The following is a 56,981-nucleotide window of genomic DNA, read 5'->3' on the forward strand; positions in this document are numbered from 1 at the left end:
AAGGTCACGGTGGACTTTCTGTATTCGCAGGAGTTGGAGAAAGAACACGTGAAGGAAATGACTTACTTCGTGAGATGTTGGAGTCTGGAATTATAAAATATGGTGATGAATTCATGCACTCTATGGAAAATGGAGGATGGGACTTATCCAAAGTAGATAAATTAGGTATGCGTCAGTCAAAAGCGACTTTCGTATTCGGACAAATGAATGAGCCACCTGGAGCACGTGCACGTGTAGCATTATCAGGATTGACTATTGCGGAATTCTTCCGTGATGGTGCTGGTGAAGCACAAGGGAAAGATGTACTTTTCTTCGTGGATAATATTTTCCGTTTTACTCAGGCAGGTTCTGAAGTATCCGCGTTGTTAGGCCGTATGCCTTCAGCGGTAGGTTACCAACCAACACTGGCTACAGAGATGGGAGCTATGCAAGAGCGTATTACTTCTACAAAAAGAGGTTCTATTACATCAGTACAGGCGGTTTACGTTCCTGCGGATGATTTAACGGATCCAGCACCAGCAACTACATTTGCTCACTTGGATGCTACTACAGTATTATCCCGTAAAATTGCGGAGCTTGGTATTTATCCTGCAGTAGATCCTTTGGATTCTACTTCAAGAATCCTTACGCCACAAATCTTAGGTGCTGATCACTATGATTGTGCACAAAGAGTTAAAGAAATTCTACAAAAATACAAACAATTACAGGATATTATCGCCATCCTTGGTATGGAGGAATTATCTGAAGAAGATAAATTGGCGGTGTCAAGAGCAAGACGTGTACAACGTTTCTTATCTCAGCCTTTCCACGTAGCAGAACAATTTACAGGAATTCCTGGAGTTTTGGTAGATATTAAAGAAACAATAAAAGGATTTAATATGATTATGGATGGTGAATTAGACCACCTTCCTGAAGCAGCTTTTAACCTTAAAGGGACTATTGAAGAGGCTATTGAAACTGGAGAGAAAATGTTGGCGGAAGCTTAATTGGCAGATGATCGTATAATCCAAATGGATTTTACTATCTAAACCATTCACTGTAAACTAAAAAACTATGTATTTACAAATTGTATCGCCAGAAGCTACACTATTTTCAGGAGAAGTTACTTCGGTAACCGTGCCAGGTGTTGACGGTGAGTTTCAAATGTTGAATAACCACGCTGCCATCGTTTCTGTTTTGGTAGAAGGTACTATTAAGATTGCAGCTCCAAGCTTTGCGACAAGCACAAGTTTTGAACAGAAATATTCAAAAAATGCCGATAAATATTTATTGCCGATCAAATCCGGAACATTGGAAATGAATGACAATAAAATAATGATTCTGGTAGACTAAGAATCCTCTGTGTCTAGTCCTAGAATAGCAATACAGGATTAATAATAATAAAAGTACATTTTTTAGACAGAAGTAGCTTCATGGTTACTTCTGTTTTTTGTTTTATAGGTTTTCATTTCTATTTCTTTTTGCTGATGCATTTGCATCGGAGTAAGCATATGATTAGAGCAATGCGGTCTTACTAGATTATAAATCTGTATAGATTCCTTAACTACTAACTTAATAATATTAAGTTGCTGATCATTATACCTATCTACTAAAAACTCCTGTTTTAATATTCCATTTACCCTTTCAGCGACCGCATTTTGATATGGATCATAAGACTCAGTCATGCTACAGCGCAGGTTTTTAGTCTTGCGTATCACTTTTTGATATTCATCAGAACAATATTGTATACCTCTATCTGAGTGATGGATTAACGACAAACAACTATTTTTCCTGCTCTTAAGAGCCATTTGTAAAGCTTTAAGACTATTTTCGGCATTTAAATTAGTAGCTACATTAAATCCCATGATCCGTTTTGAATATGCATCTGTTACTAAGCTTAAATAGCAGGGCTTACTTCTTTTTCCGATGTATGTAATATCGGATACCCAAACCTGTTCAGGACGTATTATTTTTAAGTTTTCAATTAAATTCTTGTGTTTTTTAAAACGATGATATGAGTTAGTCGTAATATGATAGCTCCGTTTTGGAGATATTAGCAGATGGTTTACTTTGAGGATATTAAAAAACATATCTCTTCCAATCTTCAATGCTCTAAGCTCCTGGTTTAATAAATAATACAACTTTCTCGTACCGATACGAGGCATTTTCATCCTAATCTTTCTTACCATAAGAATGACTTGTTCAGACTTTGATTGCTTTAAGATTTTTCTTTTAATGCTACGATAATAGACCTGCCTGTCTATCCCGAACAAACTACAGGTAAAACCTAAGGTTTGTTTTTGTTCTTCTTTAAATAGGACAATTGTTCGGGTGATGAGTTTTTTCGGATATCGATATTATATTCTTTCTCTGCAATATCAATAAGCATATCAAAAATAATAGCTTTCTTATCCGTAAAATTAACTTGTTGCTCCAGATGAGCTTTCTGTTTTTCAAGAAGCGTAACTTTAGCTTCGAGTTCCATGATTTGCTGTTCAGGTGTTTTAGCCATTTGAGATGGGGTTTGGGTTTCCCAATCAAAGTTACCAAATTTTCTAAGCCAACTAACAACTGTTGAACGTGCTTGCACACCATATTTTTTACAAGCTCCATGTGTAGATAACTCTCCTCGTTCAATCTCATGGACGATTTGCAATTTGAGAGACATACTGTAATCTCGCTGGGTTCGCTTTACATAATTTTTCTCTTTAGACATAATTGAGTTTTTTTTTGTATCGCTATTTCAGGACGGGACACTGTATAGATAATAAAACGTCCCGATATTCTCGGGACGTTTTTTGTTTTAAGGGGCTTTTTATACTTAGAAACGTATTTGTTCCAAGCAGTGAGGTTTACTATGGGGATATCGTTTTAAAATCGGCTTCCTGGCTGTATTCTATGATGTCGCCAGGCTGGCAATTCAAGACCTGGCAAATGGCCTGAAGCGTAGAAAGCCGGATTGCTTTTGCCTTGCCCGTTTTTAGGATAGACAAGTTTGCGGTAGTCATACCAATCTTCTCTGCAAGTTCATTAGAACGCATTTTCCTTCGGGCAAGCATTACGTCAAGATTGATAATTATTGGCATATTACATTGATAAAGCTTTTTCTTCTTTTTGTTGTTTTGCAATTTGCAACATTTCACTGAGTACAATAAAAAATAGTCCCAGGCAGATGGTGAACAGGAAAAAATCGAAGCCGCCAACACGCAGCTGGATATCCAGTTCCGCTTTTGACAGTGCTTTATACAACGAAATGGGTAACGTCATCAGGAAAGATGCCCCAATAAAGCATTTGCCAATGCGCCCGATGTATTTTATGACAAGATCATCGAGTATTCTTTTCATTGAAAAAAGAGTAAGCACTTTTCGTAACAGGAATACACCGTAAACGAACGTGCCAAAACCAACAAAAAGCAACAGCAGGATAACTTGCGTTTCCATGGAAATTACAGTTACCTCTTCACCATTTACTTCAAAGGGGATTCCCGTAGAATCAGATCCGAATAGCAGGATTGGAATTAAAATAAGGAGCCCGGCGCCTGCCAATGCCGCAAAGAACAGGAAGATGTCCAGCAAAGCTCTTAAAAAGTAAAGTTTTTTCATTGTAAGGAGAAAAGTAAGGATTATTGAGTAAAGGTATAAAATTATTGTAAAACAATAACTAATTACTGCGCTACGGCTAAAAATTAAATTTAATATTTCTACGGAGATTTATATACATTTGCGATATGGCGGTACAATTTCCTAAATCACTGGCTCTAAAGCTTTCCACACGCGAAGACAATGCTTCCCTGCGGCAATTACAGCCTGTATCTAATTTAATAGATTTTTCTTCGAACGATTACTTGGGGTTTTCAAAATCGGAAGTGATTTTTAGTGCAGTTCATTCCTATCTAATAGAAAAAGGTATTAATAGCAATGGATCAACCGGGTCAAGGTTGCTATCTGGAAATCATAATTTGTATGAAATCACTGAAGCTTACATTGCGGAATTTCATCAGGCAGAGTCGGCTTTAATTTTTAATTCAGGCTATGATGCTAATATTGGTTTTTTTAGTGCTGTACCTCAAAAAAATGATTTAGTCCTTTTTGATGAATATTGCCATGCATCAATACGCGCTGGTATCCAGCTTTCTCATTCCAAAGCATATAAATTCAGGCATAATGACCTGGACCAACTGGAGCAACTGATTCTGCGTTGTAAAGCTTCGGAAAAGGGACAGGGAGAAATTTATATCGCAACAGAATCGGTTTTTTCTATGGATGGTGATAGTCCGGATTTTAAGCGGTTAATTGAAATAGCAGCAAAATACAATTGCCTCCTGGTAGTAGATGAAGCTCATGCCTTAGGGGTTTTTGGCACTTCGGGGGAAGGCCTTCTACAATATTTAGGACTGCAGGATCAGGTTTTTGCAAGAATAATGACCTTTGGGAAAGGTCTCGGTTGTCATGGTGCAGCGATACTCGGAGCGGATGGGTTAAAAAAATACCTCATCAATTTTGCCCGCAGTTTTATTTATACAACGGCTTTGCCTCCTCATGCTCTTGCTACTATTTTTAAGGCTTACGAACAATTGGCCGTTTGTACTGCTGAGGATGGATTTCCAGTAAACAGTATTCGTATATTGCGGGAAAATATAAGCCACTTTAATGCCAAAATAATGGAATTGGGATTGACAAATTATTTTATACCCAGCAATTCAGCAATTCACTGTGCGCTTATAGGTGGAAATGCCAATTGTCGCGCTGCGGGCCAATTTCTAAAGGAAAAGGGCTTTGAGGTGAAAGCAATATTGGCCCCCACTGTTACGGAAGGGGAAGAGCGCTTGCGTTTTTGTCTTCACAGCTACACTACAACAACCCAAATTACTGAGGTTTTGGAAGCTTTTGCCGAATATAGGGGATAAGTTATTTTTCATCAGCTTCCTGTAGCAATTGCTTTTTTTTGCCGAGCCAATAGGATTGTTCTTCCCCAAAAAGATAGGCGTAAGGCCGTGTTTCCGGGCTCAGTTCAAAAAGGTTTTTCAATATTGCAATGGTTGGAATAATGAGGATCATTCCCATCAATCCCCAGATCGTACCCCCAATTAGAAGGCCAATAAATGTGACTAAAGCATTCAGATTAACATTGCTTCCCGTAATTCTTGGGGTAAGATAACTACTCTCAACGAGCTGAATAATCGTAAAGGAAACCACCACTGCTGCCGGATAGAAAAAGCTATCTTTAGTGATCAATGCAAACAGGAAAGGCAGTAACGCTCCAACCATAGGTCCCAAATAGGGAATAATATTGAGCATTCCGGCAATCATTCCGAAGAATATGGCATGTTTGATTCCGAGAGAGAACAATACAATAGAGTTGACAATACCTAAAATTACCATTACCTTACTCGCTCCCACAAGATAATTTTGAACTATTTTTCGAATGGATACGATTTTTGCCATTACATCATCGTGTTTCTGTTCTTTAAATAAACGGGTTAAAAATATCGCTAAATGATCGCGGTACAGCAGAAGGAAGAAAATGAATACTGGAAGTAACAAAAGATCGGACAAGGTACCTACAGTAGATAGTATCATCTTACCCATGCCTAATTACGATTTGTCTGCCATTTCGATGATCCGGTCCATTTTGAAGCCATTTTCCATTCCGGTTTCAATGGAAAAAGTTTCGTGTAACCATTTACTGATTTGAACAATATAAGTGTTGCACTTGGAAAATGCATCGCCATCAATATCTTTTACGAATGATTTAATTTGGAGAAAAATTAGAAAAATTAATCCGTTTACAGCAGTTATTGTGGACAACAGCACAATAATGACACTCAGGGCACGTGGAATCTTAATGCGTTCCAGGCGATCACATAAAGGTGTCATCAGCATCGCGACATAACCTGAAACCATCAATGGGACGATGAGCTTTTTGGCCATGATCATAAAAAAAACAATAATGATGATCAGTAATGAGATATAGACGGCTTTAATATAAGGCGGTATTTTACTTTTAAGCATATAAGGGCTATAAAACGAATAGTACAAAAAGACAATAAATAAAAAAGGTCGAAAAGCCCAATAAAATAAGGCCTTAACGATAAAAAAGGTCGAAATTATAAAAAAAACGAATTGTACATATACTACCATATACTACCATTATACTACCATTTAGCACTATAAAACGGGTCAGTACTGTTTAAATACTACCATTGAACCAATGTAACCCATGTTAAAACCCCTTAAAACACTGATAAAATAGCGTTTTAAGGGGTTTTAAAGTATATAAGGTCTGTATGTATGGTTTGTTTGTTGATGCCTCTTTACAGAGGCTTTTTTATGCTTTGAAAAGTGGTTTTAAAATGTGAAATATAGAGTTGCGCATTCAGTTGGGCATTCAGTTGGGCATTCAAAAAACACCAATTTAACAGTTTAAAAGATATAGAAAAAGCCTAAAACAGATCATAAATGATGTGTTTTAGGCTTTAAGTACCTACTTATGTACCTACTAAGCATCGACAATGTTTTGTTAAACACCTGTTATTTAGTTTATTAGCATTATATTATTTACTTCTACTCTCTAAAAAATTAACTTTGGCTTCTAAATCGTTAATTCTCTCGTATATATCAGCAGGATTGGAAAGTTCCCAGGTTAATGCCATTTTAAACTCCCATACTTCTAATATTTCACTTGGTGCCATAGCGAAACTGGGGTATTCGCGCCTATTGTCACTTTTACAATATATTGTACCATACTTTGAAATACGGTTCAGACAACGCTTAATAACTATACCTTCATTTTTGGACACAAGTATAAAAACTCGATCGTCCTTTATGTCCTTTATCCAATTTTCTACAAATTGGCCTACCACATAAGCCCCACTGTGTAGGGTTGGGTACATTGAATGTCCATTAACCTGAAACATTCTAAAAACCCCATTCTGAATATTAGGTATTGAATATGTAGGTAAGCTTTGTATAAATTCCGGATCACCAAAACCATTCAAATAACCAGCAGCAGCTTTTACAGGAACCAGTACTATATTTTCCTTTCCACTGTTATCGACGGTCACAATGTTTGGTGTGTGATTATATATTGGCTCAGGTTCTTTTACATGCGATAACGAATTGTCTTTTTTGGAGTATGAAATTATCATACTCCCTTTGCCTGTAATCAACCAATCAATATTAATAACCGGGAACTTTTCATTTAGATTAATTAAATTTTCGACACTTATTTTCTTTCTGTCAGCTTTAATATCACTAATTCCAGCCTTGTTGGTGCCTATATTATCACCAAAATCCTGCAAATTCTTTACTGCTTCAATTTCTTTCAAGTAGTCGTAAGCCTTGAAAAACCTATGTTTTACGTTATCCATATAAAAAAAAGCATGAAAAATTCATATTATTTATATTTAGTATGAATATTTCATACTAAATTTGTCCCGTACAAAAGGACATAAATTATGAGCAAAGAAACACAAAAAAATAACAATTACAATACGGAAATCCTCAACGCCTTAGCATTTAAGTACAGCGTTACTGTAAACTACATTAGAAAATGTTTACGAGGTTCACGAAAAGGTAAAAAGCCGGAAATAATAATATTAGAATATGAAGAGGGTGTCAAACAGTATCAAAAAGGTATGCAACCGATAATATCTAAGTTCATAAATGAAAATTAAAACAACCAAAAAATGTTCGAATACTATAACAACAACATTTTATGCGTACAGGCAGCCTGGCTGATAGAAGAAGGTATATTAACAAAGCCAAATTTTGATAGCCTAATACTAAGGGGGCAAATTAAAAGGCTGCAGCGCGGGGGAAATGGAAGGGTCGCACTGATAGAGTACGAAACGATCCGCTCCGATATAAAAGAAAAGATCATCGCCCTGGCTGGCGATCCAACGGAAAGAGCAAAGCACATACATTTTAGTGACTACCTTAAAACTGATCAAAACGCGGTCGACTTCTTTAACAACTATACGCTTGACAGTAACGACCCACTGCCTGACAAGAGTATAAAAGAGTATATCGCCAACGCCGAAGTACTAAATGCCATTAAAACGATTTTGGAATCGACAATGAGCAAACGAAAGGCATTAGGTTCGAAAGTGAAACCCTGGGAAAAGATCACAACAATTGTACAGGAATTACCTCGCCACACGTGGCCGCATTCTTTGCCAGCAAATGAAAGACGATTGCAGGATCGTTACAAGATTTACAACGCTGAGGGGTATGTGAGCCTGATACATAAAGGATTTTGCAACAAAAACACCGAAAAGCTGGCCGACGTGGCAAAAAGCTGGGTTTTAGCCCGCTGGAGTGATAGAGTAAGGAAATGCGCAAGTTTCGCACAATTACTGAGGGATTACAACGAACATGCTACCGGTTTAGACTGGCCGACGCTAAAAACGGAACTATCCCTGCGGAATTTTCTCCAAGACCCGAAAATAGAAGCCCTTTGGTATGGGTACCGATACGGGGAATTGAAAGCAAAAGAAAAGTACACCTATCAGCATTCAACCAAATTACCAAGTATGCGCGATTCTCTATGGTACTCAGATGGTACAAAGTTGAATTACTACTATTTGGAAAACGGAAAAATGAAAACGTGCCAGGTTTACGAGGTTTTCGACACTTACAGTGAGGTTTTTGTTGGTTACCACATTAGCCAAACAGAAGATTACGAAGCCCAGTATTTTGCCTTTAAAATGGCTTTACAAACGGCAGGCCACAAGCCATACGAAATCAAGTTTGACAACCAGGGCGGCCACGGTAAGTTAGAGGCATCAAGCTTTTTAAGTAAGATTTCAAGAATTACCAATAAAACGCAGCCTTACAACGGTAAGTCTAAAACAATTGAAAACGCGTTCGGAAGATTCCAGGCGGAATACTTGAAAAGAGACTGGTTTTTTACTGGGATGAATATTACCACCAAAAAGCTGGAATCGCGGGCAAATATGGAATTTATCCTGGACAATGTTAAAAACCTTCCATCCCTCGACGAGGTGAAACAAGTGTACAAACAACGCCGGGAACAATGGAACGCTGCGCCGCATCCAAAAACAGGGGTTTCACGATTAGAAATGTATTTAAACAGTCAGAACCCAGCCACGCCGGAAGTTTCCATTTGGGATATGGTAGATATGTTTTGGATCACCAGGGAAAAACCAGTTACAGCCAATGCCTACGGTATTTCGTTCACTGAGAAAAAGATTAAGTACGATTTCATGGTAATGAAAAATAACATGCCTGACCAAGAGTGGTTACACAAAAATATAGATAAAAAGTTCATTGTAAAGTTTGATCCGTCCGATATGACACTAATACACTTATACGAGCAAACGCCTTTAGGCCTTAGACGTGTAGCGGAGGCAGAACCGAAAACGGTCATACATCGAAATGCACAGGAGCAGGAAGACTGGGAAGCAGAATTTACAAGAAAAGTAAATGCCGAAAATAAAGCGATCAGAATTAACACCAGGAACGAAATGGACGAATTACTGGCAGATCATGACCGCCTGGCGGAAGATTACGGACTGCGTAGTCCAGGGCTTAAAGGGATAGAAAGTAGTAGAAAGCAGAAAGCAAAAATAAAACAGGCTTCAAAACCGCAAGAAGAAAATTACGGCATTGGAGATTATCAAAAGAAAATCAGCAATGCCGTTTTTGAAAGTGATGAATCCGATAAAATGGATTACGTATCAATTTATTAATAAAAAACCGGTGTCACCCTGAGAAAGTCCGCCGGAAGATTACCCAACAATTAACACTTAACACTTAAACAATTCAAAAGTATGGAATTTACACAGAAACAACAAATTGTAGAAAGCTTATCAAATTACATCGCCCGTCACGAAAGCCAAAACAAAGCCGCACAATCGCTTAAAAATGTAAGTGCTGCCACTATTTCCCAAATGATGAATAATAATTGGGATTTGATTACCGACGATATGTTTCGCAACGTCGCAGCACAAATCGGATCATCCACCGAATGGGTTTATGTTGAAACCACCGACTACGTTAAAATGACCCTCTGTTTAGAAGATGCGAAAAAACATAGCATGGCAATGGGTATCATCGGGGCAGCTGGTTCCGGAAAATCACAAACGGCAAAACTATTTGCTGCAAAGAATAAAAACGCTTACGTACTATCATGTAACGAGTTTTGGAACCGAAAAACATTTTTAACTGAATTGCTTACAGCGATGGGTTATGATTCCGCCGGGCTTACGGTTGGCGATATGATGGCGGAGGTTGTACGCCGGCTTAAAGCAAAGGACGAGCCAATCGTCGTTTTAGACGAGGCAGACAAACTACCCGATCAGGTGTTATACTTCTTTATTACCCTTTTTAATGCATTAGAAGACCTTTGCGCCCTTGTAATGTGCGCAACGGATCATTTAGAGAAAAGAATTAGAAGAGGGCGCAAATTGAATAAAAAGGGGCATACCGAGATATACAGCCGATTAGGCCGCAAGTTCATTGAGTTAGGCGGGGTTACTTCTACCGACGTATTTAAAATATGTAGTGCTAATGGGATAAGTGATAAGAGCATGGTTAAAGCTGTTGTTGAGGACTGCGAAAATGATTTAAGACGAGTTAAACGAAAAATACACGCTTTTAAAAGACAAATGGCATGAGTACAAGATTAAAGCGCGCGGTTTCAGTAGATGAAATAAAAAAGATGGTTTTTAAGGTGTTGCAACTGAATGCTTTTTGGCAAAAAATATTAGGGTTGCCGGAAGCGTCGGGCGTTTGGATAATATGGGGCAAATCAGGTTCGGGGAAGTCCCGGTTTAATATGATCCTGGCCAAAATGTTAACTGAGTTCGAAAAAGTAGCTTATAACTCCCTGGAAGAGGGCGCACGGTTATCGCTTCAAAAAAACATTAATGACTGTAAAATGATAGAAGTTAAAGAAAAGTTTGTCATACTGGCCAGGGAGCCGATACCGGAACTAAAAGAACGGTTACGAAAAAAGAGGCGGCCGGGTATTGTTTTTATTGATTCGTTACAATACACCGGATTAACCAAAAAGGAATATTTATCCCTAAAAGAAGAGTTTACCGACGTGCTTTTTATTTTCATAAGCCACGCCAACGGTACAGAACCAAAAGGCAGTGTCGCAGAATTTATACGGTATGATGCTGATATTAAAATCAGGGTAGAAGGTTTTAAAGCGTTTCCAATAAGCCGGTATGGCGGTGGTGAACCTTTTGTAATATGGCCGGAAGCGGCTGCGGAATATTGGAACGACTTAACAAATTAGAGCAATGGAAAACGATATTGAATGGTTCCTAAATCAAAAACCGGAACAAAGCGACAAGCCCCTGGAATTATATCACAAATGGTGTTTAAACAATTCGGTCTCTGAAAAACACTTCCAAAAGGTGTTTGCCAGTCCTAAAATATGCCACTGGTTTATGAACGAACTTAAAAAATGTAATGACGAATTTATAATGCTTTATGAGCGTTACGAAAATTTAAGCTTACTCGAAATTGGTGACCTGTATGGTATATGTATCCTAAGAGTGTTTTCAATTTATCCCAAAACACTGTTAGACGCTGAACGCCCAAAGGAATTGCCTATGCCTTTTAAAATAGATGGGATTAGGCGACCGGAAGTTAAACTATGTTATAACTAAATAACTAAGCTATGCGAAAAAACGAAATCAAATTAAAAATAATGTCTTTGGGTTTATGGTTGATTGAAAACCCCGCCAGCCCCGAATATGGAATTATCCTACGAGACAAACAAAACCTTGAAAAACTCTTAAAAGAAAACGACAATGAATAAAGAAGAAATACAGGAACGCTTAGTACTACTTTTTATAGTGCTTCAATTCGATACCCAGGAGAAAGCAATATTTACGGCTGGCGAACGAATAATGATTAACCAGGAGCGCGGCCATCTGCTTCATGAATTGGATTACTCCGACGCACCCACAAAACCAGTGTCAGCGGAAATCGAAGAAAAAATAAAAGAGGCTACCCGCTTAACCGGTGTTTACGACTGGGAACCCTTAGTACAAATCGACAAGCTTTACAAAAATGAAATCGAATAACATAAATAATATTACTGTCATAGAACTACAATTAATTTCAAATCAATTACCCATGAACACACAAACAGAAAATGAAGCGTTTGAAACTTTTTTAAAGTCAGCTTCACGCCCCGAATCCTTTAAAACAAATCCCAATTATCCAAATGATACGCTACTGGAAGAAAGGTTATCCCAGATTCACAAATCGGACGTCGACAACTTTAACGAAACCCAAAAAGCAAAAGTGTTACAGCTGTCCGATGATGAATTGAAAGCCGAATTAAATCGTCGTGAATCGGCAAAGGTATCGGCCAGGGAATCGTATAAAGATTTAGTTCAGGACACACTACCCAAAGCATTGTTAAACCTGACCGCTTTATCACAGCTTCTTTCCGAAGCTAAAAGGGATATTTTTAAATACTTCGAAAATATCCTGGAATTAAAAAGCCAGGTATTCGGAATAAAGGAAAAACAGCAAACCCACACCTTTAGCACAGAAATAGGCGAAATTACAATCGGGTACCGTGTAACAGATGGTTGGGACGACACCGCCAGCGCCGGGATTGAAAAGGTATCGAAGTTTATAAATTCTTTGTCAAAAAATGCCGAAACTGCCGCCCTGGTCGATATGGTATTTAACTTACTGAAAAAGGATGCAAAAGGGAATTTGAAAGGCTCCAGGGTGTTGGAGTTGCAAAAGCTGGAAACGAAGTTTAATAACGCTGAGTTTTCCGACGGTGTTAAGATCATCGCAGCCGCTTACAAGCCGGTACGGTCTTGCTGGTTCATTGAGGCCTACACTATCCTGGACGATGGCAAAAAGGTAAATATACCCCTGGCAATGTCCTCAGCTGATTTTCCCGCCGGTTATGAGTTTCAATTTAACAAATCATAACATGTCCGTAAAAATCAAACCAATTACTGACCACGAAGTTTACGAGGTAAACGGGAAGGAAGTTTACAAGGATTCGTATAATAACTGGATCGCCAGGGAATCCCTGACCAGTGCAGAACATAAGGCATTTGCCAACTACAAACGGGGGGTTATTAATAACCCAGCTTTCAAGCCACATAAGCCCGCAACGTACTTATAAGTGCGTAAATAGTAATAAACTCAATTATTACATATAATAGTAATCCCCGGCAAACTTAGCTGGGGATATTTTAAAATTCAAAATAACGAGACAATGACAACAGCAACCAAAGACCAAAAACTGGCTATCCGGCGAAATGTCGGCTACGATATCGGGGTAAAGGAGGAATATGTACAATGGGCTACCAACGACAACGCGAAAACAAGCCTTAACGACCTTTCTTTTGACCAGGCTAACCAAATCCTTATCAAGCAGGGAGAAAAGCCCCACACAGGTGAAAATTGGGCTTATTTCGATGCCTTAAACCCAAAGCATAAAAAAATACTATCGCTGATGCGTGAATTGCAGTGGACGAAACCCCACCCAGTCCACCACGAAGTACCAAATATGCTACTGCTTAGTGATTTTTTAAAAAGTGATAAATCACCGGTTAAAAAGCCTTTAAAAGAAATGATAGACAATGAACTATCCAAGATTATTAAAGCCCTCCAGCGTATTATCCTAACCACGAAATACAAAGTGTAATGGCAACGCAAAAAAAGGTAGGAACCTGGAGTATTCAAAAGAAATGCAACCACGATATCGCATACATAGGAGTTGTGTCCATACAGGCCACATGTGAAACCACAGTTATGGTATGTGAGGACTGCAAAAAAGTATTAACTAAACCCACCACCGAAGCATGTTAAAAATAGATTTAAAAATAAACTGGTCGCAATTCGAAGTAATTATTGAAAGTTTACAGGCTATGGAGCAAGTCCAAATAAAAACCAGCGACCAAAGGTTTGTCCGCAGTATTCTATCAAAAACATCGGTTAAGCTTAAAAAGCAACATGTTGGCGGGCAGCTGCTGAGTGAGCAAAAGAAAAAAGCTGTAAAAATTAACCTTGAGTATCACGAAGCTGTAGCCTTAAATGGTATTTTATATGTCTATTCCCATTTAGTAAATGACACATATAAAAAAAATGCTTTGCTAATTATTACTAACGAATTAACGGAAAAAATAGCATGAGTAATTTTAAAACATTTTTTTTTGCAGAAACAATAGCTGAATCAATTAAAGCCGTTTCTGTAGCTTTTAAATCTGCTTCGCTATCAATAGGACTAATTAAAAAAAGAATGGAGCAGGAAGAACAGGCAGCCGAAAAGCGTTACGCAGCAATTGAAAAACATAACAAGATAAATAATATTATTGTTATTGATGATATTGACGACGATACCGTAATTACCCAACAAACAAAAAAAAACTTGCTAAAATGGTACACCCTTCATAATCCCTCACGAAATTCCGGAAGACAGTATGCCGGGGATATGTATAACCGCTTTATGTTACAGCGGAAACGTAGGCCTATCAAATTGGGAGTACATAAGAGGTACCGAAAAGCCCGCCCGGATTATTGGATAACAAAATATTTTAGCTATGGAGCAAGTTACAACATATACAGTTAAAGCGAGGAACGCGCCAGGCCTTTGGGTCTTTAAATATCATTTAAACGGTGCTTTAAGTAGGTTCGAAGTCCTGGACGGAAACCTCACCCAAAAACAAATTAATTGGTTTTTTTACGATGGTAATTTTCCTGCAACCGAATCAGCTATGAAAACGGTTTGGATTCCGAAGGGTAAGGCTAATTTTGAGATTACAACGGCATTACCCGAATTAACTTTCGAAACCCTTTGGAATCTTTACGATAATAAAGTTAAGCGAGTAGAGGCCGAAAAAGCCTTTAAAAAATTAAAGCCTGCCGACGTAATTAAATGCTTCCTGGCAATCCCTGGTTATAATAGATACTTAGCCCGTAAAAATACAGCCAAAGCGCATTTATCAACTTTCATCAATCAGCAATATTACGCAGATGATTGGCAGAAAGCAGCTTAAACCTTTTTAAATTCCAAAGATTCCAAAGATTCCAAAAATTCCAAAAATTCCAAAAATTCCAAACTTACGGTTTTCCGTAAGGTTGGAATAATTGAAGTTTGTAACTTGCCTGGAAAAACAAAAACATGAACATTTTTAAATGGTTATTTTCCAGTTATAAAAAAAACGAAACTGTTGTTATCAATATTTTGGGAAAAGAATATATTATTGATTTGAGTAATGAGGCAACGAAAGAAAGAGCAGCAGAATTTGAGTTGCTTAAAAAAAAATCCTGGAAATCCAAAGGTTCGAAAAGACGTTCTTTAAACTCTTATGAACAAACTATAATTGGAAATACTGGTTTAATTAATTTTTCAGAAAGTGGTGAATATGCCGTAGCCTATTTATCTGCCGGCAATGATTCTATGAAAGGTTATATTTCATTAATACATACACCTAGGGAGAAAGTTTTATTTTCCATCGACGCTATACGTCCACATGATTGTAAAGTATCTAATAACGGTTTTATAGCATGTAACGACTGGGGGAAGGTTGCTAACTCTAAGGGTAAGTTTTTGATATATGACGTAAATGGAGAAATACATTACAAAAGAAGTATTAACGAAAATATAGGGGATTTATGTCTCATAACTCCTGACGGATCACTCGCAGTCTACGATACATTAAGTACGAATTCTTTGAGGGTTATAGATGTTAAAAATAAAAAACAACTCAAATCATTTGATAAGTACTCTACAAATGTAATGCGAGCCGAATTCGAAGGAAAAACAATAATTTTTGAATATAACTCCCCAAAAAGAAATTTAAAAATAATAAACGAATAATTGGAATTCCAACTATTCCAAAACACTATTAAAAATGGCTATACCCTTAGAATTTGTATCACATATAAAAGACAAACCTACCTATTTCGCGGAAAAGATTATTAAAGGAATATGCGATCGTAAGCCGATGTATTTTTTGATTGAAGCCGAACAACGCCGCCCGCTAAATTTTGATAAAAAGGTTTATTTCACTTGTGGTGAAAAAATACATACAATTAGAAAAGACGAGCAGAATGTTTGGGAAATTAGGGAGGTTATAATCCCTGTGTTACGATTAGTTTCCGAAAACCCCGACCAAAACCCAACGATCCAGTTTGCACCAGCTTTTCATTGTATGGGAATTCAAAAAGTAGTAATGGTTATCACGGATAATAATATCCAAATTACAATTGATGGCCGCCCAATACATGAAATATTTGAAAGGCTAAAATTTGCACTAAATGACGGATTCGACTATTGGAGTGATTTTGCAGCCTATTGGAAGCCGATTATAAAAAAATCACCCCAGGGCGTGTATCAAGGCAAAATAATCCATTTTACAGGGTTTCTATATTAATGGAATTCCAAAGATTCCAAAGATTCTAATTATTCTAAAACGTTAAAAGTATGGTATTAAATTTTTTATCACAGATAAATGATAAGCCGACGTATTTTGCCGAAAAACTTACAAAGGGGTTGCTTCAAAACAAGGATATCCAATTAAGGGAACAAATGATAGATCGGGTGCGGGTATTATTTGATGCTGATGTGTATGCCTGCTGTGCCCCGAAAATACATGAGATAATCGACTTTAATTTATACTTTGAGCCGCACGAATACATTGTGCCAACTATAGCCGTTATCCGTAAAAAAATGGGCGAACTCAAGTGTTATGAAATGGTTCACATTTCACGGCCATTTAAAATTAACGGCTACCAAAATGTAATTATTGAAGCTGATAAAACTAATTTGCAAATATCTGTTAACGGCCGTAAATCGTACGATAAGGCCGCCAGCTTAAAGTTTGCCGTTAATGAGGGTTTCGACACCTGGGCGGACTTCTCAGACTATTGGCGACCGAAAGCCGAAAAATGCCGGGATAATATATATTTTGGCCGCATGATCCATTTTACAGATTTTAGGTATTAATTAGGATTCTAAAGATTCCTGTTATTCCAAAGATTCCAAATTGAGTAAAACCGTAATTATTAAAGAATGAATATATTTAATTTTGAAAAAAAAATGTCATGGATGATAATAAGACAGCTTATGAAATATGGGTAGAACATAAAGAGAGTATGCGTAAAATGGAGAAGCGGCACCGTAAAGAAAAGTGGTTTTTAATAATTGCAACAATTGTTATTTTATCGGCACCAGTAGGTGTTTTAGTGCAAATTCCGGTTATATTGATCACCCCATTCCGTTTTAAAGTGAGCACCTGATTCCAGTTCAAAATGACCACCTAATTCCGGTGCAAAGTGAGCACCTCCGTTTTGATTAAAAACTATATTTTTTCATCTGTTAATTAGTATTCAAATATAATAAAATATCACTCTTTGTTTATTCCTCTTTTCTTTCTCATGGATTCTCCATGTAATTCAAGCCTATGAGATTGGTGTATAAGTCTGTCTAATATTGCATCGGCTATCGTTTTTTCTCCAATTATATCATACCAGCCTTGAACTGGTATTTGTGATGTCACGATTATAGAGCCGTTATTATGCCTGTCCTCTATGATCTCTAAAAGAGTAATTCGGTTATGGCTGTCAAGTGCCTGGAGTCCAAAATCATCAAGTATTATAACATCCTGTCTTTGTATTTTGGTAAGTTCCCGTAGATAAGTACCATCTGCTTTAGCCATTTTTAGTCTAGCGAACAATTTTAAGGTATTAAAATAACTTACCTTAAAACCCTGTATACAGGCTTGATAACCTAATGCAGTACCTAAATAACTTTTACCGACACCGGTGCTTCCAGTGATTAAAATGTTTTCGTTTTTCTCTATAAATTCGCATTCTGCCAGACGCAGTACCATGTTTCGGTCCAGGTTACGTGATACATCAAAATTGATACTTTCAATATTTGATTTGTAATGGAATTTGGCATTAGTGATACTTCGTTCAATACGACGATTGTACCTTTCATCCCATTCTGCATCAATAATCATCGATACAAACTGGTCAAGGGTATAATGATCTGTTTTCCCGCTTTCAATGGCTGTTTTAAAAGCATTAAACATGCCATAAAGCTTCATTTGTTTCATTTTGGTTACTGTGGATTCATTCATTTTTTCAAGATTTAATTTAGTTATAATAGTGTTTTCCTCTTATGTTACTGTGATCGGGAAGTTCCTGCTCAGGTTCTTGATCAAAATCAATATGATCCAAGTTGTTTTCTAAAATGTTTTGTATGGTCTTAAAATTGTAAATTTTAAAATCAAGTGCCCGCCTGCAGGCATTTATTAATCGCTGTCTGCCTACCTTTTTTTCAAAATTCAGTATTCCTAAACAGCTTTTATAAGCCTGTTCTGGATGATTTCTGCTTTCGATTATCTGCATTATATATTCTCCTACTGACTCATCAATATTATTAGCCCATTCAATGAAGCGGGCAGCACTCCATTGGGCTACAAATTGATGTGTACTGGCTAAATGCTCAGGAGTTGTTGTATAGACATAAGGTTTGTAGTTTCTTGGATGTACAGCTATTCGATTGTATTTATAATAAATCTCTACTGTTGATTTGGTATATAACAGCTTGGCTTTCTTCTTTACATATTGATACGGAACGCTGTAATAGTTTTTGTCCTGGCTTAATTGAACATGACCGTTTTGCATTACTGTTGCAAAAGACTGGTATTTAATTTCAAAACGATCTTGTGGGAGTGGACGCAGTTTTTCTTTCTCGTCTTCTAAAAATAATTCAAAGCGGGAATAAGGGCGTCCTGTCAGTTTTCTGTTATTGTGAGAGTCAAGTAAATCCCAGATCTGCTGGTTTAATTCTTCCAGAGAAAAGAACTTAGTTTCTTTTATGGTTACATAAATCCTTCGATATAATATCTTAACAGCTCCTTCAACTAGTGACTTGTCTCTGGGCCTGTAAGCTCTGGCAGGTAAAATTGTGGTTTCGTAATGTTCTGCTAAATCAGCCAGGGTTTCATTGATTGTCGGTTCAAAACGACTGCTTTTTATTACGGCAGATTTTAAATTATCTGGAACAATGGCGGCAGGAGTGCCTTCAAAAAAGCGCATGGCATTTTCTACCGAGTCAACAAAGTTTTCCTTTTGCTGGCTCATGGAAGCTTCAGCATACGTGTATTGGCTAGCGCCCAATATTGCTACAAAAAATTGTACTTCTTTGACTTCTCCAGTATCTATATCAATAATTGAGAGTGTCTTTCCGGCATAATCAACATACATTTTATCACCAGCCTTATGGTTCATATGCATGACCGGATTAACTCGTTTGCCCCATATATTGTAATGATAATGAAATTGTGAAGTTCGATAACCATCAGGATTTACAGCAATATATTGTTCCCACATATGCTGTACGGTAACGCCAACTTTTTTTAGTTCACGTTCCATTTTAGGAAAAAAATCATAAAGTGTCTGTAATCTCGGGCTAATGGCCTCTACACTAGTCTGGGAGAATAAAAGTTCCAGCTCTGCATCGGTTTTTTGGTCGATTAATTCAAAGCTTAATTCGAGAACTTCAAATAAAGAAATATATTTCTTTACCGTATTTCTTGAAAGGGATAAGTAGCTACTTATAAATAACTTACTCTTTCCATTACAATAGAATTTAATTACTTTTCTAATTTTACTCATGTCTGTTATTTTGTTTGCCATAATCCGTAAATTTTTAACGAATGTATGGTTCTAACAACATGAAAAAATCAATAGTTTTTAATACTTAATTCACCACAAAACTTGGTGGTCAATTTGCTCCGGAATTAGGTGGTCAGTTTGCTCCGGAACGGGTGGTCAATTTACTCCGGAATTAGGTGGTCAAATTGACCGGTTTTTCCACCCTGACTTTGAAAGATAATACCGTCCAATCCTTTACCCGATCAAAAATGGAAAGTTTGGAAAAGTCGGAAAACACCGGAAAGGAGTACTATATCGTAGACCTGGTTAATATTGACCCTCTTACGGCCAGTTATGAAGATTTAAAGGCACTTTCGAAAGGGCTTTCCCTTGGTACTGCCGGTAAAACAAAACAGGACTATATCGCTGCTATTGAAGTTGCAAAAGCTGAACTTAACGCATAATGGCACAAGGTACAGGAACCCCCGGCGTAACAGTAGCTGTCACGTCAGGGAACCTGCAGCGCCCAGTCCCTGTACTGGACGGCATTGCAGGAATCATGGGAACGGCTTATACCGTTGCAAACATCGGTGTCGTTAAAACGGTTTATGGGTACGACGATGCTGTGGAAAAAGGATATACCCCGGAATTAGAGCCTTTTTTGAATAAGCAACTAAGGGAGTTTTACAACGAATTGGGCGGAACTCAGGAAGTTTGGGTTTTGGGAGTTGAAGATACTATGCTGTTAAAAGATATGGTTAGCACAACGAATGCGAACGGGCTTAAAAAGCTTTTAGCGGTAAGCCGTGGAAGGGTAAATATGCCTTATATCTGCCGCAAGCCGGACGCAACCTACACCCCGCCAGTTGCATTTTTGGACAAAGATGTTTCCGACGCTGTTACGGCTTCAAAAGCACTTTGCCAATACCAGCAAAAAATAAACCAGCCAATCAGATTACTAATTGAGGGGCGTGTCGTGGACGTTGACCAGGCTAACACGTTTATGCCGGCTACTGCGTCGAATACTTACGTCGGTGTAGTGTTGGGTGGTTCTTTGGCTGATGGCTCCGCAAGTGGCTCCGTAGCACTGGCCAGGGCGATTAAATACGGCGCACATGTAAAAATAGGGAACGGCCAAAATGGCGCGCTGACTATTACACCCGTGTTTATCGGCGATCGTCCTTTGGAAGAATTTTTCCCGGAAGAACTGGACAACCTGAGCGATGCAGGGTATATCATTTTTCATCACCGCGACGGTGCCGCAGGGTATTATTTCGGGATTGATAAAATGGCCGGAAACGATGATTTTGAAATCCTGGCTTACGGCCGAATGATGGATAAAGTACAACGTATCGCTACAGCTACCAGTATGCCATTTGTTGAAACATCGGTACGTATGAACCCGGACGGAACCATCAACGATGCAGATGCGCAATACCTGGAGGACTTGATCAAAACGGCAATTTTAGCCGGTACGGAAGCTCAGCTGAGCGCGGTAGATGTAATTATCCCTACTGCCCAAAATATCATTAATACCAGCACCCTGTCGATACAGGTAAAAATACAACCATTAGGGTACCTGACCTGGATTAATATAACAATGGGTTTAACTACTAATCTATAATCAATGAATGTAAATATAACCTCTTCGGAATGTGCTTGGTCACAGTTCGAAATCAAATTATTAGGGCGTACAATAAAAGGCCTCCGGGGGTTCAGTTTGAAAAAAGAAGTCGAAAAGGAACACTTATACGGTAGCGGTTCCGACCCTATTGATATCATGACCGGAAATAAGAAGTACGACGGAAATATCAAGCTTTTAGGCTTCGAAGCGGATGCCATGAACAAAGCTGCAAAAATAGCGGGCTACGATGATATAACCGAAGTGCCTCACGAAACAATTGTAATTACAGTCTCTTATAAAAAAAGGGCTACCGATGCCATTTCGACGTATGTCGCCAGCGGTGTGGCTTTCACTGAGACGGGTGTCGAACTGGAGCAAAACGCCAAAAACCGGGAAATAACATTGCCATTTATCGCAATGAATATATCCCACTCAGTCGCTTAAAACTAACAAAAAAATAAAAAAAGACAATGTCTAAAAACGTAAAAAGTGCTTTCGCGGCACGTCAAGCAAAAGAAATCAGTAAAGCAGAAACGCCAAAAGTAACAGCGGATAATAACCTGGGAGCATTCGAAAAAAGGTTTACCCTGGCACAGCTGGAAAATTGGAAAAAACAGTATGGTGGTCGTGAATTGATTTTGTTACATGTAGGTAGTTCTTTGGCCGTATTACGACCACCAACGGCGGACGATTTAGGGGATTATATGACTACGATCGGAACGGCCTCTTTAGGTAAGGCAGTAGCCCTGATTATGGAAGCGCTTTGGATCGATGGCGATATCGATTTGATTGATGACGAGGACAAATTTATCGCGGTGTTTTTACAAATAAATAACATCTTGGAAGGGAAGAAAGCCGACTTTTTTCGCTTTTAGTAACAAAGGCCAAAAAGACTGTGAAGACCGCACCGCTGGTATTGATTTCCTTATTGTGTTCGGCTCTATGAGGTTCGGCGCAAATGCCCTAAAAGAATGGGGTGATAATTTATTTTTCTACCGTACCGGTATTGCCCTGAAATTATGGGAAATGCAAGGTTCCCAACAATAACCTACACATGAGTAATATAGTTGAATTTGTCGTAAAAATGCGTGATATGATGTCTGGCCAAATTGGCCGGCTCAATTCCACGACCGGTCGCGCCTTTACCAACATGAGCCGACAGGCGCAAAACGTTACCCGTAGAAACCAGGTATTAGGCCAAAGTTTTTCCCAGTTACAGCGCAACATCCAACAGGTAAATAATACGATCAGTACCTCGACCATACCAAGTCAGATAGCATCCGCCAGGCGTGAATTAGCAGCTTTAGAACGTCAGGCCTCACGGCATTCAGGCAATACTTCTCGTGGCGGTGGCGGAAGTTCCGGCGGTGGCGGTGGTATGTCTACCGGTTCAATGGCTATCGGTTCATGGATTGGCGGATTGGCCTTGCAAATCGGTAACGCAATTGCTGGAGTAATATCCAGTAGTTTGGGTACCATCATTTCCAAGACCATGAAAAAGGAGCAGGATATCGTCGGCTTAAGTACCTTTTTGGGAAAGGATGGGGCAGATAAGGCCTATAAGAATATCCGTAAAGATGCCGACGTAACGCCATTTGATACCGATTCCCTGGTAATGGTAAACCGTTCGCTGATATCGGCGGGGCTATCGGCAGAGGCTGCCCGTCAAGATACATTACACCTTGTAAACGCCATTTCGGCCGTGGGGGGTGGTAACGATGTTCTTAGCCGTATGGCGGCCAATATGCAGCAAATTAAAACGGTGGGTAAAGCTACGGCGATGGATATCCGCCAGTTTGGTATCGCCGGTATTAATATCTATGCGATGTTAGCGAAGTCAACCGGGAAGTCAATCGACCAGGTTAAGGAAATGGAAGTTTCTTACGATGATCTTTCTAAAACCCTCGCTATGGCAGCCGATAAAGGCGGTATTTATGCTGGAGCAATGGAGGCGATGAGCCGCACCAAATTTGGCCGCTGGTCTACTATCCAGGATAAAATAAGCAATACGGCTTCCGATATTGGCGATGCCTTTTCCGTGGTTTTTGATCGAATTTTGGATATGGGTGTCCAGTTTTCAGAAAGCATTCCTGCCATGTTAGCCCGCGCCCAGCCTTATATTGATATGATTTCTACGGGTGTCGGTCGTGTGATTGACTATGTTACGGATATTGTTAACGGTACAAGCGGATGGAATGATTATATAATAGTTATAGTCCAGGCCTTTAAAGACGTTTACAGGTATTCTGTAATTATCGGCGAAAAGATATATCGTTTTGTTAGTTCGTTTTTGGATTTCGTACAGAAATCGGAAATATTAAAAGACGTGTTTCGCCTTATTGGATGGATCATTGAAAAAGTAGTCCAGGTAATATCGTCCCTTATGGATACTATTTTATGGCTATGGGACAATATTGTTAAACCAATCCTGGAAGCCATAGACAAGGCCTACAAGTGGATAAAAGGGGTTGACGATGTGGAAGTAAAAGCGACTAAAAAATTAGTTGCCCCAAAGGCTGAAAAGAAAGAAGATACCCCGTTTGTGCCAATGGCAGCCACTGCGGCGGGTAACGATGCGTCGGGTAAAGCTGTCGCGGATTCGGTTGTCGGTGGTGGGCCAAAAGTGGTTAATATCCACGTTGGTAAATTCTTCGATAACCTCCAGTTCACGACGCTTAACTCAACCGAAACCGCCCAGGAGATTGAAAACTTAATTATGGAATGTATGGCGCGTGTGGTTTATAACGGTTCTAAAATGATTTAATATGCTTTTTGACGTAAAAGAATTATACAAACAGACTTTCGGAAGTTCTAATTTTCACGTTCCGGCAAAAGGGTCAGACAAAACAAAGTCTTCCACTATTTTGTTGGGCGGCATTCCCCAAAACCCCAACCCTGCCGGGACTATTCAATATAATAGTAAACAAATATCCCTAAATAAACAGGGGCTATATGGTCAGGAGATTTGGCACCCAATCGCCTTATGGCGGTCATCGGAAAAAGTCCTGGAGATTGACAATTGCACGATGCGGGTTAATGTGGTAAAAACGATTGTACGCACGGCGGTATCAGAGCGTAAAGGGACGGTAAAGGAACAGTTCAGTATTGACGATTATAAGTTTACGATTAAAGGCTTTTTAATCGGTAAAAATCGAAAGTTTCCTGAGGAAGATATTATTAAGCTAAAGGAGATATTCGAATCAAACGACCCGATCAGCTTACATGGTGGATATCCTGAATTGTTCCTGGATGATTCCTGCCGGATCGTTATTGATACCCTTGATTTTCCCGACGTCCAGGGTAAAGCGCATTGGATTCGTCCATTTTCGTTTACCTGTGAAAGTGACTTTATAACCGATTTAATTATTCAGTAATGCTATACATGACCTCAGATATAACAATTGGAACCTACGCCCAGGTAAAACCGGCGAAGGTATCCTGGAAATTGGATATTAACAGTTATACGGATGTATGCACTATTGAACTGCCGCGAATTACTTACATGAAAACGGCCAAAACCGCAACCGATGATTTAACCCAGCAAAATGATAAGCTGGAGTATGATATCCGAGAGGGTGACAAAGTAAGCGTTTTGCTGGGTTACGATCAGAATAACGTAAAGCGATTTGAAGGGTATGTTAAGCGGGTTAATATGTCCATTCCCGTAAAGGTGGAGTGCGAAGGTTATAACTGGTTACTGTACGATAAAATGTTTAATAAAAGCTATAAAAGTGTAACCGTTAAGCAAATACTTACTGAGTTATGCCAGGACACAGATATCGTTCTTTCGCCTGAAATACCTGAAATACCGTTACGTAATGTTTTCTTTAAAAATTCGACCGGTGTCCAGGTGTTGGAGTTTTTGAAAAAGGAATGCCGCCTGGCGGTTTATTTTAATTTCAATGTGTTGTACGTCGGTACTCTGTACGGCCAACAGCAGGAAGTTGTTAAGTTCCGTTTAGGCTGGAACACCGTTAAGGAAGATAATTTTAAACTGCGAAATGTGGATAAAAACGTCCGCATTGTGATCCGTGAAAAAGACCCTAACGGTCACGTTCATAAAACGCAGGCCGACGTACGAAAGTATAGCGATGAAAAGGTAGTTAAGGTAAAAGCGGGCATTCGTGGCGACTTATTAAAAGATATCGTTAACCGTCTGCAAACAACCGCTAATTACAACGGCTATGAGGGTGATATCACGGTGTTTTTAGAACCCGCCGTAACCAAAGGTATGATCGCAGAAATTGACGGGTATAAGTACCCGGAGAAAAGCGGCCGTTTTTTCGTGGAATCCGTGGACGGTGAATTTAGTAAAAGTGGCGGCCGGCAAACCATTGGCCTGGGCTTTTTATCCCCAAAAAAATAAGTATGGCAACAGTAGACCAAATCCGAACACAGCTTGAATTTATGGCAAAAGCCGGCGCGCCGCCGGTAACCAACATCGCCCAGGTTAATAGTGTCGACGAGGCGGCCGGAACTTGCGATTTAAGAGACGAGGACGGTCAGTTAATATTCGATGTTAGATTACGCCCTGTATTGTCCGGAAATAAAAGTTTTATCCAAATCCCCGCCATAGACAGTTATGTCCTGGCCGTGCGGATCGAAGACGATGAGGACTGGATGATAATCGCCTGCGACCAGGTGGAAAAAATAGCATGGTACACCGGTACGACCATTTTTGAGCTAACCGAAAAAGTACATATCGAAAGTGGCGGCGAAAGCCTGGCTACATTGATGGATGATTTATTTCAGGCTATTTCGAATATGGTCTTTACCACCAATACGGGGCCGACTATTAACCTGGTTAATGCTCTGGAGTTTGAAGCCCTTAAAACACGATTTAAAACCCTATTAAAATGAGTTTAAATAAAGCAGGATTAATCGCCGCACTTGTGCAGGTTTTTACCCAGGAGCAAACGGAAGAATCCAACGCAAACCAGTCAGTACAGCGCATCGCTACAGGAATCGCCAACGCGGTTGATTCCTTTGTTAAATCAGGCCAGGTAAACGTTACCGTCACTACAACAGGAACCGCGGAAGCCCATACAGGCACCGGAACCGGAACTATTATATAACATGCCAACAGATTTAAAACTAACCCAAGACCTGGATATCGAAATTATAAACGGCGATTTTATGATCGGTGAATCCTCTTACCAACATCAAAAAACATTGATCCTTAGTGATAAGGGCGAGTTCAAAGAATATCCGATGCGTGGAGTTGCAGCCCGCCGCTATTTAGAGGACGGTAAGCCGGACGATTTAGCCCGGGAGATACGCCAGGAATACGTGATCGATGGTATGCTGGTTAATACGCTTAAAATCGGGAATGGTGGTCAAATCGAGGTCGATGCCTTTTATACCCTATAAAAATGAAAACAGTAACAGTTTTAATGCAGCAGAGTTTTTTGGATTTATCCATCCAATACACCGGAACGGTGTATAATGCCTTTGAAATAGCCAGGGTAAACAACCGATCAATTACCGATCAAATGGCCGCAGGGGATGAGATTATTATCCCGGATGGGCTTACCCAATCGCCAAAAGCCCTTCAATATTTCGAAGCCAGGAAGATAGTACCGGCAACGGGACTAACAGGCCGGGAGGGCATTCCGGAACCTACCGGAATCGGATCGATGATAGTAGATACAAATTTTATAATCACATAGCATGGCACGACCAGTAAACGAAATACAACAGGAAATTGTAACCTCGATTGCGGCAAACGAACACCTACAAAGTTTGAACTCTTCCAGTAATATGGCTGTTTTTAAGATCATTGCTTTTATTGTCGCGTATGCAATTTGGTTACTCGAAATGCTTTTCGATGTTCATGTAAATGAAATAACCGATTTGCTGACTACCCAAAAGGCCGGGACGCTATCCTGGTACCGAACGATGGCTTTACGTTTTCAATTTGGTTTTTCCCTGGTATCGGATCACGATTATTTTGATAATGGCACCGCTACTGATGACGAAATAGAAGCCTCTAAAATAGTGAAGTATTCGGCCGTAAATGAATCGACGACCGCCTCCAGGGTAATTATTAAAATAGCTGGAGAATCGGGCGGAGTTCTTACGCCGATCACTCCAGGCCAAAAAGAATCATTCGAGACTTATATAAATGAAATACGTTTTGCCGGTGTGGCTATTACCGTAATCAACTACCGCCCTGACTTACTTTTTTTAAATATTAAGATACAGCGTAACGCGTTATTGTTGGATGAAAACGGCATGAATATATTACAGCAGTTTCCGGTAAATGAGGCGATCGAAAAATATTTAAAGGAATTGCCTTTTAATGGTGAATTAAAACTGTCTGCCCTGCTGGATCGCATCCAGGTTGCGGAAGGCGTCCTGGACGTAACAATAATGAGCGCGTCCAGTGCTTCTATCGATCCCAGTTCTTCAGCTGGTGACTATGGCGAGCCGCAGCCGATCGTTATACGGGCAATCCCGGAAAGCGGGTATTATGTGATGGATTCTTTTAATAACATTAGCTATTATGTGGTATAATATCAATATCAACGACCTGGTAATACTCCAACTGCCAACGTTCTTTCGAAAGCCGATAATGTTAGCGTATATACAGCAACTGGTAAAGCCAATAGATAGCCTATTGTACCGTTGGCAATTGTTTCGGGAGGACAACCTTTACAAGCTGGAGCATACCGGGCAAATATGCTACTTACGAAAGGCTTTGAATGATCGCTTTGATATTGTACAACGGCGTATTTATATCGGTGATGGCAATCGCTACGAAATAACCTATATATACCCGGAGGCCGAATACGGAGTGACCATATTGCAGCCCGAATCAGAGCCAGGTACTATTTATTTGAGGACTGAGGCCGAAACGGCAGACACCGGCCTGGATTTCATTGTTTATGTACCCCAGGAAATTTATAACACCCAAATTTATGCGCTTCACGCGCTCATTCAATTTTACAAAGCAGGCGGGAAACGCTATAATATATTTATCAATGAATAGATCAGATTTTAATCAGACAGGCGGCTACCCATTAAAAACGGAACGTCTCCAGGAGGTGCAAACGGCCTTTGAGGTATTTAATGCTCTCGGCAATATTGCCGGCAATTTGGTTATTATTTCCGGATGTGAGATAACCGGTAATAGTATCGCTTCCGGTACCGTATTTATTAACAATGAAGTTTTGGAGTTTCGTACTGGTTATTTTGTACCAGATAGTACGGTGGTCATTTTTGAGGAGCCAGTCATTAAAGAGTTTGAGAACGGCGAACTTAAACCGGTACACATGATCCGGTACGCAGCAATAGGTACCGCCGATGTATCGTATCTGTGGACGGGCTTTAAACGGTTATTGCCTACAAAGGAAATTCCCCTGGATTTAAATGCAAGATTGGCGAGTCTTGAGAAGTTAACAGCAGTTTTTAAAACAGGAAATGCCCCGGTATTGTGGCAACGGCCTGCAAATGAAATACCGCCCGGTTGGGTGGAAGATATGACATGGCGGGGGCGTTTCCCTGCGGGTTTTAATCCCGACCAAACGGAATTTAACCAGGTCGGTAAAATGGCCGGTGCGACAACTAAACAGCTTACAGTCGCAGAACTGCCACCGCATAAGCACTATATGTTCACACCTGAAATGATTAACCCATACAATGAAGTTAATGCAACTAACCAGGTCGCGAAAAACGGTTATGACGGCGGAAGTGGAGGAAATGAAAATTACGTACTCCGCGGTAGCAATCAGGCCGCAGCACACGGTAATACAAGCGCAACCGGCTCCAATGTCGCATTTTCAATTTTAAACCCATACAGGGTAGTAATCTTCATAAAATTCGTAGGATAATATGGCAACTCCAATCAGTACAATATTACAATGGTTCACAACAGGAAAGAAACCCTCACAGGCTCAATTTTGGGCTTCCTGGCAGTCGTTTTGGCATAAAGACGAACAAATACCCCAGTCAAGTGTAAACGGGTTACCAGGGGCTTTAATAGGGAAAGCTGACAAAATACAGCTTGATGGTCATATCGCCGACGCTAATGCGCACGGCATAGCTGACAAATTAGCCACTAAAAGCGACGTGGGGCATACTCACATGATCCCCGAAGTTTTAGGCTTGCAGCAGACCTTAAACGAGCATGCCGACGCAATTGCGGTTAATGATGGGTTGACACTTATAGCGAATCAGGCAGCCCAGGAAATTGAATTGCGCAATAGTGCCGGGGACATACTTGCGACTTTGAATGTTTCATTTTTGAATAACGAGGGCACCGAGTTCCGATTTAACCAAACCACGAATAATTTAGAGTTGTGGAACGATCAGGGTGAAATGCTTTCTGCCGTTCCGGTCGGTTCATTTGTTACAAATGTGGCAAAATCTATCAATTTCAAATCAGGTCAGGCCAATGTCCTGGAGTTAAAAGATACTGCTGGTAATGTCCTTTCATTCGTGAATTTTAATATCGTAAATATTTCCGGGCTACAATCTGCTTTGGATTCAAAAATATCTGTAGTTGCTTATAACGGATTCGTTAGCCAAACGAATGATGCTTTAGAATCCATTAATGGCAATGTCACTTCGCTTATTGCGCAGGATATTATCAATGTTAAGACGCAAGGAAATCAAGTTGTGCAGGGTATAAAAGATTTTGTCGGGGGCGTAACTGTGCCAGTAGCCACAACCGCTGGCCAAGCTGTGAGGTTTTCGCAATTGCAAACCGTCGAATCCGCAAAAGCAAATATAAACGGCTCTAACGTTTCCCCCCTATCGTTTTGGAATATTGTTTCGCAGCATTCAAACGGATTGGGTGGTTATGCCTACTCAGATCAATTCGTGCCAAATAGTGATATATCTTCGATAATGATACGCTCTGGCAATCAGTCCACCTGGAAGCAGGCCGGTTCTGATACGATTAGGGACTGGCTAAATATTTCATCGGTTGCCAGTAATAACGTTGTTTATAAATCCCTAAATCAAGATATCGGGGGGCAGAAAACATTTTTAGAAGCACTGACGGTAATCGGAATTGTGAAATGTAGTTCCGAAGTCGTAAGCGAATCCAATCGTACGGGGTCAATCGTATTTAAAAAGAACTCTAATTCCGTTGATGCCCGGGAATGGGTTGTTATCCCGAATTATAGTTCAACCGGAACACTGGATACAATAGTTAGGTTTGATCAAAGTAGTGATAATTTTGTGGCTCTAACAATTGGTCGCGATGGTCATTATAATTTTAAACTGCCTGTATCTTTACCCGATGGTTTATTGCCAGATCAAGCTATAAATTTACGGCAATTAAAGTCATTGGTTCAGACAACAGATTGGGTAAATATACCTTTTACGCCGCCAGCAGATACGGGTATAACAATTAACGTTTGTCGTATGCGTCTAAAAGATGGCCTTGTTTTGATTAATTTAGAAGCTGTTAAAATTGGCGGCACGTCCACTGGTGGAATATCCATCCCAATGAATGCTATAATTGACCCGGAAAAGATTTTTTATCAGATACTTAATAATCATGCGCAGATCGTTGATAAAGGCATATACGAGGTTATTTTACAATCTGATAATCTTACTTTGAATTTTTTAGCTAATCAAAACGGCAGCGTTAAAATGACTTGTGCTTTACCGATAGCGAAGTCAGTATATAATTAAAATGCGCCGGCCAACATATTGTTGGTCGGCGCATTTGCGTTATAATGCTTTTTTCTTTCTCAGGTTGATGTATAAAAAATAACCGATACTGATGCAGTATATAACAGTAAAAAATATCATAAAATAGGTTTCTACACTTGATAATATGGCGTATATAAATACTGTGCTAGATAATAAGAAAGAAATAATTCTTTTCATGTGGTGTAAGTTTAAATTAGTAGTACACAAATTTATGTGCTACTTTTGTTCTAACCTTACGGTTTTGCGTAATTAAAACGCGTTTAAACATTATTTGAAAATAAGACTATTTGGCCAAAACGTGTACAATTCGTTTTTTATTTTTGTACAATTCGTTTTTGCGATTATACATATACTTAATGGATTAGATTGGGGTTCAGTCACAAAGCGATAAATGGGTAGGAACAGGATTGTTTCTATTGAATTTACTAATTTGCTTCCGGTATTAAATTTAAAATTATAATTTGGAAACCCATTGCATTTTTAGGAATAATTATAACTGATGCCCGTCTTTTCAGTAACTTTGCAGCATAAAATTTAGTAGCAATTTCTGATAATATGAAGCGTTTGCAACCCCTAAAAATATTTGTAACCGGAATTGGTACCGACGTTGGAAAAACAATTGCGTCCTCCATTATTACCGAGGCACTGGAAGCTGACTACTGGAAGCCCATCCAGGCGGGAGATCTGGAAAGTTCCGATAGCCATAAGATCAAGTCCTATATTTCAAATCCACTAACCCACATTTTTCCCAATAGCTATGCTTTACAAACACCTGCGAGCCCCCATTTGGCTGCTGAGCTGGATGGTATTCGTATCGATTTGTCTGCAATAGTGGAGCCTGTTACTGAACGTGCGCTTGTAATCGAAGGTGCAGGTGGGATTTTTGTCCCTATTAATGAATCGGAGACTATTGTTGACCTGATTCAGAAGGATTATAAAGTCATTATCGTTTCCAGGCATTATTTAGGAAGCATAAATCATACACTACTGACTGTAGAGGCCTTACAAAATAGGGGGATTACCATCGCAGGATTTGTATTTAACGGAGGAGTAAATGAAGCGACAGAACGTATTATCATGGATAAAACAGGTGTTCCGATGATTGGAAGGATTGAGCAGGAACCTTATTTTGATAAGAACGTAATCCTTGACTATGCGGATCAGTTTCGGGAAGCATTATTGTCTTTGTGATTTTGTAAGCCCTATAATAAAATTTATAATCAATACCTATACAGTAGGAAAGCACTATGCGATTCATCCTGCTTTAAAATAATGAATTAATGACACTTCAGGAAAAAGATAGTTTATACAACTGGCATCCCTACACCCAACACAAAACAGCTCAGAAACCAATTGTGATTACCAAAGGCGAAGGCGTATTGCTTTGGGATGAGAATGGGAAAGAATATATTGATGCAATTGCCTCTTGGTGGGTAAATCCATTCGGGCACAGTAACCGATTTGTAGCGGATGCAATCTACAAGCAACTGACGACGCTGGAACATGTTTTATTCGGTGGTTTTACCCACGAACCGGCTATTTTATTGGCTGAAAAACTCCTGTCGCTTTTACCGGGGAACCAGAAAAAGATTTTCTTTTCGGATAACGGCTCTACTTCAGTAGAAGTAGCAATTAAGTCAGCATTGCAGTTTTTTTACAATAAAGGAGAAAAGCGAACAAAAATTATTGCGTTTGAAAATGCTTTTCACGGTGATACATTCGCTGCTATGGCGGCCAGTGGGATTTCATTTTATACGCAGGCATTTCAGGGAATGTTTATCGATGTATTACGGATTCCAGTACCCACAAACGGTTGTGAGGAAGAAAGTATTGAAACCCTAAAAAGACATATTGAAGAGTATGATGTTGCTGCTTTTATTTTTGAACCTTTAGTACAAGGCGCTGCAGGGATGGTAATGTATGAGCCACAGGCTTTGGATAAGTTGATAACGATTTGTAAAGAACATCAGGTATTAACTATTGCCGATGAAGTAATGACTGGTTTTGGCAAGACCGGAAAAACATTTGCCTGCGATTACTTAACGACAGAGCCGGATATGTTCTGTTTGTCAAAAGCGCTCACTGCAGGAACGATACCTATGGCTGTAACGAGTTTTACGCAGGAACTTTTTGATGGTTTTTACGATGACGATATCAATAAAGCACTGTTTCACGGTCATACTTTTACGGCCAATCCTACGGGATGCGCGGCAGCATTAGCGAGTCTTGAGTTATTATTTCGGGAAGAGATACAGCATAATATCGCACAGATTAATAAGTCACACCGGAATTTTGCCACCCGAATAATCAACCATCCGAGAGTGGCTACGGTACGGGTTTTAGGCGTAATCTTTGCATTAGAAGTAAAAATCGAAACGGAAGAAAGTTATTATGGAACCCTTAGGAATAAGCTCTATGATTTTTTTATTGAAAATGGTGTAATAATGCGGCCCGTTGGAAATATAATTTATATCCTCCCTCCTTATGTGATGGAGGAGGAGCAGCTTGAAAAGATATATGAAGTAATAACTGCTGCATTGGAATCGGTTATCTAATTTAGCATTACTCTTTAGATAGTGTAAAAACAATATAATTTTGAACGAGACTATTTCAATTACCGCTATAGGGTCAGTTTCCCCTTTAGGCTACCAGCCGGATACGATATGGGGATTGTACCAGCAAAATGGGCATCTCTTTACGGAGCGGGATTTTGGAGCACAAAAAGCATTAAATGCAGTGCTGTCCGATGAAGCAATGCAATTAGTGCAGGACCTCCGTAATTCAGATCCGAAATATAAGTCTCTTGATAATACGGTGCTGTATGCGATGGCTGCTTCGAGGCTGGCCGTTGCAAAAGCTGGCTGGGGGAAGGAAGATTCTTTTGGGATTAATATTGGGTCATCCAGAGGTGCGACTCAACTTTTTGAAGAGCACCACCGTGATTTTATTGAAAACGGTAAAGCCCATACCTTAAGTTCGCCAACGACTACTTTAGGAAATATTTCATCCTGGGTTGCCCATGACCTGCAAAGCGAAGGGCCGGAAATTTCACATTCTATAACCTGTTCCACCGCTTTGCATGCCGTATTGAACGGAGTGGCATGGCTTCGTGCTGGCATGGCCAATAAATTCCTGGTTGGGGGTAGTGAGGCACCGCTGACGCCTTTTACAATAGCACAAATGCAGGCGCTGAAAATCTACGGACAGCCGGGAACCGATTATCCTTGCAGGGCACTGGATTTGGATAAAAAAAGAAATTCGATGCTATTGGGTGAAGGTGCTGGTGTGGCTTGTCTTGAAATAGGCAAATCGGCCAACGCACTTGCTTACATAAGCGGTATTGGATATGCCACGGAAATACTACAACATAACATCTCCATTTCTGCAGAAGCGGATTGTTTTCAGAAATCCATGCAAATGGCACTCTTGGGCACCGATCCCGAAACAATAGATTGTATCGTAATGCATGCCCCGGGAACGATTAAAGGAGACTTGTCGGAATACAAAGCGATAACAAAGGTATTTGGTGACAAACAACCATTACTGACCAGCAATAAATGGAAAATCGGGCATACATTTGGAGCTTCGGGGATTTTAAGTATTGAAATGGCGCTTTTTATGATGGCACACCAGGAATTTATAGGGATTCCTTTTATTGATATGGGACAAAAAAGCAAAAAAGAAATACAAAAAGTGTTAGTTAATGCGGTAGGCTTCGGTGGCAATGCAGTGAGTATTGTATTGGAGATGACATAAATTAAACAATCTTATCACTTAAATAAAAAAGCCCCTGAGTCATTAGATTCAGGGGCTTATTATTATGTATTGTCTAGTCCTAGAATAGCAATACAGGATTAATAATAATAAAAGTACATTTTTTAGACAGAAGTAGCTTCATGGTTACTTCTGTTTTTTGTTTTATAGGTTTTCATTTCTATTTCTTTTTGCTGATGCATTTGCATCGGAGTAAGCATATGATTAGAGCAATGCGGTCTTACTAGATTATAAATCTGTATAGATTCCTTAACTACTAACTTAATAATATTAAGTTGCTGATCATTATACCTATCTACTAAAAACTCCTGTTTTAATATTCCATTTACCCTTTCAGCGACCGCATTTTGATATGGATCATAAGACTCAGTCATGCTACAGCGCAGGTTTTTAGTCTTGCGTATCACTTTTTGATATTCATCAGAACAATATTGTATACCTCTATCTGAGTGATGGATTAACGACAAACAACTATTTTTCCTGCTCTTAAGAGCCATTTGTAAAGCTTTAAGACTATTTTCGGCATTTAAATTAGTAGCTACATTAAATCCCATGATCCGTTTTGAATATGCATCTGTTACTAAGCTTAAATAGCAGGGCTTACTTCTTTTTCCGATGTATGTAATATCGGATACCCAAACCTGTTCAGGACGTATTATTTTTAAGTTTTCAATTAAATTCTTGTGTTTTTTAAAACGATGATATGAGTTAGTCGTAATATGATAGCTCCGTTTTGGAGATATTAGCAGATGGTTTACTTTGAGGATATTAAAAAACATATCTCTTCCAATCTTCAATGCTCTAAGCTCCTGGTTTAATAAATAATACAACTTTCTCGTACCGATACGAGGCATTTTCATCCTAATCTTTCTTACCATAAGAATGACTTGTTCAGACTTTGATTGCTTTAAGATTTTTCTTTTAATGCTACGATAATAGACCTGCCTGTCTATCCCGAACAAACTACAGGTAAAACCTAAGGTTTGTTTTTGTTCTTCTTTAAATAGGACAATTGTTCGGGTGATGAGTTTTTTCGGATATCGATATTATATTCTTTCTCTGCAATATCAATAAGCATATCAAAAATAATAGCTTTCTTATCCGTAAAATTAACTTGTTGCTCCAGATGAGCTTTCTGTTTTTCAAGAAGCGTAACTTTAGCTTCGAGTTCCATGATTTGCTGTTCAGGTGTTTTAGCCATTTGAGATGGGGTTTGGGTTTCCCAATCAAAGTTACCAAATTTTCTAAGCCAACTAACAACTGTTGAACGTGCTTGCACACCATATTTTTTACAAGCTCCATGTGTAGATAACTCTCCTCGTTCAATCTCATGGACGATTTGCAATTTGAGAGACATACTGTAATCTCGCTGGGTTCGCTTTACATAATTTTTCTCTTTAGACATAATTGAGTTTTTTTTTGTATCGCTATTTCAGGACGGGACATATTTGAATTTAATTCATCATTATTTTTTTAGTAATACTCTGGTTAGTGTCCAAGGTAACTGTAACTAAAATCACTTGGTGTCCGGCATTGATCTCAGAAGTTACAAACTCACTGTTATTGATGTTATTTTTACTAAAAATCTGTTTTCCGGTCAAATCATATACGGTAACATTTTTCATGTTTAACGCTGGTGTTTTTACTGTAATTTGTTTTCCGGTTCTGTATATTTTTACTGCGTTGTCAGTAAGTACAGGAACCTCTACACCTAAAGTGCCATTCACATACTGTACTTCAAAACGATCATTGAAAGTACCTGCTTCAGATGTGAAGTCATAAGCTCCCGATTTTAAATCATGAGTAACATGATTCAATTTATCTACCAGATAGATATTCTGTTGTTGGAACAGCCCGTCGAATTGATCCATTGCGATACGGTAAGGTCCGGCAGCTGTAACTGTAATTCCCATAGGAACAACGTCGTTTTCTGTGAAAGGCAAAGCACGCCCCTGGATTACCAGCTTTTTATCACTAATCAAAGAATAAAGTTGTGCAGAACCTGAGGCATAAGTTACGGCATCGTATCCGTTTTCAAAACCATCCGTCGCATTTGTAATATATCCTACTAAAGCTTCATTATATGCTCCATCAGCATTGGAAATATTAAGCCAAAATCTGTTTTTTTCAATTGCAGTACTATCAGTAGCCTGATTTACAGAATCATTTGCGCTTCTGTAAAACTGAGCATTGTTTGATACGGCTCCCTGACGCATATCGTTGTTAAATACTATAGTAGCAGTTGGCTGTAATGCATTTACAAAAAATCCTTGTCCAGAAGCGATAATTCCTCTTGGGGTATTTTTGTTTCCATTGGTGTCGGCTGGTGCAGTAGCCGTTCCGCCAGTTTGATTGTAAGTAGCATAATCACTTCCGTTATAACCATAGGTTCCGTTTATTGTATTGGTCGGGGAACTATTGTGTGTCCAGAAATAGAATGAACCATCTATCTTACCTTGATTTGCAGCATATAACTTATCAATGTTAATTGCAGAAGGATAAGGATTCCCAATTAAGTTAGAAGCAGTTTGCCCTTTTGTGATGGTAATGGTTCTTTGTCCTGTGTTTGCTTTTCCTGTGAATTGTGCATTAACAACAGCAGCAATAGTAACATCAGAAGTTTGTGGTGCTCTTACAATATATCCTTTTCCTGTTTCCATATTTACATTTCCTCCGGTAAGAGTTACCCATTGGTTTGTTACCGGATTAAAGCTATAATATTTAGAACTTAAAGTTAGTGGTGATAATTGGTTTAGTTTCCAGTCTTCTGGAGCTACAGGTGAAGACCAGTATGTGAAATCGGTACGTCTTACAGGATTTGTATTTCTTTCCATAGTAAAAGAAGTTGCACTCCCTGTAAAAGTTCCATATTCTTTAATTTGAACCAATGAACCATTATTTTTTACCAAAATCTTACCATTGTCAATAACAGTTACATTTTCCATCACATTTACTACTGCATTTTCATTGATGGTTAATTTTTTCCCTGCACTTATTGTACAAGAACATACATTCAAAGTACCTGTAACAGTAAGGTCACTATCGATTCTTACAGAAGAGTTTTGGGTGTCTGAAGAACTCCAGCTTCCATTGTATACTACTGGGATATCCGTTAATGACATTTTTATTCTTGCATCACCGCCATTTTCTTTCAGGCGTACTTCCATTTTGGTAGTGGCGCCCAGGCTGTAAATTCCTAATGAAAGTGGCACAGCATAACCACCGCTGTAATTATCGGCAGACCATACCATAACACCATCGATATATACCTGAGCGGCATCGTCCCAATTTTCCATTTTTACGTCATAACGTCCACATGGAAAGCCCTGACGTTTGTGTACCAGTGTGAAATTATCTACTGATACAGGAGCACCCTGATATCCCGTTGCACTGGAAGGTGTTCCGGCTTTATTCCAACGATCTTCAGAATTGATTCCCAATGCTCCGTCTACGAAATAACCATTATAATTTGCTGTGGTCAGGTTAAAATTAGCAGTATCGTAAGCATATACATTCCATACATTATTTCCGAAAACTGTTGGGTCACCAGTCACCATACCATAAGAAAAACTTACCCGTGATGATCCTTCTCTTTCAAAATATTCCAAAACCAGATTCTTACTGCCATTTAAGGCAACAGAAACTGTGGTAGAGACATAAGAATGCTCACTCCAGTTGTTCACAATCCAGGTTTGACCACCATCAATACTTAAACGGTATCCGTCATCTCCACCCACGGTAATTTTATAAGTCCCTGCGGTGAAATTCTTATTCATTTTGTATCGAATAAAGAAATAATCAGATTGTGGGGTACAAAGTGTAGTAGCATCCAAAGGATCTGCTCCGGTATTACGATCAAAAAGTGTGGTTTCTGTGATATACCCAGTGTATGTTGAGGCACCAGCTACTGGAGCTGCATTGGCATTCGAGTAGTCAGAATATACATAACCTATCCAGGAGTCATTACCATAAGCAGTTTGGTTTCCGGCAGGTACACAAGGGGTGTATTCGTCTGCTCCCATACTTGGAATGTTTCTGGTGTCACCATCGATATCAGTTGGATATGTTGATTTTAGAGTAGTATCACCAATTAATGATGCATTCGTAGTATTTGGGTTTTTTAAATGGAAATCTGTTGCAGAAACAAATACTGGCGTAACATTTTTGGAGTTGGCATCTACAGAAGTTGCACTTTTCCAATCTGCCAATGTGGTACGATCATTTCCGTAATATCCTATGTATTGTGAAGACACATAGTCATTATAGTTGGCTGTACTGGAAGCAGCAGTGGTACCACAATAGATAGCAAAAATTCTTCTGGAATTAGTATTTACAGCCTGTGTGTTGGCGAAAATATTATTTCGGATATTGAATTGAGATCCGCCCATAATCATTAGGGCTGCTGAAGTAGTGTTTTGTGCTACATTCATTACCACAGTATTCTGGTAGATATTGATTCCTTTTCCGGAATTAATATAAATTCCCTGAGCTCCATTATCAGTATCCCACATGTTGTTTGTGGAAGTACTAATGTTAGAAATGATATTATTAAGAATAACAAGATTAGCAGTAACGTTGTTATCTGTATTGACCAATAATCCACGCACTGGACCACCAGAACCTGCCGTATTTGTAATGTTTTTAATTGTATTACGGGCAATGGTTCCGTTAAGTGATTTACCTTCAATAGAAATTCCAGAGATTGTAACTGCGTTATCGGTACGCGTCATCGTATTGATTAAGTTATTACTAACGTTGAAGCCCTGTCCGTTTGAGATTCGGATGCTTGCTACAGTAATTTCTTTCCCGGCTGAACCAAAAGTATTATTTGTAATCGTTAAGTTTTTGGCATAATTTGTATTCCCTGAAACATTTACCGCATAACGGATTCTGTAGAATTCATTATTTGTAATAGTGTTGTTATTGCTAGGTACACTTTCTTCTGTGCTAACATCAGTAGCATTACTGAAAATGATTCCATTTTTCACAGTCCTATTTGAGCCATTGGAATAACCACTAAATTTAATATTCTTAAAAATATTATTTTGAGAACCGTTAGAAGTACTACTGCCTACCCAAATAATACTTTCATTGTTATTGTCAGTATCGAGAGTACTTAGCAACGTTAAGTTTTTATCTGTTCCGTTTGTAGTATTACTACCATCAATGATTATATTGTCCGCATTATTTAATTTAATTAAAGCGGTATTTGTCCATACGGCACCACCGGAAATGTTGATCGTTCTGCCAGCATTCGGTTTGATCGTTAAAGTATTTGCAGTACTGGTTCCTGAAAATTGATTAATGGTGATTTGAGTATTCACCGTTACATCTTCATCCAATAGAAAAGTTACAGGTCCGGCAACACCGACACTATTTACGCGAGCAACAGCATTAGCCAAACTCTTAAAATTAGTATCTGTGTTAGATGCCTTAATAACATAACTACCATTTAATGCTTGAGAGAAACCTAAAAATGGTAAGGTTAATAATGCAAAAAAGAAGTATAGTTTTTTCATTGTATGGGGATTGTAAAAATTAATTTTAGCTTTTTGTATTTGTTTTACAGGCCAAAATTAGTTGTACAAAACCCTATTCAAAGATTATTAGAGCGCGTATTTTTGTGTTTTCGACGAAGTGCATTTTATATCCGACGAAGTGCAAAATTCACGAAAAGGGTTTCGTAAATCTGTATCTAAAGTGCAGTGAAATATGGAGGATTTGTCTGTTTTATAACAACAACCAAAGAAAATTTAACATTTGTTTTACAAACTGATTTGTAATGTAAATGCGGATATTGTTAAATAAAATAAGTAGGAATAGTTTTAAATAAAATAAATTGTAAAAAAGTAATGATTAATCCAGATCGGAGGTTTCCAATTCTTTTAATTTTTCATAAATCAAATTGCTCTCAAAACCTTTACGAAGTAAAAAGTCACAGAATTTTTTTCTTTTTTTCTGAATGTTTTTTTCGTGGATAAGATCCCACTGGTTTTCTGCGACATGATGAAAAGTATGGCTATACTCTTCAGGTGTAATTTCCTGAAGGGCCTTATCGATAATGTACTTTGAAATATCCCTGAATTTAAGTTCGTTGATAATCCTGATTTTGCCCCAATATTTTATCCGGTGTTTTCCCCGGGCAAAACTGCAGGCAAAACGCTCTTCATTCAGGAAATTATTTTCAATGAGATATACTATAATTTCATCAGCTTGATGTCCCGTTACTTTGAGGTCATAGAGCTTCCGAACCACTTCTTTATGGCAGCGTTCCTGGTAGGCGCAAAAATGTTCAGCTTTGCTTTTTATTTCAGCAATTAGAAAAGAATCACTCATATTGTTATCCCAAAATGGGTGCTATTGGTGCATTGTTCAAAAGTAGGATAAAAAACATGACATTGTATAATTCCTGCTTTGGGATATTTATAATGGAAGATTAAGTCTTTTATGGGTTCTTAAAATGGCCTGTTCATTCTTATAATCAATCCAGGCCTGTCCTTTTATTTTTCGCATCAGACTATCAAAATTCCGCATGATAGCAATATTGTACACGGCATTGGCCAAATTGCTTATTTTTCTCGGGAATGCTCTCAGGCTCATCGAAAATCCGGGTGTCAGGTATTTCATATAGTGCCAATATCCTTCGGGCATAAACAGCATTTCGCCATGTTCAAGATTTGCAATAAGGCCATGAGCTTGGCGTAATGCAGGCCATTTCTCAAAATCGGGATTATCGAAATCAATATCTTCCCGGGAAATCAAGGCATGCGGTACTTTATACAGAAATGGTGTCTGGTTGGGGGCAAAGAGAATGCATCTTTTTTTACCATTAAAATGAAAATGAAGTATATTGGAATAATCAATATCATAATGGATAAACACTTTTGAATTTTCACCGCCAAAAAATAGCATAGGCAATTGCTTCACCAGTCGCAATCCAATATCTGGCCATTTGAAATCATTTTGTAGTGACGGGACTTCTTTCATCAGGTTATAAAGAAAAATCCTGTAGGGTGTAGGTTTGGACTGTAAAAGATCGATGTAGTCGGCCATTTTCATTTTGGCGTGGGCTTCATTAAAACCATCTTTATGGGAGACCGGTCGGTCATCATACAGGGGAACTGTTTTTTCTCCAGCAATGGTTTTGATATAATTTAGCTTCCATTTGTCATACGCAGGCCAGTCTGTGGTTAACTGTTCTATGACGAGGGGCTTCTGTTTTTTTACGTAATTATTAAAAAAATCTTCTTTAGAAATAGTTTTTACACGTTCAATTTCGGTTAGGTGTATCGCCATAAAAAGGGAGGGGATTTGAAATAATAGATCTTCTTTTTCACACGGGTATACACAAAATTAATAAATTGTTAATTTTAATTTGCTAAATTTTATATAAAATAATAACGAAAAAGTGCTGTCTTTTGAAGGTTCAAAAGACAGCACTTTACTATAAAAGAGTATTTTAAAAAAGGGGTAATTTATTTTTTAATGAGTTTCTGTACAAATGTTTTGCCATTTTCTGCAGTTACTTTTACGAAATAAATTCCTTTGCTTAATCCTGAGATACTAAAATCTGCTGTTTTACTTTCCAGTACCTTTTGGCCGGTTACTGAAAATATAGTAACGCTTTCAAGTGCTCCCGTGCTATGGCTTACTGTTACATGTACATAATCTGAAGCTGGATTAGGATAAAGGCTAATGCTGTTATTGGGTAAAGTAGGGAAACCGGTTCCTAAAGTGATATCAGCAATAACAAATTTTAATACGCCCAAATCAGAAGTTGCGATATAGGCATTAAGGGTGTTGCCCGTAAAGGTATAATCAAATGCATTAGATTGGATATACTGTAATGTTGCATTCGAAATTGTAGCCCAGTTTTGACCATTATCGATGCTCAATCGTATTGTGGCGTCCGAAGATATAGAGCTGTGAGTTGTGGCTACAAGTACACCCGCTGTGGTTGGGGAATAAGTAAGCTGATTGACCGGTTCTCCATTCAATAATACAGCCCAGTTTTCTCCAGCATCTACGGTTTTATAGATGCCGATATTGGTGGCCAATGTAAATTCGTTTGCAGCAAAAGGATTGGCTGCTAAATTCAGGATTGTATTACCGGATAGATTGTCTAAACCTGAGATTTTTTCTACCCAGGTAGTTCCTCCATTGGTCGATTGGTAGAATTTGTCCCGTTGTGCGATGTACAGGATATTGGAATCTATGGCTGAAATTATGATTCCTGTAACAACACCATTCCCTAAGCCTTCGGAATACTCGCCTGGCGTGATAATCTCTGTAGCTACAGCATTGTCTGGATTTGAGATATCGATTTTGAACATTGTGCTGCTGTCCCCATTTCGTAAGGAGATGTAAGCGATCTGGCTGTTTGTAGGGTCGATTGTAATGGCTCGTACATCATCTGCAAAAGTATTCAGGATTTCTGTGCGGGTCACGCCATAGTCAGTGCTGACATAGAGTTTTGCTCCAAAAAAACCAAGGGAAGAAAATATAAAAACCCTACCGGCCATCGTTTTGTCGGCAATAAGGTAGTTTCTGCGTGGATTGTATTCTGTAGCCGGTTGGGTATTGTATCCAATATTGGTACCGGCAGTAAAATCCTTATGGAAATAACCGCCCTGGCTTCCGTAGTATAAGTGTTCCGTATTACCTACATTACTGACGGCAACACTAATCACATTATGGAAAGGAGCAGCTATCTGGTTAAGTGTCTGGCCACCATCATTGGAAATCTGCGGAAAATAATCCGTTGTAATAATTACCTGATTGGCATCAAACGGGTTAAAAGAAGCTGCTGTACCATAAGAATACACAGTGCTATTTTGATCATAAACGCTATTGTTCCATGTTACCCCGCCATCATTGCTCGTGACAATTTCATTTTCTTCTAAAATAAGGATATGATTTGGACTGCCCGGATTGTAAACAATTTTCACGATATTATTTAAGGTTTGCTCCGTCCAGGTGATCGGTACACTGTTCCATGTAAGCCCCCCATCGGTTGATTTGTATAGATTTTCTGCATGCTCACCAAAACCAATACTGGAGCCAATAAGAATTTCATCTGCATTTGTAGGGTGAAAAGCGATAGGTTCCAAAGTTACGCCTGGTATGCGCTCAGTCCAGGAGGTACCTGCATTGGTAGAAATCCATACGCCACCAATAATGCCACTATTGCCATTGCCCCTTGCCATAACTAATTTGGAAGGATTGTTTGGGCTTATAGCCACATTTTGTATAAATACATTATCATTATTTACAGTATAATAGACTTCATTCCAGTCGGCACCAGAATTACTAGTATAGAATACTTTAGAAAAATTAGCAAATCCTATTCTAAAAGAAGTAATTACCAATAGTGTCGTCCCATCGGCATTGTAAACGCTGTAATTTCCCATGATACTTGGTGAGGCACCATCGACATTATTGTCTGGCGTAGCATAAAAATGCGTTAGTGAAACCGTTGCTAAATCCAGGATGTGAATTCCTTCATTGGTAGTAAATGATAAAGCAGTATTCCCCGGAACTAATTTCATGTTATTGATGGATTCAGTTTCAGGATAGGAATATAGTAAATCCCAGTTGGCACCATTGTTTAGGGAAACCAAAATATGGTTATTATTGGTTCTGGCATACATTTTATTACGAACTGTGGCATCATAAGTGATGTCAAATAATTTTGCATAGTTTGGGGAAGCCTCATAACTGATTTGAGCCTGTACCGAAAAACAGGCAAAAAACAATAATAGCATTAAAGTAATTTTTTTCATTGTAGTATAATTTTTGTTCTATAAATTTTCAATAAACGAGCGTTCATATCCTAAAATAATACCGGACAAAGTGTGACATAGGTTGTGACAAAGCGTGATTCGTCCGCTCATAGCGTTGAGAGATAGTCGTATAGTGGGATATTTTCTGAAAGCCCTATTTTAGCAGAAATGCGTTCCTTTCTTTTGCGACAGGCTTCGGGGGTAATATTGAGCATTGAGGCTATTTCCTTTGTACTTAAGCTCATGTAGATATAAGAGATGAAACGGATATCGTTGGCAGTCAACCCAGGATGTTTGTGCTTTAGGGTGATTAAAAATCCCTGATTCACTTCTTCAAAATGTGTGATGAAACTATCCCACTCAGTATCCGTTTTTAAATGGCTTTTTAAAGTTGAGATGTGATTGGACAGGGAAATGTGTTTTGGCAATTCCGGGATTTTGGATAGGGCCTGGAGGATTTCCTCAATCAGCTGATTGCGACCCGAGAGGTAAAGGGCTTTGGCGGATAGCTTCCGGTTTTTTAATTCAATTTCATTTTTTAGTTTTTCCTGTTCCAATAAGGTAGCAGTCTCTCTTTCTTTAAACTGCTCTTCAAGTAACAGGTTGTCACTCTTTTCTTTTTCCAATTCCAATACCAGGATTTTTTCATTCCGCTCTGCAATCAGCTTTCGCTGTTTGTGTTTGATCGTAATGTTTCGATAGGTCCAGAGTACAAAGAAGACAACAATACTGATAATCGCGATGATGGAATAGAATATTTTACGTTCGTTGGATAATTTAGATTCATTAAGCGCGATTTCATTTTTGTAATTCTGGATTTCAAATTTTACACGGCTATTTTCAAAAAGTTTTCCATTTTTGATTTCATTCAGCCGTTGTTCATTGGCAATTACAGAATCTTTATAACGCAGGGCTGCAGGGTACTCTTTCTGTTGGGTATAGCTATCGGACAGCAATTCAAAAAGTGCTTTTTTGGTTTCAAGATTGGGTTGGGTTTCCTTTATTTTAAACGCATAGCGCAATGCTTCTTCAGCATTATTCTCCTCCAAATAGCTTTTAGAAATAATAAATAGAAGTGAAATACCAATGTCATTATAGTTGAGGTCTTTGGTGGTCTTATATAATTGTAGAGCAGTATTTCTTGCTTTTCCAGGCTGGTGCTGGAGCAAGTCATTTTCGGCAATTGCAATTTGAGCCAAAATATACATTTCCGGCTGGGTTTTTAAGTTCGGAAGGGCCTCATTAAAATAGATTCGGGCCTGGCGGAGTTCGCCGGTTTCATTGGCTACATTGCCCAGGTTCATGGCATAAAGCCCCACTTTGAGCAAATCTTTATTTTGTTTGGCAATCTGATAAGCCTTTTTGAAGTACTCATAGGCCTTTTCATAATTCTTTTCCTTTGAGTATAATATCGCGATGTTATTAAGAACGATCATTTCATAAGCAGGTTCGAGCTTTTTAACTGCTATGGTATAGCTTTCGAGGTAATAATTCAGTGCTTCCCCATAATCGAGCATTGTGTAATAATTGGCACCAATATTATTTGTTGCGAGAAACTGTTGCTTGTACCAGCGATTTTTGGCAGCCATGTTTTTGGCTTCGGTCAGCAATTCCAATGACTTCACGTGGTCTTTTTTCCACATGGCCTTAATGCCGGACTGAATCAGCGAATCACAATAGTGTATGGGTTGTGCATGTATGGTATGGGTAAATAGAAGGCAGGTCAGGAGTATAAAATAGTAGTACGGGAACAAATTGAATTTCTGGAACATCCTGGGGTATTGATTTGTATTCAAAGATAAGAATAACTATTTCGCAAAAGGTTGCGTTGGAAAAGCGATAAAAAATAAAAAAGCTTTTCCTCCGAAGAAGAAAAGCTTTTCATTTGAATATTTTGAAGGCTAAAAATTATACTTTTTTACCGGAAGCTTCCAGGTTTCTTTCAATCGTATGTCCAGGGCGGGTCCATCTTGGTTTCTCACCAAGGGATTGATATTCAGAATCTACTGCTTCTACGGTTTTTGGCTGAGACGATTTTTTGAAAGGTTTTTGTGGATTTAGGCCTAACATTTCAAACATTTTCATGTCATCATTCACATCCGGATTCGGAGTAGTTAATAGTTTATCTCCGGCAAAGATAGAATTTGCTCCGGCAAAGAAACACATGGCCTGTCCTTCACGGCTCATATTGGTCCTTCCAGCGGAAAGGCGTACCTGTGTTTCCGGCATTACAATTCGGGTAGTGGCAACCATACGGATCATATCCCAGATTTCTACAGGTTTTTCCTCTTCCATAGGTGTTCCTTCTACGGCAACTAAAGCATTAATAGGAACAGATTCCGGCTGTGGATTCAAAGAGGCCAGTGCTACCAGCATTCCTGCACGGTCTTCGATGCTTTCGCCCATCCCGATGATTCCACCGCTACATACGGTGACATTAGTTTTTCGTACGTTTTCGATAGTTTGCAAACGGTCTTCAAAACCTCGGGTTGAAATGACTTCTTTATAGTATTCTTCCGAAGTGTCCAGATTATGATTGTAAGCATAGAGCCCGGCTTCTGCAAGGCGATGCGCCTGGTTTTCTGTAATCATTCCCAAGGTACAGCATACTTCCATATCCAATTTGTTAATGGTACGAACCATCTCCAATACCTGGTCAAATTCAGGGCCATCTTTTACGTTACGCCATGCTGCTCCCATACATACGCGGGAAGAGCCGCTGGATTTAGCACGTAATGCCTGTGCTTTTACCTGTTGTACCGACATCAGGTCGTTTCCTTCAACGCCTGTATGGTAACGGGCTGCTTGTGGGCAATAGCCGCAATCTTCAGGACATCCTCCGGTTTTAATCGATAATAAAGTAGAAACCTGAACCACATTTGGGTCATGTTCTTCCCTGTGGATTGACGCTGCTTCAAACAGCAAATCCATCATCGGTTTATTATATATCGCTATGATTTCTTCTTTAGTCCAATCGTGTTTTGTGATACTCATATCAGTAGTAGTTATAGATGCTCCAAAAGTAGGAATTTCAATTAAAAAAGCAAAGGTATAGAATTGTATGATTAGAATCGGTAAAAATTGATCAGCAACATTGGGTGTTCCTATTTTAAAGAAACATTCACGGGTGTTAATTTTTTGTAAAATAACGAAATGAAATACTAATATATGTATTCAACTACGTAGTTTTGTGTTATTATAAATTATCAACTATGGAAGCACTAATAGCGCCTATTAAAAATGAGTATGCAGCAGCGATTATAGATATCATATTGCCCATACAGCAAAGAGAATTTAATGTTTCAATAACCCTGCAGGATCAACCAGATTTGTTGGATATTGAAAAATATTATCACGCCAGCGGTGGTGGATTTTGGGGTGCTCATATTGACGGAGCACTGGTAGGTACGATAGGACTGATTCGTTATTCGGAAGATTCGGGAGCCATCAGAAAGATGTTTGTGAAAAAAGAATTCAGGGGAAAGGCATTCGGAATTGCACAGCAGTTGCTGGAAGGATTGGTTGCCTACAGTAAAGAAAACGGGATAAATCATTTATATTTGGGAACCGTAACCAAACTTGAAGCTGCTTTGCGATTTTATGAGAAAAATGGTTTTGTGCCTATTGCTAAAGCAGATCTTCCGAAGTCTTTTCCGCTAATGAGTGCTGATAATGTTTTTCGCCATTTACCACTAAAATAATACTTATGAATACTATTGATGCCTCAGGAATACTCGCTATTTCCACCCGGTTACAGCGACTTAGCGAACAATTGCGTAAAGACGGCCTACAAATTTATAAGTTATATGATATCGATTTTGAACCGAAGTGGTTTCCTGTAGTGTATGCGCTTTATCATAAAAAACAACTGGGTATAGTAGAGCTTGCTGCAGAAATAGGATATTCCCACCCGTCAACGATTAGCCTGCTTAAAGAATTGGAAAAGCAAAAATTGATCCGTTCTAAAAAAGATAAAAATGACGAACGTAAACGGCTTGTTGCGCTCACGGCAAATGGAGAAGCTTTAGTAGGGCGAATGGAGCCGGTATGGCAACACATCAAAAACCTCCTGACTGAAGTTACAGAGACGGAAAATAATCTTCTGAAAGCAGTTAATGAAGTCGAAGAAAATTTAAGGCGACAGACTTTTTTACAACGTGCCTTACGCGATTTGGATATTCCGGATCAGTAAAAAGACTAAACTCAAAAACCCTAAACTCAACCATTGCTTTTAGGGTTTTGAGTTTTATAAAGTCGATTCCTATTTGGTACTATATAGCACTGGGGTCGTTGCTTTTTTATTCTGGTAACGCAGCAGCCATAATAGTCCCGTGATGGCATAGCCTCCCAATAGGATAACGGTGCCGTAACTAACCACTACAGTAGTAGATGTGCTTTGGATGCATAAGGCTAAAAGCGAAAGGCCGATGCCTGCCCCTAAAAAATAAGAAGTACTGCCCAGGCTCGATGCTAATCCATAATGTGCAGCCGGAATATCCTGTATGGAAAGTACAGAAAGGCTTGTAAAGCAAATTGTCATTCCTAATCCTGTTATTAAGGCAGCCGATAAGAGTAATAACCAAATGGGATAACCTGTAAGGAGGGCTAAAAATAACATCCCCGTTCCGGTAACCATGAGTGTCATCCCAAGTATGCCTACTTTGTATGGTGATAAAGAGCGCATAATTGAAGGGAGTATGAATTTAGCAACAAATGCAGAAAGTAAACTGAAAGGTACCAGGAGCAGTCCCGATGTAGCAGCGCTAAAATTCAGGTCTTTTTGAAATAATAAAGAAATTAGGAAAAGATAGCCGGTAAATAAAGCCCCCAGTAAAAATAGGGCCCCGTTAGCAGCTACTACAGCCTGTGAGCGGAAAATAGTAATAGCTATTAAGGGATTAGTATGAGTAGTAAGTCGTGAGTATAATAACGAAAAACAAACCACAGTCGCTATACAAAGTGCTGATAATAGGCCATAGCTTTCCCGAATGCTACCGATCTGATGTACGCTATAGCTTATTAATAACAGGCCAGTAAGCAGTAACAGTCCCGAGAGGATATCGGGTGATTTCTGGCGGACGCTATCCGGATCTTTGGATAGGAAATATACTGCAGCGATGATCACTACTATTAAAATAGGGACATTCATCAAAAAAACCCAGTGCCAGCCCCAATAGGTACTTATAATACCGCCTAACGATAATCCGCTGCCTGATCCTATAGCGGCAAAGGAACTGAAAATCCCTATCGCTTTGGCACGTTCCTGTTTTTCGGTAAATGTGTGTGTGACGATAGAAAGTGCTGATGGCATAATTAAGGCGGCGCCCAAGCCTTGCAAAGCCCTGAAAAAAGCAAGTATGGCAAAGTTGTTGGAAAGCCCGGCGCCTAACGATGTTAGCAGAAATAAAAGGGCGCCTGCTATAAAAATGGATTTTCGTCCTATACTATCCGATAGTTTTCCTCCGATAATTAAAAAACCACCATATAATAAAACATAGAGTGTTTGCAGCCATTGTACTTCGGCACTGCTAATTCCGAACTGCTGTTGAATGGAAGGTATGGTAAGGTTGATAATGGCGATATCAAGGGATTCTACAAATATTGCCATAGAGGCAATAATGAGAATAATGTTCTTTTTAGAATGCATGAGTAAGTTGTTTTGTGCTGCCAAAATTAAATATACAGGATTAAATAAAAAAATAATGCTGTAAATTCAGAACGAAGTTTTATATTTGCATAATTTTAAAGAACATAAGTGATATTAAACCCCAAACACTCCTATGAAAACAGAACATCCCATTAAGAATGCCGTTACATTAGATGACAAGGATTATGAGATCATGCGTTTGCTTGAAGAAAATGCGAAACTTACCGTCAGGGACATTGCTATTAAGATTAATCTGAGTGCTACGCCAACCCATGAACGGATCAAGAGGTTGGAGAAAAGTGGAGTAATTAAAAATTATGCAGCAATACTGGATAAAAAAAAGGTCAACAAAGGCATTATGGCGATTTGTATGATTACACTGAAAGAGCATAACAAGAAAGCGGGTACTGAATTTATCAATTCGGTTACGGCTTTTAAGGAAGTTCTGGAATGTTATAATATCTCAGGAGATTTTGATTTTATGCTCAAGATTGTATCGGAAAGCATGGACAGCTACCACCATTTTTTTGTAAATGAATTATGTGAGGTCAAAGGAATAGGGCAGACGAAAAGTATTTTTGTAATGGATATTATTAAAGAGACTCATCAGATGTTATAGTGGTGTTTCGGAGTAGTGATTTCCGTTGAAAGAAATAAGGATAGTAAAGATAAAATGATACAGATATGAATGAAGAAAAAGAGGTAAAAAAGGATGAAGCAATCCTTTCAAAAGCAAAAACGGTTAAAGAAGTAGAAACACCGATAAAGCCCGGATTGAAAACCAAAGAGGATATTGTAAAGAATTGGTTGCCCCGGTATACCGGTCGGCCATTGGAGGAATTTGGGCAGTATATATTGCTTACGAATTTTAGTAAATACCTTCATATGTTCTCGGAATGGCATGATAACGCTCCGGTAATGGGGCTTGACAAGCCGATGCAAAGTGTGACGGCCAATGGGATTACGATTATCAATTTTGGTATGGGGAGTCCATTAGCGGCGACCATGATGGATCTCCTGAGTGCAATTATGCCTAAAGCCGTACTTTTTTTAGGAAAATGCGGAGGGCTGCAAAAGAAAAATCAATTAGGGGATCTTATTCTTCCTATCGCCGCCATTCGTGGTGAAGGGACTTCAAATGATTATCTTCCGGCTGAGGTTCCTGCATTACCTGCGTTTGCTTTGCAAAAAGCAATTTCAACAACAATCAGGGAGCATTCCAGGGATTATTGGACAGGGACTTGCTATACGACAAACCGCAGGGTATGGGAGCATGATAAAGAATTTAAAAAATACCTGAAAACATTACGTGCTATGGCGGTAGATATGGAAACAGCAACCATTTTTACAACCGGATTTGCCAACAAAATCCCTACAGGTGCACTGTTGCTGGTTTCAGATCAGCCGATGATTCCGGAAGGTGTCAAAACAGCTGAGAGTGATAGTAAGGTAACGAATGAATATGTAGAAACACATTTAAGAATCGGTATCGATTCGCTGAAACAACTGATCAATCAGGGATTGACAGTGAAACACCTCCTTTTTTAGATTTTGTAATTGTTAAGATAAATAGGATGCCCGCTTCAAAAGAATCTGTTTTGAAGCGGGTATTTTTTATTGGATAAGTTCTGCCAGGGCTTGGTAGTAATGTTCGTAATTTTCGGGATGGGTGTTTAAAAATAAAAAGGGTTCGATGAGTTCCAGTTCCATTAAAATAAAGGTATTGTCAACTAATACACCGTCAACGCGTGCATATAAGCAATTCGGGGCAAACTGATCGATATAGCGTTGTGTGTCTTTCAGTAGTTTTGAAGATGGAGTCTGAGGGTGGATTGTTCCGCCGAAGGCAGGTTGTACCCTGAAGTCATTTTGTTTTGCTTTTTTGATGAGAGCATGGCTGAATTTGCCATTAAAAAAGACAAATGACCATTCTCCTTCTTTTTCAATTTCAGGTAAAAAAGGCTGTATGATAAAGTCTTCCAGGGTAAGCAATGTTTTTATTTTTGAATTTAATTCGGTTGCATTTTTAGGCGTGACTTTATAAGTGTTTTTAGATCCACCACTAATGCAGGGTTTTATGATAAACGCATTAGCATTGAACAGCTTAAAATAATAGTGCAGCAGTACTGCTGTGCCTTTGGGTATAAAATGACTTTCTGTTATGGGTAATCCGGCTGATTGAATATCCTGAAGGTAATGTTTGTCGGCATTCCATTTTAGTACTGCAGAAGGATTTAAGAGGCGGATGTTATTAGATTCCAGCATTTCAAGCCACTGATAGAAATCATGGATGTAATCAAAATAATCCCAGGGCGATTTTAAAAGTGCCAGGTCATATTTTTTCCAATCTGCTGCAGGATCGTTCCAGATCACTTTTTCAATAGTCAGTCCTTTTTTAATCAGGAAATTCAATAGGCGGTTGTCTTCTTCTTCCACGGTGGTAGAACTGTATGCGCCTTTGTCGTTATAGGTAATATAGGCAATAGTCATAGTTGCTTTTTAATAATGCTGTAAAGATTAAAACTACACTAAAAAAGATTGTTTATGTTAGGAAGTTCTAATCTACAACTGTATTCTGTAAATAGTTTAGCTGCGCTTCCCATTTTTCGGATTGGTTTCTGATCAAGCCCGTGAAAATAATGGGGATCGTAAATTCGGCTAATGAGTGATAATCAGTAAGATGGCTGGTTTTTCGACTAATAAAAAAAACCCTTTTTACATACTGTAAAAGGGTTTAGTACCTGAAGTGGGAATCGAACCCACACACCTAAGTACACGAGTTTGAGTCGTGCGCGTCTACCAATTCCGCCATTCAGGCAATCTGTTGTTTAATTCTGGTGCAAATGTAAAAAAAATATTTTCATTTTCAAGAAATAAGTGAATTATTTCCTTTCAGAGTCCGATATTATTTATAAATTTGCACCTCGTTAAATCGACACAACACTAACTAACTACTTAACAACGAATTAAATGCCACACCTAGAACCAGAAGCAAAAATATTTGCTTGTTCACAAAGTGTACACCTGGCGGAACAAATAGCAAAAGACTATGGGATTCCGTTAGGACGCGTGACCTTTTCAAAATATAGCGATGGTGAATTTCAGCCATCTTATGAAGAATCCATCAGAGGATTGCGTGTATTTATTGTTTGTTCTACTTTTCCAAGTACTGATAACCTGATGGAATTATTGCTGATGATTGATGCTGCAAAGCGTGCGTCTGCAAGACATATTACAGCGGTTATTCCTTATTTTGGATGGGCAAGACAAGATCGCAAGGATAAACCGAGAGTTCCGATTGGAGCAAAATTAGTAGCAAAACTAATTGAAACCGCAGGAGCAACCCGAATCATGACTATGGATTTGCATGCAGACCAGATTCAGGGATTCTTTGAAAAGCCTGTAGATCATTTGTTTGCTTCAACGATCTTTCTGCCTTATGTAAAAAGCCTGAAGCTGGATAATCTTACAATTGCATCCCCGGATATGGGAGGTTCTAAAAGAGCGTATGCGTATTCTAAATTTTTAGAATCCGATGTAGTAATTTGCTACAAACAAAGAAAAGCAGCCAACATCATTGAGTCAATGGAGTTGATCGGAGAAGTAAGAGGCCGTAATGTAATTTTGGTTGATGACATGATCGACACCGGAGGAACATTGGCAAAAGCAGCGGATCTGATGATTGAAAAAGGAGCATTGAGTGTAAGAGCAATCTGTACACATGCAATATTATCAGGAGAAGCTTATGAAAAGATAGAAAACTCAAAATTGAGTGAGCTTATCGTAACCGATTCTATTCCGTTAAAGAAAGAATCATTTAAGATTAGAGTCGTGAGTTGTGCACCTCTTTTCGCAGAAGTTATGCACATGGTGCACCACAACAATTCCATCAGTGGAAAATTTTTAATGTAATTTTATTATTATTAACTATATTTATTTACAATGAAATCAATTACGATTAAAGGATCAGAAAGAGAAAGCGTGGGCAAATCGGCAACGAAAGCGGTACGTAATGCTGGATTGGTTCCTTGCGTGTTATACGGAGGAGATCAGCCAGTACACTTTACAGCACCAGAAGCAGCTTTCAAGGGCTTAGTTTACACTCCAAACGTGCACACCGTGGCAATCGAATTGGAAAATGGTAAAGCTTTTAACGCTATTCTTCAGGATATCCAGGTTCACCCGGTATCTGACAAAATTTTACACATCGATTTCTATCAACTTCATGATGATAAAGAAATCACTATGGAAGTTCCGGTTAAAGTTGTTGGAACATCTAAAGGTGTATTAGCAGGTGGTGTTTTACGTTTAAATACACGTAAATTAAAAGTTAGAGCATTACCAAAAAACCTTCCGGATTTTGTTGAAGCTGATATTACGCCACTTGAAATGGGTAACAAATTATATGTTACTAAAATTCCAGTTGATAACTTCAAGTTGTTAAATCCAGACAACACTGTTGTAGCACAGGTGAGAATTTCACGTGCAGCTATGAAAGCAGCTCAGGAAGCAGCGAAAGCAGCAAAAGCTCCTGCAAAAGGAAAGAAAAAATAATTTTATTTCCAATAGTATTGAAAAGCACCAGCCCAACGCTGGTGCTTTTTTTATGGGGTAATTTGTAATTTTAGAACGTTAATTTTTACGCATTGGCATTCGGCTGTGGCTAAAACAAAAAAAGCCTTATTTTTGCGCTATGGCAAACTGGTTTTTAAAATTAATAGGACAAAAAGAATCATCAGAAAGTAGTAATGAAAAAATATTTAATAGTTGGATTAGGGAATATCGGGGCTGAATATGTAAATACCCGGCATAATATCGGATTTAAAATACTAGATCACTTTGCCAACAAGGAATCCCTGAGTTTTAGTACGGTAAAATTGGGTGCATTGGCAGAATTCAAATTCAAAGGCCGGGCATTCCTGCTCCTAAAGCCCAATACCTACATGAACCTTTCCGGTAAAGCGGTGCAATACTGGATGCAGAAGGAGAATATTCCTTTGGAAAATGTTTTAGTCGTTACAGATGACCTAAACATAGCTTTTGGTACAATCCGGATCAAAGGAAAAGGAAGTGATGGAGGGCATAATGGATTGAAAAATATTAATCTGGTGCTTAATACCCAGGAATACGCACGCTTCCGCTTCGGAATAAGCGATGAATTTAAAAAAGGAAAGCAAATTGATTATGTGCTTGGGGAATGGAACGAAGAGGAAAAAATAAAGCTTCCGGACCGTCTGGATGTGGCTTCCGAAATCATAAAATCGTTCGGAACAGCCGGACTTAACAATACAATGAATATATTTAATGGTAAATAAAAATTAATTTAAAACCCCAAATCATGAAATACCTACTACTATTAGCCATTTCAATAGGGCTGACATCGTGTGAGACTTCAAAAAAAATATCAGATTCAAAAGAAACGAATGTTTCGTTATTGAGCGATTGTCCCGATGATGGGAACTGCACGGTGAGTCTGGTGCGAAATAAGAGCCTAAAGATAAATTATGATACGTATGGGGATAGGATTAATGATTATGAATTGGTAGACGATGCGGCAAAGAGTGTGGTGCTTTTTGAATACGTCCGTACGATAAAAGATACTACGCTGCAGGATGCAGGATACCGGGAAGAAATTATTGTGGAAGTTGATAATGAAAAGACGGAAATGAATTGGAGCGATAATGAGCTTAAAAATGCAAATGTTTTATATGGCCGGTTTTGTTACTGCAAAGGTTATGCAGGATATTTTAAAATGGACAAAGGGGATTTATCGGTAATGAAGAAAAATGAAAAAATCTCGGTAGATCTAAAATTTAAAATGGATCGGATACCACAAGTGATATCAGAATTAAAAGCGACGATGAAATAGTAGATGTAGTATTTCTTCGAATAAATAAAAAACCCGGTTGCGAGAGCAACCGGGTTTTTTATAAGGTATTTGGAATACTTATTCTACTACGATTTTTCTAACGACTTTTTTATCGCCATCATTAACTGTAAGTAAATAGATTCCGGATTGTGCATTGTTCAACTGTAGTTTTTCAGAGAATAATCCTGAGTTGTTGTAGGATTTGTTGAAAATCTGCCTTCCACGAATATCGTGTACTTCAAGTGTAATTGCTTTAGAGGAATTAGAGTTGAATTGTACAGTGAAATTACCACGGTTAGGGTTTGGATATAGGTTGAAATCTGCTAAGCTAAAATCTTCATTTCCTAAAGAGCTAGTGTTGAATTTTCTAGAGATAGCATAATAAATATTGCCTACTGCTTCTACCATTATTCTACAAGAAGTAGAAGCTACTCCGGCAGGGATTGTGATAGTTTCACTTCCATCGTTTGGTGTACTTTCTATTAGTGTGGTAAACGTAGAGCCTTCGTTATTGGAATAGGATATTTTTACGTTTTCTGTATTAATCCCGTTAGCCGTTGTTCCGGCTACAGCCCAAGTTACTGTTTGACTGGTGCCTGCGGCCCATGTTATGTTTTCTGTTGGAGATGTAACAGTAAACGGTCCTGCAGTCCCATTAAATGTTACCGTCATATTTTTGCGGGCAGTTTGTCCTCCAGTTGGTGTGCCATTATCTCTAACAGTAAGAGCAAAATTCATTGTTCTGGCTACATTTGGAATTATTTCCCAGGAAGCAGCAGCAGCAAGAGTTCCAATCAGCACTCTTGAGAAATTAGGCATATATCGGTTTGGAGATGTACTTGGAGTTACAGACCTGAAATTTGGAACTGATATAGTTGTTGATGCGGCTGCGGCATTCAGTGCTGATGCTCCGGGGTTGGTTTGTTCCCAGCAATAAGTTAATGTATCGCCATCAGCATCCGCGCCATTTCCTTTTAGTATAAAGGCGGTTCCCTTTGGAATCGTATAGCTGGC

General features: G+C 38.9%; 64 protein-coding genes, 1 tRNA gene and 1 pseudogene (2 of these 66 running past the window's edge). 46 read left to right on the top strand and 20 right to left on the bottom strand.

All coding sequences use genetic code 11. The features are described from left to right. Together atpD and FK004_RS05855 are read left to right on the top strand one after the other, a co-directional pair. A protein-coding gene (gene atpD / locus FK004_RS05850) for a F0F1 ATP synthase subunit beta (RefSeq protein ID WP_108736425.1) crosses the window boundary here: on the top strand, nt 1-986 show its 3' portion. The gene continues 526 nt to the left of window position 1, outside the view; 986 of the gene's 1,512 nt are visible here — the last part of the coding sequence; the start codon falls outside the window, past its left edge; the stop codon is at nt 984-986. Nucleotides 987-1,053: 67 nt separating this feature from the next. Further along, entirely contained in the window at nt 1,054-1,332 is a 279-nt protein-coding gene (locus tag FK004_RS05855) for a FoF1 ATP synthase subunit delta/epsilon (protein ID WP_108736426.1), read from the top strand. A gap of 62 nt (nt 1,333-1,394) precedes the next feature. Here FK004_RS05855 and FK004_RS05860 read toward each other — a convergent pair whose 3' ends face one another. The 4 genes from FK004_RS05860 to FK004_RS05870 all read right to left on the bottom strand — a co-directional run bounded on the left by FK004_RS05860 (nt 1,395) and on the right by FK004_RS05870 (nt 3,582). Then, nucleotides 1,395-2,252, bottom strand: coding sequence for an IS3 family transposase (locus tag FK004_RS05860; protein WP_262497642.1), 858 nt, complete (start codon nt 2,250-2,252; stop codon nt 1,395-1,397). Nucleotides 2,253-2,266: 14 nt separating this feature from the next. Further along, on the bottom strand, nt 2,267-2,695 hold the full coding sequence (locus FK004_RS19395) for a hypothetical protein (RefSeq protein WP_227871586.1): 429 nt from the start codon (nt 2,693-2,695) through the stop codon (nt 2,267-2,269). 139 nt (nt 2,696-2,834) lie between these two features. Then, nucleotides 2,835-3,065, bottom strand: a complete 231-nt coding sequence (locus FK004_RS05865) for a helix-turn-helix domain-containing protein (protein WP_108736427.1) — start codon at nt 3,063-3,065, stop codon at nt 2,835-2,837. A gap of 1 nt (nt 3,066) precedes the next feature. After that, on the bottom strand, nt 3,067-3,582 hold the full coding sequence (locus FK004_RS05870) for a DUF2975 domain-containing protein (protein ID WP_108736428.1): 516 nt from the start codon (nt 3,580-3,582) through the stop codon (nt 3,067-3,069). A gap of 125 nt (nt 3,583-3,707) precedes the next feature. On the opposite strand from FK004_RS05870, the gene FK004_RS05875 reads away from it, so the two are divergent. Next, complete coding sequence (locus tag FK004_RS05875) at nt 3,708-4,886, top strand: aminotransferase class I/II-fold pyridoxal phosphate-dependent enzyme (RefSeq protein ID WP_108736429.1); 1,179 nt, start codon at nt 3,708-3,710, stop codon at nt 4,884-4,886. Nucleotide 4,887: 1 nt separating this feature from the next. Here the strand turns inward: FK004_RS05875 and FK004_RS05880 are convergent. Next, nucleotides 4,888-6,120 (bottom strand): annotated as a pseudogene (locus FK004_RS05880) (AI-2E family transporter). A gap of 413 nt (nt 6,121-6,533) precedes the next feature. Beyond that, nucleotides 6,534-7,307 (bottom strand): S24 family peptidase, encoded by a 774-nt coding sequence (locus tag FK004_RS05885; RefSeq protein ID WP_157956040.1) that lies wholly within the window; start codon nt 7,305-7,307, stop codon nt 6,534-6,536. Nucleotides 7,308-7,436: 129 nt separating this feature from the next. Between FK004_RS05885 and FK004_RS05890 the strand changes: the two genes are divergently transcribed. The 17 genes from FK004_RS05890 (at nt 7,437) to FK004_RS05965 (ending at nt 17,238) form a co-directional block, all read left to right on the top strand. After that, entirely contained in the window at nt 7,437-7,655 is a 219-nt protein-coding gene (locus FK004_RS05890) for a hypothetical protein (protein WP_108736431.1), read from the top strand. A gap of 12 nt (nt 7,656-7,667) precedes the next feature. Further along, on the top strand, nt 7,668-9,692 hold the full coding sequence (locus FK004_RS05895) for a kinase (RefSeq protein ID WP_108736432.1): 2,025 nt from the start codon (nt 7,668-7,670) through the stop codon (nt 9,690-9,692). A gap of 81 nt (nt 9,693-9,773) precedes the next feature. Continuing rightward, complete coding sequence (locus FK004_RS05900) at nt 9,774-10,619, top strand: AAA family ATPase (RefSeq protein ID WP_108736433.1); 846 nt, start codon at nt 9,774-9,776, stop codon at nt 10,617-10,619. Next, entirely contained in the window at nt 10,616-11,248 is a 633-nt protein-coding gene (locus FK004_RS05905; RefSeq protein ID WP_227871679.1) for an ATP-binding protein, read from the top strand. Before FK004_RS05900 ends, FK004_RS05905 begins: the two co-directional genes overlap by 4 nt. Nucleotides 11,249-11,252: 4 nt before the next feature. After that, entirely contained in the window at nt 11,253-11,624 is a 372-nt protein-coding gene (locus FK004_RS05910) for a hypothetical protein (RefSeq protein ID WP_108736434.1), read from the top strand. Between the two features lie 11 nt (nt 11,625-11,635). Beyond that, entirely contained in the window at nt 11,636-11,776 is a 141-nt protein-coding gene (locus FK004_RS19165) for a hypothetical protein (protein ID WP_157956041.1), read from the top strand. Then, nucleotides 11,769-12,044 carry a hypothetical protein gene (locus FK004_RS05915; RefSeq protein ID WP_108736435.1) on the top strand — a complete coding sequence of 92 codons (276 nt, stop codon included), beginning with the start codon at nt 11,769-11,771 and terminating at the stop codon, nt 12,042-12,044. Before FK004_RS19165 ends, FK004_RS05915 begins: the two co-directional genes overlap by 8 nt. 52 nt (nt 12,045-12,096) lie before the next feature. Then, on the top strand, nt 12,097-12,918 hold the full coding sequence (locus FK004_RS05920; RefSeq protein WP_108736436.1) for a DUF3164 family protein: 822 nt from the start codon (nt 12,097-12,099) through the stop codon (nt 12,916-12,918). Nucleotide 12,919: 1 nt separating this feature from the next. After that, a complete protein-coding gene (locus tag FK004_RS05925) occupies nt 12,920-13,117 on the top strand; it encodes a hypothetical protein (protein WP_108736437.1) in 198 nt (65 codons plus the stop codon). 93 nt (nt 13,118-13,210) lie between these two features. Then, entirely contained in the window at nt 13,211-13,642 is a 432-nt protein-coding gene (locus tag FK004_RS05930) for a hypothetical protein (protein ID WP_108736438.1), read from the top strand. A gap of 157 nt (nt 13,643-13,799) precedes the next feature. Continuing rightward, entirely contained in the window at nt 13,800-14,129 is a 330-nt protein-coding gene (locus tag FK004_RS05935; protein WP_108736439.1) for a hypothetical protein, read from the top strand. Beyond that, complete coding sequence (locus FK004_RS05940; RefSeq protein WP_108736440.1) at nt 14,126-14,566, top strand: hypothetical protein; 441 nt, start codon at nt 14,126-14,128, stop codon at nt 14,564-14,566. The genes FK004_RS05935 and FK004_RS05940 overlap by 4 nt, the downstream gene beginning before the upstream one ends. After that, a complete protein-coding gene (locus tag FK004_RS05945) occupies nt 14,538-14,993 on the top strand; it encodes a hypothetical protein (protein WP_108736441.1) in 456 nt (151 codons plus the stop codon). The genes FK004_RS05940 and FK004_RS05945 overlap by 29 nt, the downstream gene beginning before the upstream one ends. Nucleotides 14,994-15,118: 125 nt before the next feature. Further along, complete coding sequence (locus FK004_RS05950) at nt 15,119-15,817, top strand: hypothetical protein (protein ID WP_108736442.1); 699 nt, start codon at nt 15,119-15,121, stop codon at nt 15,815-15,817. A gap of 34 nt (nt 15,818-15,851) precedes the next feature. Next, the gene (locus FK004_RS05955) at nt 15,852-16,373 is read left to right on the top strand and encodes a hypothetical protein (protein ID WP_108736443.1); all 522 of its coding nucleotides are present in this window, start codon (nt 15,852-15,854) and stop codon (nt 16,371-16,373) included. A gap of 50 nt (nt 16,374-16,423) precedes the next feature. Further along, nucleotides 16,424-16,945: a hypothetical protein gene (locus tag FK004_RS05960; protein ID WP_108736444.1), complete on the top strand. Its 522-nt coding sequence runs from the start codon at nt 16,424-16,426 to the stop codon at nt 16,943-16,945. Between the two features lie 98 nt (nt 16,946-17,043). Beyond that, on the top strand, nt 17,044-17,238 hold the full coding sequence (locus FK004_RS05965; RefSeq protein ID WP_108736445.1) for a hypothetical protein: 195 nt from the start codon (nt 17,044-17,046) through the stop codon (nt 17,236-17,238). Between the two features lie 107 nt (nt 17,239-17,345). On the opposite strand, the gene istB is transcribed toward FK004_RS05965, so the two are convergent. Next, on the bottom strand, nt 17,346-18,083 hold the full coding sequence (gene istB, locus FK004_RS05970; protein WP_108736446.1) for an IS21-like element helper ATPase IstB: 738 nt from the start codon (nt 18,081-18,083) through the stop codon (nt 17,346-17,348). A 16-nt stretch (nt 18,084-18,099) separates the two neighbouring features. Continuing rightward, nucleotides 18,100-19,647, bottom strand: coding sequence for an IS21 family transposase (gene istA / locus FK004_RS05975; protein ID WP_108735486.1), 1,548 nt, complete (start codon nt 19,645-19,647; stop codon nt 18,100-18,102). Between the two features lie 227 nt (nt 19,648-19,874). On the opposite strand from istA, the gene FK004_RS05980 reads away from it, so the two are divergent. The 18 genes from FK004_RS05980 (at nt 19,875) to FK004_RS06065 (ending at nt 34,651) form a co-directional block, all read left to right on the top strand. After that, nucleotides 19,875-20,069: a hypothetical protein gene (locus FK004_RS05980; RefSeq protein ID WP_157956042.1), complete on the top strand. Its 195-nt coding sequence runs from the start codon at nt 19,875-19,877 to the stop codon at nt 20,067-20,069. Then, nucleotides 20,069-21,229: a DUF2586 family protein gene (locus tag FK004_RS05985; protein ID WP_108736448.1), complete on the top strand. Its 1,161-nt coding sequence runs from the start codon at nt 20,069-20,071 to the stop codon at nt 21,227-21,229. The genes FK004_RS05980 and FK004_RS05985 overlap by 1 nt, the downstream gene beginning before the upstream one ends. 3 nt (nt 21,230-21,232) lie before the next feature. After that, nucleotides 21,233-21,673, top strand: a complete 441-nt coding sequence (locus FK004_RS05990) for a hypothetical protein (protein ID WP_108736449.1) — start codon at nt 21,233-21,235, stop codon at nt 21,671-21,673. Nucleotides 21,674-21,699: 26 nt separating this feature from the next. Continuing rightward, nucleotides 21,700-22,104, top strand: coding sequence for a hypothetical protein (locus FK004_RS05995; RefSeq protein WP_108736450.1), 405 nt, complete (start codon nt 21,700-21,702; stop codon nt 22,102-22,104). A gap of 179 nt (nt 22,105-22,283) precedes the next feature. Continuing rightward, a complete protein-coding gene (locus FK004_RS06000) occupies nt 22,284-23,993 on the top strand; it encodes a tape measure protein (RefSeq protein ID WP_108736451.1) in 1,710 nt (569 codons plus the stop codon). 1 nt (nt 23,994) lies between these two features. Continuing rightward, nucleotides 23,995-24,603, top strand: a complete 609-nt coding sequence (locus tag FK004_RS06005; protein ID WP_108736452.1) for a DUF6046 domain-containing protein — start codon at nt 23,995-23,997, stop codon at nt 24,601-24,603. Between the two features lie 128 nt (nt 24,604-24,731). Continuing rightward, nucleotides 24,732-25,595: a hypothetical protein gene (locus tag FK004_RS06010; protein WP_170108546.1), complete on the top strand. Its 864-nt coding sequence runs from the start codon at nt 24,732-24,734 to the stop codon at nt 25,593-25,595. Nucleotides 25,596-25,597: 2 nt separating this feature from the next. Beyond that, nucleotides 25,598-26,089: a hypothetical protein gene (locus tag FK004_RS06015; RefSeq protein WP_108736454.1), complete on the top strand. Its 492-nt coding sequence runs from the start codon at nt 25,598-25,600 to the stop codon at nt 26,087-26,089. After that, a complete protein-coding gene (locus tag FK004_RS06020; RefSeq protein ID WP_108736455.1) occupies nt 26,086-26,304 on the top strand; it encodes a hypothetical protein in 219 nt (72 codons plus the stop codon). The genes FK004_RS06015 and FK004_RS06020 overlap by 4 nt, the downstream gene beginning before the upstream one ends. 1 nt (nt 26,305) lies before the next feature. Continuing rightward, nucleotides 26,306-26,599 (top strand): hypothetical protein, encoded by a 294-nt coding sequence (locus FK004_RS06025; protein WP_108736456.1) that lies wholly within the window; start codon nt 26,306-26,308, stop codon nt 26,597-26,599. 2 nt (nt 26,600-26,601) lie between these two features. After that, nucleotides 26,602-26,898 carry a hypothetical protein gene (locus FK004_RS06030; protein WP_108736457.1) on the top strand — a complete coding sequence of 99 codons (297 nt, stop codon included), beginning with the start codon at nt 26,602-26,604 and terminating at the stop codon, nt 26,896-26,898. A gap of 1 nt (nt 26,899) precedes the next feature. Beyond that, a complete protein-coding gene (locus FK004_RS06035) occupies nt 26,900-27,745 on the top strand; it encodes a nucleotidyltransferase (protein WP_108736458.1) in 846 nt (281 codons plus the stop codon). Continuing rightward, entirely contained in the window at nt 27,735-28,220 is a 486-nt protein-coding gene (locus FK004_RS06040) for a hypothetical protein (RefSeq protein ID WP_108736459.1), read from the top strand. The genes FK004_RS06035 and FK004_RS06040 overlap by 11 nt, the downstream gene beginning before the upstream one ends. Then, nucleotides 28,213-29,061, top strand: coding sequence for a hypothetical protein (locus tag FK004_RS06045; protein WP_108736460.1), 849 nt, complete (start codon nt 28,213-28,215; stop codon nt 29,059-29,061). Before FK004_RS06040 ends, FK004_RS06045 begins: the two co-directional genes overlap by 8 nt. Before the next feature lies 1 nt (nt 29,062). After that, nucleotides 29,063-30,874 carry a phage tail fiber repeat family protein gene (locus tag FK004_RS06050; protein WP_108736461.1) on the top strand — a complete coding sequence of 604 codons (1,812 nt, stop codon included), beginning with the start codon at nt 29,063-29,065 and terminating at the stop codon, nt 30,872-30,874. Nucleotides 30,875-31,450: 576 nt separating this feature from the next. Then, nucleotides 31,451-32,086 (top strand): dethiobiotin synthase, encoded by a 636-nt coding sequence (bioD, locus tag FK004_RS06055; protein ID WP_108736462.1) that lies wholly within the window; start codon nt 31,451-31,453, stop codon nt 32,084-32,086. 89 nt (nt 32,087-32,175) lie between these two features. After that, nucleotides 32,176-33,450 carry an adenosylmethionine--8-amino-7-oxononanoate transaminase gene (bioA, locus tag FK004_RS06060; RefSeq protein WP_108736463.1) on the top strand — a complete coding sequence of 425 codons (1,275 nt, stop codon included), beginning with the start codon at nt 32,176-32,178 and terminating at the stop codon, nt 33,448-33,450. A gap of 40 nt (nt 33,451-33,490) precedes the next feature. Next, nucleotides 33,491-34,651 carry a beta-ketoacyl synthase N-terminal-like domain-containing protein gene (locus FK004_RS06065; RefSeq protein ID WP_108736464.1) on the top strand — a complete coding sequence of 387 codons (1,161 nt, stop codon included), beginning with the start codon at nt 33,491-33,493 and terminating at the stop codon, nt 34,649-34,651. 122 nt (nt 34,652-34,773) lie between these two features. On the opposite strand, the gene FK004_RS06070 is transcribed toward FK004_RS06065, so the two are convergent. From FK004_RS06070 to bioB, 8 genes are all read right to left on the bottom strand, one after another. Beyond that, on the bottom strand, nt 34,774-35,631 hold the full coding sequence (locus FK004_RS06070) for an IS3 family transposase (RefSeq protein ID WP_262497642.1): 858 nt from the start codon (nt 35,629-35,631) through the stop codon (nt 34,774-34,776). Between the two features lie 14 nt (nt 35,632-35,645). Then, entirely contained in the window at nt 35,646-36,074 is a 429-nt protein-coding gene (locus tag FK004_RS19400; RefSeq protein WP_227871586.1) for a hypothetical protein, read from the bottom strand. 49 nt (nt 36,075-36,123) lie between these two features. Beyond that, nucleotides 36,124-40,188, bottom strand: a complete 4,065-nt coding sequence (locus FK004_RS06075) for a T9SS sorting signal type C domain-containing protein (protein ID WP_108736465.1) — start codon at nt 40,186-40,188, stop codon at nt 36,124-36,126. 337 nt (nt 40,189-40,525) lie between these two features. After that, nucleotides 40,526-41,005, bottom strand: coding sequence for a regulatory protein RecX (locus FK004_RS06080; protein WP_108736466.1), 480 nt, complete (start codon nt 41,003-41,005; stop codon nt 40,526-40,528). An 87-nt stretch (nt 41,006-41,092) separates the two neighbouring features. Beyond that, entirely contained in the window at nt 41,093-41,965 is an 873-nt protein-coding gene (locus FK004_RS06085; RefSeq protein WP_108736467.1) for a cupin-like domain-containing protein, read from the bottom strand. A 179-nt stretch (nt 41,966-42,144) separates the two neighbouring features. Further along, nucleotides 42,145-44,451: a T9SS type A sorting domain-containing protein gene (locus tag FK004_RS06090; RefSeq protein WP_108736468.1), complete on the bottom strand. Its 2,307-nt coding sequence runs from the start codon at nt 44,449-44,451 to the stop codon at nt 42,145-42,147. A gap of 107 nt (nt 44,452-44,558) precedes the next feature. Next, nucleotides 44,559-46,223, bottom strand: coding sequence for a tetratricopeptide repeat protein (locus FK004_RS06095; protein ID WP_108736469.1), 1,665 nt, complete (start codon nt 46,221-46,223; stop codon nt 44,559-44,561). 136 nt (nt 46,224-46,359) lie between these two features. After that, nucleotides 46,360-47,445, bottom strand: coding sequence for a biotin synthase BioB (gene bioB / locus FK004_RS06100; protein WP_108736470.1), 1,086 nt, complete (start codon nt 47,443-47,445; stop codon nt 46,360-46,362). 218 nt (nt 47,446-47,663) lie between these two features. Between bioB and FK004_RS06105 the strand changes: the two genes are divergently transcribed. Then, nucleotides 47,664-48,152, top strand: a complete 489-nt coding sequence (locus FK004_RS06105; RefSeq protein ID WP_108736471.1) for a GNAT family N-acetyltransferase — start codon at nt 47,664-47,666, stop codon at nt 48,150-48,152. Between the two features lie 5 nt (nt 48,153-48,157). Then, nucleotides 48,158-48,643, top strand: coding sequence for a MarR family winged helix-turn-helix transcriptional regulator (locus tag FK004_RS06110; protein WP_108736472.1), 486 nt, complete (start codon nt 48,158-48,160; stop codon nt 48,641-48,643). Between the two features lie 69 nt (nt 48,644-48,712). On the opposite strand, the gene FK004_RS06115 is transcribed toward FK004_RS06110, so the two are convergent. Beyond that, the gene (locus FK004_RS06115) at nt 48,713-50,098 is read right to left on the bottom strand and encodes an MFS transporter (protein WP_108736473.1); all 1,386 of its coding nucleotides are present in this window, start codon (nt 50,096-50,098) and stop codon (nt 48,713-48,715) included. 133 nt (nt 50,099-50,231) lie between these two features. Here FK004_RS06115 and FK004_RS06120 point away from each other — a divergent pair, with 133 nt between their 5' ends. Then, entirely contained in the window at nt 50,232-50,717 is a 486-nt protein-coding gene (locus tag FK004_RS06120; RefSeq protein WP_108736474.1) for an Lrp/AsnC family transcriptional regulator, read from the top strand. Between the two features lie 65 nt (nt 50,718-50,782). Further along, on the top strand, nt 50,783-51,646 hold the full coding sequence (locus FK004_RS06125; RefSeq protein ID WP_193844355.1) for an AMP nucleosidase: 864 nt from the start codon (nt 50,783-50,785) through the stop codon (nt 51,644-51,646). Between the two features lie 66 nt (nt 51,647-51,712). Here the strand turns inward: FK004_RS06125 and FK004_RS06130 are convergent, their stop codons facing one another. Both FK004_RS06130 and FK004_RS06135 read right to left on the bottom strand, forming a co-directional pair. Next, nucleotides 51,713-52,588 carry an ATP-grasp domain-containing protein gene (locus tag FK004_RS06130; protein WP_108736475.1) on the bottom strand — a complete coding sequence of 292 codons (876 nt, stop codon included), beginning with the start codon at nt 52,586-52,588 and terminating at the stop codon, nt 51,713-51,715. 248 nt (nt 52,589-52,836) lie between these two features. Next, nucleotides 52,837-52,916: transfer RNA gene (locus FK004_RS06135), tRNA-Leu, on the bottom strand. 152 nt (nt 52,917-53,068) lie between these two features. Here FK004_RS06135 and FK004_RS06140 point away from each other — a divergent pair. The 4 genes from FK004_RS06140 to FK004_RS06155 all read left to right on the top strand — a co-directional run bounded on the left by FK004_RS06140 (nt 53,069) and on the right by FK004_RS06155 (nt 55,967). Continuing rightward, on the top strand, nt 53,069-54,010 hold the full coding sequence (locus FK004_RS06140; protein WP_108736476.1) for a ribose-phosphate pyrophosphokinase: 942 nt from the start codon (nt 53,069-53,071) through the stop codon (nt 54,008-54,010). Nucleotides 54,011-54,040: 30 nt separating this feature from the next. Continuing rightward, nucleotides 54,041-54,652 carry a 50S ribosomal protein L25/general stress protein Ctc gene (locus FK004_RS06145; RefSeq protein WP_108736477.1) on the top strand — a complete coding sequence of 204 codons (612 nt, stop codon included), beginning with the start codon at nt 54,041-54,043 and terminating at the stop codon, nt 54,650-54,652. A 194-nt stretch (nt 54,653-54,846) separates the two neighbouring features. Then, the gene (gene pth, locus FK004_RS06150) at nt 54,847-55,413 is read left to right on the top strand and encodes an aminoacyl-tRNA hydrolase (protein ID WP_108736478.1); all 567 of its coding nucleotides are present in this window, start codon (nt 54,847-54,849) and stop codon (nt 55,411-55,413) included. A gap of 23 nt (nt 55,414-55,436) precedes the next feature. Next, a complete protein-coding gene (locus FK004_RS06155; RefSeq protein WP_108736479.1) occupies nt 55,437-55,967 on the top strand; it encodes a hypothetical protein in 531 nt (176 codons plus the stop codon). 78 nt (nt 55,968-56,045) lie between these two features. Here the strand turns inward: FK004_RS06155 and FK004_RS06160 are convergent, their stop codons facing one another. After that, a protein-coding gene (locus FK004_RS06160; RefSeq protein WP_108736480.1) for a zinc-dependent metalloprotease crosses the window boundary here: on the bottom strand, nt 56,046-56,981 show its 3' end. The gene runs 1,302 nt beyond the window's last position; the window shows 936 of its 2,238 coding nt (coding positions 1,303-2,238); its start codon lies beyond the right edge, outside the window; it ends in the stop codon at nt 56,046-56,048.

Origin of the sequence: Flavobacterium kingsejongi, assembly GCF_003076475.1 — a bacterium.
GTDB lineage: Bacteria > Bacteroidota > Bacteroidia > Flavobacteriales > Flavobacteriaceae > Flavobacterium > Flavobacterium kingsejongi.

What these genes read in the sequence shown, in the direction of transcription:
- FK004_RS05855 (WP_108736426.1), top strand. Translation starts at nt 1,054, where the DNA reads ATGTATTTACAAATTGTATCGCCAGAAGCTACACTATTTTCAGGAGAA.
- FK004_RS19395 (WP_227871586.1), bottom strand. Translation starts at nt 2,695, where the DNA reads ATGTCTAAAGAGAAAAATTATGTAAAGCGAACCCAGCGAGATTACAGT.
- FK004_RS05865 (WP_108736427.1), bottom strand. Translation starts at nt 3,065, where the DNA reads ATGCCAATAATTATCAATCTTGACGTAATGCTTGCCCGAAGGAAAATG.
- FK004_RS05870 (WP_108736428.1), bottom strand. Translation starts at nt 3,582, where the DNA reads ATGAAAAAACTTTACTTTTTAAGAGCTTTGCTGGACATCTTCCTGTTC.
- FK004_RS05875 (WP_108736429.1), top strand. Translation starts at nt 3,708, where the DNA reads ATGGCGGTACAATTTCCTAAATCACTGGCTCTAAAGCTTTCCACACGC.
- FK004_RS05890 (WP_108736431.1), top strand. Translation starts at nt 7,437, where the DNA reads ATGAGCAAAGAAACACAAAAAAATAACAATTACAATACGGAAATCCTC.
- FK004_RS05895 (WP_108736432.1), top strand. Translation starts at nt 7,668, where the DNA reads ATGTTCGAATACTATAACAACAACATTTTATGCGTACAGGCAGCCTGG.
- FK004_RS05900 (WP_108736433.1), top strand. Translation starts at nt 9,774, where the DNA reads ATGGAATTTACACAGAAACAACAAATTGTAGAAAGCTTATCAAATTAC.
- FK004_RS05905 (WP_227871679.1), top strand. Translation starts at nt 10,616, where the DNA reads ATGAGTACAAGATTAAAGCGCGCGGTTTCAGTAGATGAAATAAAAAAG.
- FK004_RS05910 (WP_108736434.1), top strand. Translation starts at nt 11,253, where the DNA reads ATGGAAAACGATATTGAATGGTTCCTAAATCAAAAACCGGAACAAAGC.
- FK004_RS19165 (WP_157956041.1), top strand. Translation starts at nt 11,636, where the DNA reads ATGCGAAAAAACGAAATCAAATTAAAAATAATGTCTTTGGGTTTATGG.
- FK004_RS05915 (WP_108736435.1), top strand. Translation starts at nt 11,769, where the DNA reads ATGAATAAAGAAGAAATACAGGAACGCTTAGTACTACTTTTTATAGTG.
- FK004_RS05920 (WP_108736436.1), top strand. Translation starts at nt 12,097, where the DNA reads ATGAACACACAAACAGAAAATGAAGCGTTTGAAACTTTTTTAAAGTCA.
- FK004_RS05925 (WP_108736437.1), top strand. Translation starts at nt 12,920, where the DNA reads ATGTCCGTAAAAATCAAACCAATTACTGACCACGAAGTTTACGAGGTA.
- FK004_RS05930 (WP_108736438.1), top strand. Translation starts at nt 13,211, where the DNA reads ATGACAACAGCAACCAAAGACCAAAAACTGGCTATCCGGCGAAATGTC.
- FK004_RS05935 (WP_108736439.1), top strand. Translation starts at nt 13,800, where the DNA reads ATGTTAAAAATAGATTTAAAAATAAACTGGTCGCAATTCGAAGTAATT.
- FK004_RS05940 (WP_108736440.1), top strand. Translation starts at nt 14,126, where the DNA reads ATGAGTAATTTTAAAACATTTTTTTTTGCAGAAACAATAGCTGAATCA.
- FK004_RS05945 (WP_108736441.1), top strand. Translation starts at nt 14,538, where the DNA reads ATGGAGCAAGTTACAACATATACAGTTAAAGCGAGGAACGCGCCAGGC.
- FK004_RS05950 (WP_108736442.1), top strand. Translation starts at nt 15,119, where the DNA reads ATGAACATTTTTAAATGGTTATTTTCCAGTTATAAAAAAAACGAAACT.
- FK004_RS05955 (WP_108736443.1), top strand. Translation starts at nt 15,852, where the DNA reads ATGGCTATACCCTTAGAATTTGTATCACATATAAAAGACAAACCTACC.
- FK004_RS05960 (WP_108736444.1), top strand. Translation starts at nt 16,424, where the DNA reads ATGGTATTAAATTTTTTATCACAGATAAATGATAAGCCGACGTATTTT.
- FK004_RS05965 (WP_108736445.1), top strand. Translation starts at nt 17,044, where the DNA reads ATGGATGATAATAAGACAGCTTATGAAATATGGGTAGAACATAAAGAG.
- istB (WP_108736446.1), bottom strand. Translation starts at nt 18,083, where the DNA reads ATGAATGAATCCACAGTAACCAAAATGAAACAAATGAAGCTTTATGGC.
- istA (WP_108735486.1), bottom strand. Translation starts at nt 19,647, where the DNA reads ATGGCAAACAAAATAACAGACATGAGTAAAATTAGAAAAGTAATTAAA.
- FK004_RS05980 (WP_157956042.1), top strand. Translation starts at nt 19,875, where the DNA reads ATGGAAAGTTTGGAAAAGTCGGAAAACACCGGAAAGGAGTACTATATC.
- FK004_RS05985 (WP_108736448.1), top strand. Translation starts at nt 20,069, where the DNA reads ATGGCACAAGGTACAGGAACCCCCGGCGTAACAGTAGCTGTCACGTCA.
- FK004_RS05990 (WP_108736449.1), top strand. Translation starts at nt 21,233, where the DNA reads ATGAATGTAAATATAACCTCTTCGGAATGTGCTTGGTCACAGTTCGAA.
- FK004_RS05995 (WP_108736450.1), top strand. Translation starts at nt 21,700, where the DNA reads ATGTCTAAAAACGTAAAAAGTGCTTTCGCGGCACGTCAAGCAAAAGAA.
- FK004_RS06000 (WP_108736451.1), top strand. Translation starts at nt 22,284, where the DNA reads ATGAGTAATATAGTTGAATTTGTCGTAAAAATGCGTGATATGATGTCT.
- FK004_RS06005 (WP_108736452.1), top strand. Translation starts at nt 23,995, where the DNA reads ATGCTTTTTGACGTAAAAGAATTATACAAACAGACTTTCGGAAGTTCT.
- FK004_RS06010 (WP_170108546.1), top strand. Translation starts at nt 24,732, where the DNA reads ATGAAAACGGCCAAAACCGCAACCGATGATTTAACCCAGCAAAATGAT.
- FK004_RS06015 (WP_108736454.1), top strand. Translation starts at nt 25,598, where the DNA reads ATGGCAACAGTAGACCAAATCCGAACACAGCTTGAATTTATGGCAAAA.
- FK004_RS06020 (WP_108736455.1), top strand. Translation starts at nt 26,086, where the DNA reads ATGAGTTTAAATAAAGCAGGATTAATCGCCGCACTTGTGCAGGTTTTT.
- FK004_RS06025 (WP_108736456.1), top strand. Translation starts at nt 26,306, where the DNA reads ATGCCAACAGATTTAAAACTAACCCAAGACCTGGATATCGAAATTATA.
- FK004_RS06030 (WP_108736457.1), top strand. Translation starts at nt 26,602, where the DNA reads ATGAAAACAGTAACAGTTTTAATGCAGCAGAGTTTTTTGGATTTATCC.
- FK004_RS06035 (WP_108736458.1), top strand. Translation starts at nt 26,900, where the DNA reads ATGGCACGACCAGTAAACGAAATACAACAGGAAATTGTAACCTCGATT.
- FK004_RS06040 (WP_108736459.1), top strand. Translation starts at nt 27,735, where the DNA reads ATGTGGTATAATATCAATATCAACGACCTGGTAATACTCCAACTGCCA.
- FK004_RS06045 (WP_108736460.1), top strand. Translation starts at nt 28,213, where the DNA reads ATGAATAGATCAGATTTTAATCAGACAGGCGGCTACCCATTAAAAACG.
- FK004_RS06050 (WP_108736461.1), top strand. Translation starts at nt 29,063, where the DNA reads ATGGCAACTCCAATCAGTACAATATTACAATGGTTCACAACAGGAAAG.
- bioD (WP_108736462.1), top strand. Translation starts at nt 31,451, where the DNA reads ATGAAGCGTTTGCAACCCCTAAAAATATTTGTAACCGGAATTGGTACC.
- bioA (WP_108736463.1), top strand. Translation starts at nt 32,176, where the DNA reads ATGACACTTCAGGAAAAAGATAGTTTATACAACTGGCATCCCTACACC.
- FK004_RS19400 (WP_227871586.1), bottom strand. Translation starts at nt 36,074, where the DNA reads ATGTCTAAAGAGAAAAATTATGTAAAGCGAACCCAGCGAGATTACAGT.
- FK004_RS06075 (WP_108736465.1), bottom strand. Translation starts at nt 40,188, where the DNA reads ATGAAAAAACTATACTTCTTTTTTGCATTATTAACCTTACCATTTTTA.
- FK004_RS06080 (WP_108736466.1), bottom strand. Translation starts at nt 41,005, where the DNA reads ATGAGTGATTCTTTTCTAATTGCTGAAATAAAAAGCAAAGCTGAACAT.
- FK004_RS06085 (WP_108736467.1), bottom strand. Translation starts at nt 41,965, where the DNA reads ATGGCGATACACCTAACCGAAATTGAACGTGTAAAAACTATTTCTAAA.
- FK004_RS06090 (WP_108736468.1), bottom strand. Translation starts at nt 44,451, where the DNA reads ATGAAAAAAATTACTTTAATGCTATTATTGTTTTTTGCCTGTTTTTCG.
- FK004_RS06095 (WP_108736469.1), bottom strand. Translation starts at nt 46,223, where the DNA reads ATGTTCCAGAAATTCAATTTGTTCCCGTACTACTATTTTATACTCCTG.
- bioB (WP_108736470.1), bottom strand. Translation starts at nt 47,445, where the DNA reads ATGAGTATCACAAAACACGATTGGACTAAAGAAGAAATCATAGCGATA.
- FK004_RS06105 (WP_108736471.1), top strand. Translation starts at nt 47,664, where the DNA reads ATGGAAGCACTAATAGCGCCTATTAAAAATGAGTATGCAGCAGCGATT.
- FK004_RS06110 (WP_108736472.1), top strand. Translation starts at nt 48,158, where the DNA reads ATGAATACTATTGATGCCTCAGGAATACTCGCTATTTCCACCCGGTTA.
- FK004_RS06115 (WP_108736473.1), bottom strand. Translation starts at nt 50,098, where the DNA reads ATGCATTCTAAAAAGAACATTATTCTCATTATTGCCTCTATGGCAATA.
- FK004_RS06120 (WP_108736474.1), top strand. Translation starts at nt 50,232, where the DNA reads ATGAAAACAGAACATCCCATTAAGAATGCCGTTACATTAGATGACAAG.
- FK004_RS06125 (WP_193844355.1), top strand. Translation starts at nt 50,783, where the DNA reads ATGAATGAAGAAAAAGAGGTAAAAAAGGATGAAGCAATCCTTTCAAAA.
- FK004_RS06130 (WP_108736475.1), bottom strand. Translation starts at nt 52,588, where the DNA reads ATGACTATTGCCTATATTACCTATAACGACAAAGGCGCATACAGTTCT.
- FK004_RS06140 (WP_108736476.1), top strand. Translation starts at nt 53,069, where the DNA reads ATGCCACACCTAGAACCAGAAGCAAAAATATTTGCTTGTTCACAAAGT.
- FK004_RS06145 (WP_108736477.1), top strand. Translation starts at nt 54,041, where the DNA reads ATGAAATCAATTACGATTAAAGGATCAGAAAGAGAAAGCGTGGGCAAA.
- pth (WP_108736478.1), top strand. Translation starts at nt 54,847, where the DNA reads ATGAAAAAATATTTAATAGTTGGATTAGGGAATATCGGGGCTGAATAT.
- FK004_RS06155 (WP_108736479.1), top strand. Translation starts at nt 55,437, where the DNA reads ATGAAATACCTACTACTATTAGCCATTTCAATAGGGCTGACATCGTGT.